The organism is Microbacterium sp. Cr-K20 (assembly GCF_000708325.1).
Lineage (GTDB): Bacteria > Actinomycetota > Actinomycetes > Actinomycetales > Microbacteriaceae > Microbacterium.
In genome coordinates, this window is sequence record NZ_JARE01000004.1 from 163,865 (window position 1) to 205,606 (window position 41,742).

38 protein-coding genes, 1 tRNA gene and 1 other RNA gene are annotated in these 41,742 nt (G+C 69.4%); 30 read left to right on the top strand and 10 right to left on the bottom strand.

Annotated features, from left to right (window positions below; genetic code table 11):
* The first annotated feature begins 37 nt into the window (after window positions 1–37).
* The 9 genes from GZ67_RS21185 to trhO all read left to right on the top strand — a co-directional run bounded on the left by GZ67_RS21185 (window position 38) and on the right by trhO (window position 6,720).
* On the top strand, window positions 38–145 hold the full coding sequence (locus tag GZ67_RS21185) for a daptide-type RiPP (protein WP_308162157.1): 108 nt from the start codon (window positions 38–40) through the stop codon (window positions 143–145).
* A 92-nt stretch (window positions 146–237) separates the two neighbouring features.
* The gene (gene mpaM / locus GZ67_RS19990; RefSeq protein ID WP_051662253.1) at window positions 238–1,026 is read left to right on the top strand and encodes a daptide-type RiPP biosynthesis methyltransferase; all 789 of its coding nucleotides are present in this window, start codon (window positions 238–240) and stop codon (window positions 1,024–1,026) included.
* On the top strand, window positions 1,023–2,723 hold the full coding sequence (gene mpaP, locus GZ67_RS0101285) for a daptide biosynthesis intramembrane metalloprotease (protein ID WP_029261020.1): 1,701 nt from the start codon (window positions 1,023–1,025) through the stop codon (window positions 2,721–2,723). Before mpaM ends, mpaP begins: the two co-directional genes overlap by 4 nt.
* Complete coding sequence (locus tag GZ67_RS0101290; RefSeq protein ID WP_051662255.1) at window positions 2,720–3,598, top strand: phosphotransferase family protein; 879 nt, start codon at window positions 2,720–2,722, stop codon at window positions 3,596–3,598. Before mpaP ends, GZ67_RS0101290 begins: the two co-directional genes overlap by 4 nt.
* Window positions 3,595–4,323: an ABC transporter ATP-binding protein gene (locus tag GZ67_RS0101295; RefSeq protein ID WP_029261022.1), complete on the top strand. Its 729-nt coding sequence runs from the start codon at window positions 3,595–3,597 to the stop codon at window positions 4,321–4,323. Before GZ67_RS0101290 ends, GZ67_RS0101295 begins: the two co-directional genes overlap by 4 nt.
* On the top strand, window positions 4,316–4,852 hold the full coding sequence (locus GZ67_RS0101300) for an ABC transporter permease (protein WP_029261023.1): 537 nt from the start codon (window positions 4,316–4,318) through the stop codon (window positions 4,850–4,852). Before GZ67_RS0101295 ends, GZ67_RS0101300 begins: the two co-directional genes overlap by 8 nt.
* A complete protein-coding gene (locus GZ67_RS0101305; protein WP_029261024.1) occupies window positions 4,828–5,040 on the top strand; it encodes a hypothetical protein in 213 nt (70 codons plus the stop codon). Before GZ67_RS0101300 ends, GZ67_RS0101305 begins: the two co-directional genes overlap by 25 nt.
* Entirely contained in the window at window positions 5,037–5,786 is a 750-nt protein-coding gene (locus tag GZ67_RS0101310; RefSeq protein ID WP_029261025.1) for a hypothetical protein, read from the top strand. The genes GZ67_RS0101305 and GZ67_RS0101310 overlap by 4 nt, the downstream gene beginning before the upstream one ends.
* Window positions 5,787–5,829: 43 nt before the next feature.
* Window positions 5,830–6,720 carry an oxygen-dependent tRNA uridine(34) hydroxylase TrhO gene (trhO, locus tag GZ67_RS0101315; protein ID WP_029261026.1) on the top strand — a complete coding sequence of 297 codons (891 nt, stop codon included), beginning with the start codon at window positions 5,830–5,832 and terminating at the stop codon, window positions 6,718–6,720.
* Between the two features lie 64 nt (window positions 6,721–6,784).
* On the opposite strand, the gene GZ67_RS0101320 is transcribed toward trhO, so the two are convergent.
* Genes GZ67_RS0101320 through GZ67_RS0101330 form a run of 3 tightly spaced genes read right to left on the bottom strand, consistent with a single transcriptional unit; the run spans window position 6,785 to window position 11,230 of the window.
* Window positions 6,785–9,082 carry a transglutaminase family protein gene (locus tag GZ67_RS0101320; protein ID WP_029261027.1) on the bottom strand — a complete coding sequence of 766 codons (2,298 nt, stop codon included), beginning with the start codon at window positions 9,080–9,082 and terminating at the stop codon, window positions 6,785–6,787.
* Window positions 9,039–10,229, bottom strand: a complete 1,191-nt coding sequence (locus GZ67_RS0101325; protein ID WP_029261028.1) for a DUF58 domain-containing protein — start codon at window positions 10,227–10,229, stop codon at window positions 9,039–9,041. The genes GZ67_RS0101320 and GZ67_RS0101325 overlap by 44 nt, the downstream gene beginning before the upstream one ends.
* Window positions 10,230–10,240: 11 nt before the next feature.
* Window positions 10,241–11,230 carry an AAA family ATPase gene (locus GZ67_RS0101330; protein ID WP_029261029.1) on the bottom strand — a complete coding sequence of 330 codons (990 nt, stop codon included), beginning with the start codon at window positions 11,228–11,230 and terminating at the stop codon, window positions 10,241–10,243.
* A gap of 143 nt (window positions 11,231–11,373) precedes the next feature.
* Between GZ67_RS0101330 and ffs the strand changes: the two genes are divergently transcribed.
* The 16 genes from ffs to GZ67_RS0101410 all read left to right on the top strand — a co-directional run bounded on the left by ffs (window position 11,374) and on the right by GZ67_RS0101410 (window position 30,382).
* Window positions 11,374–11,470, top strand: an RNA gene (gene ffs / locus GZ67_RS20320) — signal recognition particle sRNA small type.
* A 64-nt stretch (window positions 11,471–11,534) separates the two neighbouring features.
* A complete protein-coding gene (locus GZ67_RS0101335; RefSeq protein WP_029261030.1) occupies window positions 11,535–12,146 on the top strand; it encodes a rhomboid family intramembrane serine protease in 612 nt (203 codons plus the stop codon).
* On the top strand, window positions 12,143–12,841 hold the full coding sequence (locus GZ67_RS0101340; protein WP_029261031.1) for a hypothetical protein: 699 nt from the start codon (window positions 12,143–12,145) through the stop codon (window positions 12,839–12,841). The genes GZ67_RS0101335 and GZ67_RS0101340 overlap by 4 nt, the downstream gene beginning before the upstream one ends.
* A 65-nt stretch (window positions 12,842–12,906) precedes the next feature.
* Complete coding sequence (gene pta / locus GZ67_RS0101345) at window positions 12,907–15,024, top strand: phosphate acetyltransferase (protein ID WP_029261032.1); 2,118 nt, start codon at window positions 12,907–12,909, stop codon at window positions 15,022–15,024.
* A complete protein-coding gene (locus GZ67_RS0101350; RefSeq protein ID WP_029261033.1) occupies window positions 15,021–16,241 on the top strand; it encodes an acetate/propionate family kinase in 1,221 nt (406 codons plus the stop codon). Before pta ends, GZ67_RS0101350 begins: the two co-directional genes overlap by 4 nt.
* Window positions 16,242–16,341: 100 nt before the next feature.
* A complete protein-coding gene (locus GZ67_RS0101355) occupies window positions 16,342–17,100 on the top strand; it encodes an HAD family hydrolase (protein ID WP_036302886.1) in 759 nt (252 codons plus the stop codon).
* Complete coding sequence (locus GZ67_RS0101360) at window positions 17,097–19,604, top strand: glycoside hydrolase family 65 protein (RefSeq protein WP_029261035.1); 2,508 nt, start codon at window positions 17,097–17,099, stop codon at window positions 19,602–19,604. Before GZ67_RS0101355 ends, GZ67_RS0101360 begins: the two co-directional genes overlap by 4 nt.
* A 64-nt stretch (window positions 19,605–19,668) precedes the next feature.
* Entirely contained in the window at window positions 19,669–21,936 is a 2,268-nt protein-coding gene (locus GZ67_RS0101365) for a DNA polymerase III subunit gamma and tau (RefSeq protein WP_029261036.1), read from the top strand.
* A complete protein-coding gene (gene recR, locus GZ67_RS0101370) occupies window positions 21,936–22,529 on the top strand; it encodes a recombination mediator RecR (protein ID WP_029261037.1) in 594 nt (197 codons plus the stop codon). The genes GZ67_RS0101365 and recR overlap by 1 nt, the downstream gene beginning before the upstream one ends.
* On the top strand, window positions 22,526–23,443 hold the full coding sequence (locus GZ67_RS0101375; protein ID WP_029261038.1) for a DMT family transporter: 918 nt from the start codon (window positions 22,526–22,528) through the stop codon (window positions 23,441–23,443). The genes recR and GZ67_RS0101375 overlap by 4 nt, the downstream gene beginning before the upstream one ends.
* A 94-nt stretch (window positions 23,444–23,537) precedes the next feature.
* Window positions 23,538–24,818, top strand: a complete 1,281-nt coding sequence (locus tag GZ67_RS0101380) for an aspartate kinase (protein ID WP_029261039.1) — start codon at window positions 23,538–23,540, stop codon at window positions 24,816–24,818.
* Between the two features lie 180 nt (window positions 24,819–24,998).
* Window positions 24,999–26,066, top strand: a complete 1,068-nt coding sequence (locus GZ67_RS0101390) for an aspartate-semialdehyde dehydrogenase (protein ID WP_029261040.1) — start codon at window positions 24,999–25,001, stop codon at window positions 26,064–26,066.
* An 82-nt stretch (window positions 26,067–26,148) separates the two neighbouring features.
* Window positions 26,149–27,621 carry a malate:quinone oxidoreductase gene (locus GZ67_RS0101395; protein WP_029261041.1) on the top strand — a complete coding sequence of 491 codons (1,473 nt, stop codon included), beginning with the start codon at window positions 26,149–26,151 and terminating at the stop codon, window positions 27,619–27,621.
* Window positions 27,622–27,630: 9 nt separating this feature from the next.
* Window positions 27,631–28,284, top strand: a complete 654-nt coding sequence (locus GZ67_RS0101400; protein WP_029261042.1) for a thymidine kinase — start codon at window positions 27,631–27,633, stop codon at window positions 28,282–28,284.
* A gap of 105 nt (window positions 28,285–28,389) precedes the next feature.
* Complete coding sequence (locus GZ67_RS0101405) at window positions 28,390–29,112, top strand: FadR/GntR family transcriptional regulator (RefSeq protein WP_029261043.1); 723 nt, start codon at window positions 28,390–28,392, stop codon at window positions 29,110–29,112.
* A gap of 10 nt (window positions 29,113–29,122) precedes the next feature.
* The gene (locus tag GZ67_RS0101410) at window positions 29,123–30,382 is read left to right on the top strand and encodes an alpha-hydroxy acid oxidase (RefSeq protein WP_029261044.1); all 1,260 of its coding nucleotides are present in this window, start codon (window positions 29,123–29,125) and stop codon (window positions 30,380–30,382) included.
* Window positions 30,383–30,412: 30 nt separating this feature from the next.
* Here the strand turns inward: GZ67_RS0101410 and GZ67_RS0101415 are convergent, their stop codons facing one another.
* From GZ67_RS0101415 to GZ67_RS0101440, 6 genes are all read right to left on the bottom strand, one after another.
* Window positions 30,413–31,255: a DUF1295 domain-containing protein gene (locus GZ67_RS0101415; protein WP_029261045.1), complete on the bottom strand. Its 843-nt coding sequence runs from the start codon at window positions 31,253–31,255 to the stop codon at window positions 30,413–30,415.
* Window positions 31,256–31,307: 52 nt separating this feature from the next.
* Window positions 31,308–32,063 (bottom strand): HAD-IIB family hydrolase, encoded by a 756-nt coding sequence (locus GZ67_RS0101420; protein WP_029261046.1) that lies wholly within the window; start codon window positions 32,061–32,063, stop codon window positions 31,308–31,310.
* Entirely contained in the window at window positions 32,060–32,536 is a 477-nt protein-coding gene (locus GZ67_RS19995) for a VanZ family protein (RefSeq protein WP_051662257.1), read from the bottom strand. Before GZ67_RS19995 ends, GZ67_RS0101420 begins: the two co-directional genes overlap by 4 nt.
* A gap of 73 nt (window positions 32,537–32,609) precedes the next feature.
* Window positions 32,610–32,686: transfer RNA gene (locus GZ67_RS0101430), tRNA-Pro, on the bottom strand.
* A 56-nt stretch (window positions 32,687–32,742) separates the two neighbouring features.
* Window positions 32,743–33,678 (bottom strand): metallophosphoesterase, encoded by a 936-nt coding sequence (locus GZ67_RS0101435; RefSeq protein WP_036302889.1) that lies wholly within the window; start codon window positions 33,676–33,678, stop codon window positions 32,743–32,745.
* A complete protein-coding gene (locus GZ67_RS0101440; RefSeq protein ID WP_029273730.1) occupies window positions 33,675–36,236 on the bottom strand; it encodes a transglycosylase domain-containing protein in 2,562 nt (853 codons plus the stop codon). The genes GZ67_RS0101435 and GZ67_RS0101440 overlap by 4 nt, the downstream gene beginning before the upstream one ends.
* A gap of 88 nt (window positions 36,237–36,324) precedes the next feature.
* On the opposite strand from GZ67_RS0101440, the gene GZ67_RS0101445 reads away from it, so the two are divergent.
* Together GZ67_RS0101445 and GZ67_RS0101450 are read left to right on the top strand one after the other, a co-directional pair.
* On the top strand, window positions 36,325–36,549 hold the full coding sequence (locus GZ67_RS0101445) for a hypothetical protein (RefSeq protein ID WP_029261050.1): 225 nt from the start codon (window positions 36,325–36,327) through the stop codon (window positions 36,547–36,549).
* On the top strand, window positions 36,546–37,004 hold the full coding sequence (locus GZ67_RS0101450) for a RidA family protein (protein WP_029261052.1): 459 nt from the start codon (window positions 36,546–36,548) through the stop codon (window positions 37,002–37,004). Before GZ67_RS0101445 ends, GZ67_RS0101450 begins: the two co-directional genes overlap by 4 nt.
* Before the next feature lie 88 nt (window positions 37,005–37,092).
* Here the strand turns inward: GZ67_RS0101450 and acs are convergent, their stop codons facing one another.
* Entirely contained in the window at window positions 37,093–39,060 is a 1,968-nt protein-coding gene (gene acs / locus GZ67_RS0101455; protein WP_029261053.1) for an acetate--CoA ligase, read from the bottom strand.
* Window positions 39,061–39,460: 400 nt separating this feature from the next.
* On the opposite strand from acs, the gene GZ67_RS0101460 reads away from it, so the two are divergent.
* The 3 genes from GZ67_RS0101460 (at window position 39,461) to GZ67_RS0101470 (ending at window position 41,631) form a co-directional block, all read left to right on the top strand.
* Window positions 39,461–40,468, top strand: coding sequence for a TadA family conjugal transfer-associated ATPase (locus GZ67_RS0101460; RefSeq protein WP_029261054.1), 1,008 nt, complete (start codon window positions 39,461–39,463; stop codon window positions 40,466–40,468).
* Entirely contained in the window at window positions 40,462–41,364 is a 903-nt protein-coding gene (locus tag GZ67_RS0101465) for a type II secretion system F family protein (protein WP_029261055.1), read from the top strand. The genes GZ67_RS0101460 and GZ67_RS0101465 overlap by 7 nt, the downstream gene beginning before the upstream one ends.
* A gap of 69 nt (window positions 41,365–41,433) precedes the next feature.
* Window positions 41,434–41,631 (top strand): DUF4244 domain-containing protein, encoded by a 198-nt coding sequence (locus GZ67_RS0101470; RefSeq protein ID WP_029261056.1) that lies wholly within the window; start codon window positions 41,434–41,436, stop codon window positions 41,629–41,631.
* Window positions 41,632–41,742 lie beyond the last annotated feature (111 nt).

A 41,742-nucleotide genomic window follows, 5' to 3' on the forward strand; every position in this document is an offset into this window, starting at 1 on the left:
TCGATCGCAGCAGACCTCGCCCGAAGGAGGTGAGCACATGGATCTGAGTTTCGAGGAGATCGAGGCGATGGACGCCCCCGAGCCCTGGTACATCATCGTCGGCGACATCATCATCATCATCGGCGCGGCGGTCGCCATCACCTGATGGTGCGGGGCGTAGCCGGTTCGCCGTTCGGCAGCCATACCCCCATCAGCTACGCCCCGTGCGGTGCCCGCCCGCCCAGACAAGGAGTCCGCATGACCGATTCTCGCCTGACCTCGTCGATGGCGCGGCTGCTCGCCGTCCTCGAACCGCACGCCGTCGTCACCGACCTCTACAGCGAGCGAGGGTCGGAGGTCTACGACGCGATGACCCGTGGCGACGACAGCGAGGTGCGCGAGATCCTCCGTGTCGGCCGGCGCACCGGGGGGAGGATTCTCGAACTCGCGTGCGGTAGTGGTCGCCTCACTGTCGCACTCGGTCGCCTGCGACGTGAGACGGTCGCGCTCGACAATTCTCCGCGCATGCTCGAGCTGCTCGAGGGACGCGCGCAGCGCGCGGGGGTGACGGTTCTTCCCGTGCTCGGCGACATGAGCGCGTTCGAGGTCGATGGGTCGTTCGGACTCATCGTGCTGGCGGCAACCTCGATCACTCTGCTGCCTCCGCACCGACGGCGGACGATGCTCGAGGCTGTGCGTGCACACCTGTCGCCCGATGGTGTCTTCCTCGTCTCGGTCCACTCGACCGGTACCTATACGGGCGGAGCCGAGACGCGGCTCGTGCCGCTGAACGCGGACCCTGCCGAGATCGTGATCCTGGATGAGCAGGTCGACTCGACGGCCGGCCACCGAGACGTGAGCGTGCTGCACCTGCGTCGGCAGGCGGGAGTGCGCACGACGGAGGCGTTCGCCTCGAGGGTGAACCTTCTCGACGAGACGCAGTTGCGTGCAGAGCTGAGCACCGCCGGGTTGCGCGTGCGCGATGCCTTCCCGGTCCGTCTCGCAGACGGGTCGCAGAGCCTGTCCATGCTCGAGTGCGTCCGATGACGAGTGAGCTTCCGATGACGGTGTTCCCGGCTTCGGCTCGACCAGAGCTCGGGGCGCGCGTCTCCGTCGATGCGCCGGCAGACGCGGAGGGCGCCTGGATCATCGCGCGTGACCGAGTGCCAAAGGCCCGGATCTCCGAGTCGGTGGCCACCGTCGCACGGCACTTCACCGGGGTGCGGACGGTGTCGCAGATCGCTCAGGAGCTCGGCGAACCGTGGACGTCTGACGATGTCGGGGGAGTTGCGCGTCGCCTCGCCGCCGCCGGTCTCCTGCGCACAGACGCGCAGCGGGGAGACCACGACCGTCGGCTCGACCGAGGTTCCCGTTGGCGGTTCCAGCCCCCGCTCACCGTGCAGTTCAGCATCGGAGACCCGGCCCGTCTCTTCGCCGCGCTCCGCCCGATCACCCGACTCGCCGTCGAGGCTCCCGGCGCGGTCGTGTTCCTGGCCATCGTGCTCGCAGGGTTCGTCGTCGGTCTCCTCAGCACCGACGACATCGTCGGGGTTCTCGATCATCCCGTGCCGCTGCCCGTCGTGATCGGACTGAGCGTGGCGATCGTCCTCACCACGGTCGTGCACGAGCTCGGGCACGGTGCCGTCCTCAGCCACTTCGGCGGGTCTCCCCGGCGCATCGGAGCCATGCTGTTCTACCTCGCCCCCGCCTTCTTCTGCGACGTCACCGACGGCTGGCGGTTGGGTCGGCGCGGACGGCGTGTGGCCGTCGCGCTCGCCGGGCCCGCGGTGCACCTGCTCTGCGCAGCGGCGAGCATCGTCCTCGCGCGCTTCTTCACAGATCCGATGCTGCACGCCGCGCTCGTGCTGTACGGGCTCACATGCCTCGTGATCACCGTGCTCAACCTGCTGCCCTTCGTGCAGCTCGACGGCTACCTGGCGCTGATGTCCGCGCTGGACCATCCGCATCTGCGGCGCCACGCCATGCACGCGGCGGGAGAGACGCTCGGCGCGATGTTGTTCGGGACGATGAAGGCTGACCGGTCGACGACTGTCGGCGGGCCAGGTTCGACGCGGCGAGGCTGGCTGGTCGCGTACGGCGTCACCTGTCGGCTCTTCCCGGTCGTGCTGGTCGGACTGGTGCTCTACCGCTCCTCGTCGATGGTCGCCGGCCTCGGGGTCGTGCCCGCCATCGCCTATCTGCTCACCGTGGCACTGGTGATCGCCGTGGCCGCCGCCGCGCTCATCCGGGGTGTCCGTGCGGTCCACGGCCGCCGGCCGGATGCGCGGCGGACAGCCGCGTCCCTCGGGGCGATCATCGCGGTGGCAGGAGCGATCCTGTTCGTCGTCCCGATCCAGCCCGCTCATCAGGTCGGGTTCGCGGTCGATGGCGAGGACGTCCGTCTGGTGGCGGGTACCTCCGCGGAACTGCCGGCGGCGGGCACGGCGGTGACGCTGGAGAGCAACGGCATCGTCCTCCGCCATCCACTGGGCAGCGCGACCGTCGGCAGCGGATCCGCCGAGCATGACGACGGGGTCGACCTCGCGGCACTCGTGCCCGTGAGCGACTCCGGCCTGACCACGCCCGCCTGGACGAGGGGCCTGACAGAAGTCGAAACGGCCGAGACCTTGCCCCCGTACGGGAGGGCGACGTTCTCTGACCCACGTGCGACGAACATCGCCGTCTGGCTCTGGCAAGCCTTCCTGGCCCGACCGGCGGCCGCGCTCGGATCGGAGCACCGATGAATGCCGGTATCCCGCCGAGCGCGCCGGAGAATGATGTGCGCCGGATGCTGCGCCAGGCGCTGGCGCGCATGGCGACCGAGCTGGAGGTACGGGCGATCGGTGAACCCGTCCACGGTTGGCATGACCGTTCGATCGGCTCGGCGGTGGAACGCGGAGGCGATGTGCTCTGGCTCCGCATCGTGTGGGCGCGCGCCGAGTGGGCTCGAGGACCGTGGTGGACGGGGAACCAGGATGCCGGAGCGATCCACATCGGCGTCAAACCCCTGTTCCTGGATGTACGAGAGCAGACCGAAGGCGCGCTCGTGCTTCGGGCCGAGCTGATGACTGTGGTGCCGGGCACACCGTCGGCGGCGACGCCGGAACTGCGCGACGACCCGGCTGTGGATACGGGGTGGTGGTCTGATCTGGAGCAGGCACTGGCCGGAGTGGCCGCCACTCCGACGACGCGCATGTCCCTCGACCCCGCCGGCATCCGCCGACGCATCGCCGTCTTCTTCGGCCACGAGGTCGACACCGACCCGGGGCGCTGGGTGTCGTGTCACGGTGATCTCCACTGGAACAACATCCACAGGGGCCCGCTCGCGATCGTGGACTGGGAAGCATGGGGCCTTGCGCCGCGGGGATACGACGCCGCCTTCCTCCTCGCCCATTCGCTCGGAGTGCCCGCCGTCGCGGACGAGATCGCACGACGGTTCCGCGAAGACCTCGAGACCGACGACGGCGTCGTCGCCCAGCTGTACGCGCTCACCAAGCTCCTTACCCGCGCCGACGGAGGCGCGCATCCCGAGCTGATCACCCCCATCCACCGCCACGCGGATCGACTGATCGGTCGTATCCCCATCTCCCGTCCTCTCACGCAAGGAGTGAACCCATGACCGCAGTCGTGTCCTTCGACGGCTTCACCAAGTCCTACGGCGGCGATACCGTCGTGCAAGACCTGACCTTCACGGTGGAGGCCGGATCCGTGGTCGGACTGCTCGGCCCGAATGGGGCCGGGAAGAGCACCGCGATGCGGGGGGTGGTCGGACTGCTTCATCCCACAGCGGGGTCGGCGCGAGTGTTCGGGGAGCCCTTCGCGGCGCTGCCCAATCCCGCCAGGCGAGTCGGTGTGCACATGGACGGGCTGGGCTTCGAGACGGGGATCACCGCCGCGCGGCATCTCGACATCTACCGGCTCGCTCTGGGCGCGCCGCGTTCGAGGGTCGACGAGGTGCTGGAGCAGGTCGACCTCACGGCGCACGCCGGCAAGCGGGTGAAGAAGTACTCGACCGGGATGCGCCAGCGACTGGGACTCGCGACTGCCCTGCTCGGCGATCCCGAGCTGCTGGTGCTCGACGAGCCGGCGAACGGCCTCGACCCCGGCGGGATCCGCTGGCTCCGTGGATTCCTCCGGAACTTCGCGGCGCGTGGAGGCAGCGTCCTCGTCTCCAGTCATCAGCTGGCCGAACTCGAGCAGAGCGTCGACGAGGTCGTCGTGATGCGTCGCACCGTGCTGTTCCGGGGGCCGCTGGACTCGTTGACCCGCGGAGGCGATTCCTCCCTCGAGGAGGGGTACTTCGATCTGATCGACACCGCCGCAGGGGGTCGTCGCCATGCCTGACGTGCTCAGAAGCGAACTGCTCCGCAGCGTCAGCGGCCTCGCGATGCTCGGCGTCGGCTCCTTCGTGATCCTCATCCCGGCCCTCATGCTGACCATGGGGCCGTCGCTCGACGGAGTGCGTGCACTCGACGACGGCATGGCGACCAGGATGGTCTTCGGACTCATCGCCTCGATCGGGATCACCGCGATGTATCTCGGGAGCTACTCCGTCTCGCGGGAGTTCTACTACCGTTCGATGTCACGCACGATCGTGATCGGCTCGCTGCGTCGCGTCTTCCTCGCGAAGCTCCTGTCGAGCGTGGCCACGAGCATCGTCTTCTGCCTGGTCGGTGCGGCGATCTGGGCCGGTGTCACGAGCCTCGCGCTCGCCACATACGGTCGACACCTGCAGCTCGACGGCGCGTTCTGGGGCATCGTGGGAGGCTCGATCTTCGTGGCAGCCACTGGGGCCGTTATCGGTGGTTCGCTGGGGTGGATCTTCCGGAACTACTACGTGTCTCCGCCGTGGTGCTGCTGCTGCCGACGATGATCGAGCTGCCGCTGCTGTTCACGGTGCCGGCGATCGAGAGGTTCCTCCCGGTCGGCGCGTTCGCGGGAGCGACGGGCGCCCCGATCGACGGTCTCCTGCCAGCGGGTGCGAGCTGCGCCGTGCTGCTCGGGTGGGCGGCTGTCGTGACCGCACTCGCCGTGGTGGTCGTGCGAAAGCGTGCGCGATGACGTCGGCGCCGGCCATGCCGACGGTCGACCGCGGTCCGATGGTCCGCACGATCGCTGCGGAGCTCCGACGGGTGCGAGGCGACCCTCTGCCGTGGGTGTTCCTGCCCGCGATGCTGTTCCTCGTCGTGTCCCTGCTCGCTTCGCTTCCTGCCGAGCTGGGCATCGCCCCCGCGCACGCCATCGCCGAGGTCGCCGTGGGATTGAGCGCATCCGTGTTCAGCAGCCTCATCCTCGTCGTCGCCGTGCTCGGCGCGCTCGGAGTGACGCTCGCCGACAAGGCGGGTGTGCTGGCCAGGGCACAGCTCTACGGCGGCCCCGTCGCCGTCTTCGGTGCGCGAGCCTCGACGACCCTGCTCACGAGCCTGCTGTTCGGCGCGGTCGGCACCCTCGCTCTCGAGACGGCCTTCCTGGTCGCATCGGGCCAAGAGCTGCTCCCTCCCGCGACGGCCGGGCGGACTCTGGCGGCGATCGGGGCTGCGGGGCTGTGGGGATACCTCGTCGGTGTGCTGATCCGCAGCCCGATCTTCGTGCTGTTCGTCGTCCCTGCGACGCTCGTGCCCGCCGCCCTTCTCGCCGACATCGCGCCCTCCCTGGCCGACGTCCTGCCCATGCAGACGCTCCTGTCATCGGCAGGTCTCTCGCGCGAGGGGCTCGGTGGTGCGGCGTGTGCGGCGATCGCGTGCGCGTGGCTCCTCGTGCTCGGCGCCGTCGCCGTGCTCGTCGTGCGTCGCCGGGACCGGCTCTGAGCGGAGTTCCGCCCACCACCCGCACCCGACGTAGGATTCCTGGGTGGCAACCCCCAAGATCGTCCTCTTCTACGCGTTCACGCCCCTCGCCGACCCCGACGCCGTGCGCGTCTGGCAGCGCGACATCGGCGAGGCGCTCGGGCTGCGCGGACGACTGCTCATCTCGAAGGACGGGATCAACGGCACGCTCGGCGGCGACATCACGGCCCTGAAGAAATGGCTCCGTTCCTTTCGCTCGTACGCGCCGTTCGCGGACGCCGACATCAAGTGGAGCGAGGGGACGGGGCTCGATGCCGAGGGCCGCAGCCTCGACTTCCCCAAGCTCAGCGTCAAGGTGCGCGACGAGATCGTGTCGTTCGGAGCCCCGGGGGAGCTGCGGGTCGACGAGCACGGCGTCGTCGGTGGCGGCACGCGGCTGAGCCCCGAAGAACTTCACGGCCTGATCGAGGAACGTGGCGACGACGTGGTGTTCTTCGACGGCCGGAACGCCCTCGAGGCGCAGATCGGGCGGTTCCGCGGCGCGGTCGTGCCCGACACCGAGACGACCCGGGATTTCGTGCAGCTCCTCGACTCCGGCGCCTACGACGACCTGAAGGGCAAGCCCGTCGTCACCTACTGCACCGGCGGAATCCGCTGCGAGGTGCTGTCGAGTCTCATGACGGCTCGCGGCTTCGGGGAGGTCTATCAGCTCGAGGGCGGCATCGTCCGCTACGGCGAGAAGTACGGCGACGACGGCCTGTGGGACGGGTCGCTCTACGTGTTCGACGGCCGTGGCTCCGTCGACTTCTCCGACCATGCCCGCGTCATCGGCGAATGCGTCGGCTGCGGAGCGCCCACCAAGCGCACAGCCAACTGCCCCGACCTCTCCTGCCGCTCGCAGTTCGTGGTGTGCGAGGACTGCGTGGCTGTGCCCTGCACGGCGCACGCCGCCTGAACGCAGGTCGACCCGACCCGACCCGACCCAGCCGACCCGAGCCGAGCGTCCCGGAGCCCTGCCGTCAGACCGCCGCTCCCGGCTCGGCGGCCCGGGGCGCATACAGCGACCGCGGCAGCAGCGCGGCGCGTACCCGCGTCGGTCTATCGACGCTGGCGCGCAACTGCCTCAGCACCAGGCCCAGTGGCTCGGACAGATCAGTCTCCGCATCACCGGAGCGGGCGTAATTGGACTGCTCGACGGCATCCGTGAGTCGACGCATCGCCGCCGCGTCGACCTGGTTCGACCGCACGAGACCCGCCGCACGCACACGTGGGGTCTCGGCATCGGACACGTCTTGTTGGAGGTCGATCAACGTGTCGCGGAGCTCGGCCCAAGCCGCCGCGGGGTCTCCGCCTCGCGCTCGGCTCATGCGACCGCGGCGCTCCACGACGCGGATGAGCGCCGGCAACAGGAGCAGCACGACGACGCCGAGTGCGGTGAGCGCGACCGGCATCGGGTCGAGGGTGCGCCGTGCGCCGCCGTCCGCCGAGTCGCCGCCGTCGGGGTCACGGTCCACCTCCGGAGCCGAGGTCTCTTCGCTCTGCGGAGCGGTGGTGGGGACGGGGACGGACGGGTCTCCGGAGCCACCGCCCTGCGTAACTCCTGCGCGGAAGGCGGTCGGCACGCCCAGGGAGGCGGTCGGCTCGAAAGGAACCCAGCCGACGCCGGGGAAGAGCACTTCCGGCCAGGAGTGCAGCTGATCGCTGGTCACGGAGAACACCGATTCCGTGCCCCGTTTCTCGTCGGTGAGCGCGCCGGGCAGGTAGCCGACCACGATGCGCACCTGCATCCCCAGGCTCTCGGCCATCAGGGCGAAGGCGCCGGCGAAGTGCACGCAGTACCCCTGGCGCTCTTCGAGGAACTGCGCCACGGCCTCGGCCCCGGTGCCGTCGAAGCCTTCCTGCACCGGTGTCTCGAGGGAGTACGCGAACTGCGAGCGGAACCAGTTCTGCAGTGCCACGAGTCGGTCATAGTCGGTGCTCGCGGCCGCGGTCACGTCGGTGGCCGTCTCGGCGATGATCCCCGGCAGCTCCACGGGCTCCGCCTCGGGATCGTCGACGGGGGGCGCGGCGTCGATCGCGCGGATCTGCTCGAGCGTCGGGATCAGGCGGGACGAGGTGACGGTGTAATCGTTGCCGACGGCATCGGCGCTGCGCGAGAAGAGCGTGCGGTTGTCGGGGGAGACCCGCCACGAGCCGCTCAGACCCTGCACGGCGGTGGCCGGGTACGGCACCGGAAGCCACGAGCTCGACATCCGCAGCACCCGGATGGAGGTGTTCTCCTCCTCCGTCGCGATCTCCTCTCCCCACTCCGCGGCGCCGAAGCCGTCGTCCTGCGACTGCAGGTCACCCCGGTCCGGCTGCCAGACCCGTCCGTCGAATCGGGAGAGCGTCGTCAGCCGCAGGTAGGGCGCAGTCTCGCCGTCCGCCGCCACGGTCAGAACCTCGACCGGGTTCGGTTGGCGCAGGTCATCGCCGAGGCGCAGCGAGGCATCGACCGTGACGCCGACGCCGGTGCCGGCCATGCTCGTGGCCACGGGCAGCGCGGGGGCGATGGCGACGGTCGTGGCGAGCGCGGCCGCCCCCAGCGCGACGGCGAGGGACGTCGACGATCGCCGGGGCGATTCCGGATGCCGGCGCGCGGTGTAACGGAAGAGGAGCAGGGCCATCACGCCGTAGAGCACGAACCAGATCACGTTCGTCTCACCCAGGGTGACGATCATCGGCACCGCGCCGATGGCGCCGGTCAGCAGCGCGGCCAGCACGGCCGAGCGGTGCGCCACGAGCTGGTCGAGGAGGATCGCGACGATCGCGAAGCCGGCGCCCATCGTGGCGGCGAGCCCGGGCGAGGCGTCGAGCGGCGCGGAACCGAACGCGACCTCCTCGAAGGCCGCGGCCCCGAGGGCTCCGAACACCGCGAGGGTGGTCGTCGTCGGGACCACCCCGAAGATCGCGGTGTCACCCGCGACGAGCAGCGTCACGGCGCCGATGGCCACGACGATCTGGGTGAGGAGGGTGCCGGTGTCCCGGACCCATGCCGCCCGTCGGCGCAGCAGGTGCCGCAGCAGCATTCCCGTGCCAGCCACGACGATAACCACGACGAGGACCGTGCCCGACCAGGTGCCCGGAGAGATGACCGACGTGTACGGCCACGTCGCCACCAGCGTCGCCGCAGCCGCCATCGCACCGGGGCCGACGACACCGGTCGTCTCCTCACGGTCGCGATGCCACCGTGGCGCGGTCGGCGCGGGGGCGGCCGCGGTCGCGGGTGACTGCTCAGCGCGGAACATCGCCGACCCCGATCCGCGCCGAGACGGCATCCTCCCACGCCTCGGCGATGTCCTCGCCGATCTCCACGACCGTCCAGCCGTGCGGGACGGAGGCCTCGGCGGCACCGGGCAGCAGCTCGGTGCTGAACAGCATCGGGGCGGTGGCTCCCGCCGGACGCAGCAGGGCGGCGTCCTCCTCATCGAGGCGCCCGGTGATGAAGACCAGCGGGCCGGGAGGCGTGCCGCCGATGAGCGACGCCAGGTCCCGGCTCTCGCCGCGGGGTGTCACCATCGCCAGCGCCACGAGCAGTCCGTCACGGTCGTCTTCGTGCCCGCGCAGGGCGCCGAGCAGAGTTCCCGCGCCGTCGATCACGTCGACGCTGTAGCCCTCGGACGCGAGATGGATGGCGGCGGATGCGCACAGGGAAACGGCGGTCTCGAAGGAAGGATCGGCGTGGACGCCCGGCGCATCCCAGTGGCGACTGCTGCGGTCGAGCACGACGACCGCGTCAGGGCTCGACTCCTCCTCTTCCTGACGCACCATGAGCTGCCCACGGTGTGCGGTCGCCCTCCAGTGGATGCGACGCATCGAGTCGCCGGGGATGTAGCCGCGCGGTGACAGGTTGTCGCTGCCCTGCCCCAGCCTCGTCGACGAGGTGTGCGCGGTTCCTCCGGCGGCTCCGACCCGCACGGCGAGCGGGGCGAGGGCGAAGACCTCGGGCACGACGGTGACGCTGCGGCTGTCGCCGAACGGCTGCTCGCGCTGCGCCAGCCCGAACGGATCCACCGTGCGCAGCATGAGCGGCCCGAGCGGCCAGACGCCGCGTCGGACGCCGGTGATCAGGTAGGTGAGCTGACCGGTCTCGGGCGGGTACTCGCCGCCCGAGTCGCCGGTGACGGCGTCGGGCAGCACGTCGTGCCAGAGCCCCCGTGGCACGCGGAGGGCGCGCAACGTGAAGCGCACCGTGACCCTCGAGGTCTCCGACACGGTCAGCAGGTCGGTCGAGATCTGACGGGTGACCGTCCCGGAGCGGCGGGGGAGACGCACGGCGAGGAGCGAGAAGAGGGTGAGGGCGGCGAGCAGCACCCCGATGTAGAGCAGGATGCGGGCGCCGAGGACGTTGGCGGCGATCATGCAGCCCAGCGCGGCGATGAGCGCACCAGCGCCGCGGCTGGTGAGGGATCGGCGTCGTCGCATGAGGGTCTCGGTCAGGAACGGGTCGCGACGGGAACGCGCACCCGCTCGACGATCTGGGTGAGTGCGGCTTCGACCGGCTGTGCGCCGGCACGGTGGGCGCCGCGTGCGGGAAGCAGCCGGTGCGCCAGCACGGGGATCAGCAGCGCGGTGATGTCGTCGGGGATGACGTAGTCGCGTCCGTCGAGGGCGGCCCACACCTTCGCCGCCCGGATCAGCTGCAGCGTCGCGCGGGGGCTCGCCCCGAGGTGGAGGTTCGGATCGGAACGGGTCGACTGCGCGAGGGCGACCGTGTACTCCTCCAGCGCAGGGGCCACGTGGACGGAGCGCGCCCACGCGATGAGCTGCGAGATGGACGCCGCATCGGCGACGGGCGTCACCGCGGCGAGCGGGCTCACCACGTCGCGCTGACGGAGCATGAGCGCTTCGGCTGCGGCATCCGGGTATCCCATCGAGATGCGCATCATGAAGCGGTCGCGCTGCGCCTCGGGCAGGGCGTACGTGCCCTCCATCTCGAGCGGGTTCTGGGTCGCGACGACCAGGAACGGCTTCGGGAGCATGTGCGTGGCGCCGTCGACCGTGACCTGTCCCTCCTCCATCGCCTCGAGCAGCGCAGACTGTGTCTTCGGGGAGGAGCGGTTGATCTCGTCGGCGATCACGATGTGGGCGAACACCGCGCCGCGCTTGAACTCGAACTCCCGATCGACCGGGTTGTAGACCGAGACGCCGGTGACGTCGCCGGGAAGCAGGTCGGGGGTGAACTGGATGCGGCGCACCGTCGCGTCCACGCTCGCGGCCAGCGCCCGGGCGAGCATCGTCTTGCCGACGCCGGGTACATCTTCGATGAGCAGGTGCCCCTCGGCGAGGAGGCAGACGAGCGCGCTGCGCACGGCATCGGGCTTGCCGTCGATGACCTGGCCGATGGAGCCGAGGATCGCGGAGGTCTGCGCGGCGAACCGCTCGGCGTCGATCGTCACCGGGACCAGGGGGGCGTTCTCGGGCATGCGTTCCCTCTCACATCGGCGCTGCGGTGCGCGTTACTCGATCGTAACCCTGTGGCGGGGGTAACGCTCTGGCAGGTTCCCCTGAGCTCGCCGCCATCCGCGGTGACGGTTCGAACCAGCCGGCGCATCGGGTTAGGATGGTTGACGGCTCTCCGCGTGGCGGCATCCAGGCCAATTCCCCCAGGGCGGAAACGCAGCAAGGGTAACCGGGCTCTGCTGGGTGCGCGGAGAGTCACTTTCTTTTTCTGCGGGTGATCCGCCGGATGCTCAGTCGTCTCCTGGCTGCACCTGCGACAATCATCCCGTGACCGTCACCCAGCCACCGAAGGCGCAGCATCCGCTCGGCCGTTTCGCCTCGCCGGTGCTCCTGCTCGTCGCGATGTGGGTCGTGCAGTTCGCCGATGCGATCCTGCCGGGATCGTTCACCGGTTTCGGACTGCGGTCGTGGGATGTGTCCGGTCTCGGTGGCATCGTGCTCGGTCCGCTCCTGCACGCGAACTGGCAGCATCTCATCGGCAACTCGGTGCCGTTCCTCGTCCTCGGCTGCCTCGTCGCGGTCGAAGGAACCCGCCGATTCTGGGCTGTCACGGCGATCGTCGCGGTCGTCGGCGGCATCGGCACGTGGCTCTTCAATGCTCCCGGCACGCTGACGGTCGGCGCCTCCGGACTCGTGTTCGGATACTTCGGCTACGTCGTGATGCGGGTGTTCGCGCCGGGCCGGGTCGCCCACCGGATCCTCTACGCCGTCATCGCGTTGATCGTGCTCGCCCTGTACGGTGCCACGATGCTGGCCGGGGTGTTCGGCGTCGCCGAGGGGATCTCCTGGCAGGGTCACCTCTTCGGTGCGATCGGTGGCGGACTCGCCGCCCTCATCGGCCGTCGCCCGCGAACAGAGCGCGGAGCGCTCGCGGCATGAGTCCTCGACGCGCGGCGTCGCCGGCGAAGCGCAGGCGGGCGACGACGAAGCCGAGATCGAAGCGGAAGAGCACGGCGCGGCGGCGCAAACCCGGCACGCGACGGCAGGCGGCGATCCGGCTCCGCCGCCGGAAGATCCTGCAGCGGGTGCTCGTGTCGACCACCGCCGTCCTGGTGCTCGGCGGGCTGCTGGCCCTCATCCCGCTCGGGCTCGCGCGCGACCCGGCACCGATCTGCATCGACGAGCCGCAGACGTTCCCGGAGGCGGGCATCGAGGGGTGGAGCGGAGAGCAGCTCGAGAATGCGGCGACCATCGTGCGCACGGCGGCCCGGCTGGGCTTCCCGCGAGAGGGGCAGATCCTCGGGGTGATGACGGCGATGGGCGAGAGCAGCCTGCGCAACATCGACTACGGCGACTGGGAGACGAGCGGGTTCACCAATCCCGACGGCTCGCGCACCACGAGCATCGGGCTGTTCCAGCAGCAGGACTGGTGGGGGAGTGCCGAGCAGCGGATGGATCCGGCGACCGCCACGACCCTGTTCTTCGACCGCCTCGGCCGGCTTCCCGACTGGCAGAGCATGCAGCCGTCGCACGCGATCCACCGGGTGCAGATCAACATGGACCGCGACTACTACTCGCGGTTCCAGGCGGATGCCACGGCGGTCGTCGACGCGCTGTCGGGCCCGTGCGAGTGACGCCGGCGCAATAGTTCCGGTGGGATGCCCGGTGGGTTCACGGATGCCGCGCCTAAGCTGAAGCCGTGGCGCAGAGCATCTACATCACCTCGGCCGAAGGCCATACCGGAAAGTCGACGATCGCCCTCGGGGCGCTCGACGCGTTGATGCGCGTCTCGCCGCGGGTGGGGGTGTTCCGCCCGATCGCGCGGTCCGTCACCGAACGCGACGACATCCTCGAGCTGATGCTCGCGCACGACGGTGTGCAGCTCGACTACGAGGACTGCATCGGCGTCACCTACGACGACGTGCGCAGCGACCCGGAAGCGGCGCTGTCGACGATCGTCGCGCGGTTCAAGGCGGTCGAGGCGCAGTGCGACTCCGTGGTGATCATCGGCAGCGACTACACCGATGTCGCCAGCCCCGCCGAGCTCGGCTTCAATGCCCGGATCGCCGCCAACCTGGGGGCGCCGGTCATGCTCGTGCTCAGCGGTCGTGATCAGCAGCGCCAGGCGGAGCAGCTGGGCACGACGACCGCTCGCGCAGCCGCTGCCGTCGGACAGATCGCAGAACTGGCGCTGTCGGAGCTCGCGGCGGAGCGCGCCGAGCTGTTCGCGGTCGCCGTGAATCGGGCAGACCCCGACGCGCTCGACGCCGTGATCGATGCCGTGCGTGCGGTCCTCCACGACGAGCGCACACCGGTGTGGGCGATCCCCGAGGACCGCGCGCTGGTCGCGCCCTCGATCCGCGGCATCCTCGCCGCCGTCGACGGCACCCTGCTCAAGGGCGACGACGATCGACTGGCGGCAGAGGCGCTGACGATCGTGGTCGCGGGGATGTCGATGGTCAACGTGCTGCCACGGCTCACCGAAGAGGCGGTCGTGGTGATCCCCGCCGACCGCACCGAGGTCCTCCTCGCGGCGCTGCTGGCCGATTCTTCCGGCACGTTCCCGCGCATCGCCGGCATCATCCTGAACGGCCCGTTCCCCTTGCCGGAGCCGATCCTCCAGCTGCTCGACGGATTCGCCTCGACGGTTCCGATCATCACCACCGACCTCGGCACGTACGACACCGCGGTACGGGTGATGGGCGCCCGTGGCCGGATCTCGGCCGATTCCCGCAGCCGGTACGACCGTGCGCTCGGCCTGTTCCAGGCGCATGTCGACATCGCCGAGCTCACGGAGAAGCTCGGGCTCGCGGAGTCGCGCGTCGTGACGCCGCTGATGTTCCAGTACGGGCTCATCGAGCGTGCCCGGTCCGACCGTCGCCGCATCGTGCTGCCCGAAGGGGAAGACGACCGCATCCTCCGCGCCGCCGCCACGCTGCTGGCCCGGGAGGTCGCCGACCTGACGATCCTCGGAGACGAGGCCGCGGTGCGGGCGCGGGCCGTCGAGCTCGGCGTCGACATCGCGGCGGCCCAGGTGCTCAGCCCCACCGACCCCGAACTGGTCGAGCGCTTCGCCACGGAATACGCGCGACTGCGCGCTCACAAGGGCATCACGCTCGCCCAGGCGGCCGACACCGTGACCGACGTGTCGTACTTCGGCACGATGATGGTGCACCTCGGCCTCGCCGACGGCATGGTCTCCGGCGCCGCGCACACGACGGCGCACACCATCCGCCCGTCGTTCGAGATCATCAAGACGAAGCCCGGCGTGAACGTCGTCTCCAGCGTGTTCCTGATGGCGCTCGCCGACCGGGTGCTCGTCTACGGCGACTGCGCGGTGATCCCCGACCCGACGAGTGAGCAGCTCGCCGACATCGCGGTCTCGTCGGCGACGACCGCCCGCCAGTTCGGGATCGATCCGCGCGTCGCGATGCTGTCGTACTCGACCGGAGAATCCGGCACCGGCGCCGACGTCGACAAGGTGCGCGCGGCGACCGCCCTCGTGCGCGAGAGGGCACCGGAGTTGCCGGTGGAGGGCCCCATCCAGTACGACGCGGCGGCGGATGCGGCGGTCGCCAAGGCCAAGCTCCCCGGCTCCGCCGTGGCCGGACGGGCGACGGTGTTCGTGTTCCCCGACCTCAACACCGGCAACAACACCTACAAGGCCGTGCAGCGATCGGCGGGCGCCGTCGCCATCGGACCGGTGCTGCAGGGGCTCAACAAGCCCATCAACGACCTCTCCCGCGGCGCCCTGGTCGACGACATCGTCAACACCGTCGCGATCACCGCGATCCAGGCGCAGGGAGAGCACGCATGAGCGCGATCCTGGTGATCAACAGCGGTTCGTCGTCGCTGAAGTACAGCCTGATCGACATCGAGCAGGAGAACCTGCTGGCGAGCGGGCTCATCGAGCGCATCGGCCAGGACGCCAGCCCGGTCGCCCACACCGTCCGCCCCGAGTCCGACGGCACGGCCATGCCGACGATGCTGGACGCGACGTATCGCGACGAGCGCCCGATCGCCGATCATGCCGCCGCCTTCGAGATCATGCGCGCGCAGTTCGCCGCGCACGGCCCGTCACTCGAGGAACACCGCCCGGTCGCCGTGGGGCACCGCGTGGTCCACGGCGGCGCCCGCTTCTACGCCCCGACGTTGATCGACGCCGATGTGGAGCGGCAGATCGATGAGCTGGCGGTGCTCGCGCCGCTGCACAACCCCGCGAACCTGGCCGGCATCCGCGCCGCCCGCGCCGTGTTCGATCAGGTTCCGCACGTCGCCGTCTTCGACACGGCGTTCCACCAGACGCTCCCGCCCGCCGCGTACACGTACGCGATCGACGCCGCGCTCGCCGCGGAGCACCGGGTGCGCCGCTACGGCTTCCACGGCACGAGCCACCAGTATGTGAGCGAGGCCGCGGCGGCGTTCCTCGGCCGCGACCTCGGCAGCCTCCGACAGCTCGTGTTCCACCTCGGAAACGGAGCGTCGGTGACGGCGATCGACGGCGGTCGCTCGGTCGAGACCTCGATGGGTCTCACCCCGCTCGAGGGCCTGGTCATGGGCACCCGCTCCGGCGACATCGACCCCGCCGCGCTCGTGCACCTGTCGCGTCGTGCCGGCCTCTCGATCGACGACCTCGACTCGCTGCTCAACACCCGCAGCGGGCTGGCAGGCCTCGCCGGTCGGAGCGACATGCGCGACATCCTCGCCGGGGTGGAGGCGGGGGACGACGCCGCGATGCTCGCCTTCGACGTGTACGTGCACCGCCTGCGCGCCTATGCCGGCGCGTACATCGCGCAGCTCGGGGGAGTGGACGTCATCTCCTTCACCGCCGGCGTCGGCGAGAACGCGGCGCCGGTGCGGGCGGCCGCGATGGCGACCCTCGGATTCGCGGGTGTGGAGATGGATGCCGCCCGCAACGAGGCGAGGGAACGCGGCATCCGGCGCATCTCCACGAACACCTCACCGGTGACGGTCCTCGTGGTGCCGACGGATGAGGAACTGCAGATCGCCCGGCAGACGGCCGAACTGCTCTGATCCGTCCGCCGGGGTTACCTCCTGAAGCGCCACCGCATTACGCTTGCACAGTGGCACGGAGAGGTGCCGGCCCGACGATCGCCCTTCTCCTGGAGGCTCTGTGCCAGAAGCACTGCCCGACCTGTTCCACGCCGACGGCGTACTGTTCGACCTCGACGGCGTGCTCACTCCGACCGCCGAGGTGCACATGCGCGCCTGGAAGGTCGTGTTCGACGACGTGTTCGCCCGCTGGGGCATCACGTCGCCGTACACCGATGCCGACTACTACGACTACGTCGACGGCAAGAAGCGCTACGACGGAGTGGCGAGTCTGCTGCGCAGTCGCAACGTCGAGGTGCCCTGGGGCGAGGTCGATGACGACCCCTCGGCCGAGACCATCTGTGGGATCGGCAACCGCAAGAACGCCGCCTTCGCGCAGTCGCTGCGCGGGCAGGGCATCGCGCCGTACCCGGGCTCACTCGCGGTCGTCGAGGCTCTGCATGCCGCCGGCATCCCGCTCGGCGTGGTGTCGAGCTCCAAGAACGCCGAGGAGGTGCTGGCCGCCGCCGGCATCCGCTCCTTCTTCCGGATCGTCGTGGACGGGGTCGTGGCCGAGCGCGACGGTCTCGCGTCGAAGCCCGCCGCCGACATGTTCGCCGCGGGCGCGGTGGCGCTCGGTGTCGACCCGGCCCGCTCGGTCGCCGTGGAGGATGCCACCTCCGGGGCCGCTTCCGCCGCTGCCGCCGGCTATGCGAGCGTGATCGGCGTCGACCGCGGTGCCGGTGCCGATGCGCTCCGTGCCGCCGGCGCCACCGTCGTCGTCGACGACCTGGCCGTGTTCGTCCCCGATACCCGCACCGACATCCCGGAGACCGCATGATCGACCGCGACCGCTTCCCCGTCGACCCCTGGCGACTGATCGACACGCACTACTCGGAGGAGGGCGTCGGCGAGACGCTGTTCTCGGTCGGCAACGGCTACCTGGGCCTGCGCGGCAACCACATCGAGGGCCGCGGCGCGCAGGAGCACGGCACGTTCATCAACGGGCTGCACGAGACCTGGCCGATCCGGCACGCTGAGCAGGCCTACGGTTTCGCCGAGGTCGGGCAGACGATCGTCAACGCTCCCGACGCCAAGGTCATGCGCGTCTACGTCGACGACGAACCCATCTCCCTCGACGACGCCGACGTGCGCGAGTACCGCCGCACGCTCGACCTGCGCACCGGAGTGCTGGAGCGTCACGTGGTCTGGGAGACCCCGTCGGGCAAGCGTGTGCGCATGCGTGACGAGCGCATCGTGAGCTTCGAGGAGCGGCACCTCGCCGTGCTGCGGCTCGAGGTCGTCGTCGAGAACGCCGATGCCCCGGTCACCATCAGCTGCCAGCTGCTGAACCGCCAGGACGGTGCGGGCGTGTACGCCGGCACTCCGATCGGCACGAAGGCCGCTGCCTTCGATCCTCGCAAGGCCGAGAAGATCGCCGACCGCGTGCTGGAGCCTGCCGAGCACTGGCAGGACGGGCTGCGCTCCGCGCTGTCGTACCGGGTCGCCGACTCCGGGATGACGGTCGCCGTCGTGGCCGACCACGTGGTCGAGACCGAGAACGAGTACAACGCCCGCACGCTCGTGGAGCCCGACATCGCGAAGAACGTGTTCCGCGTACAGGCGAAGGCCGGCGTCCCCATCACGGTCACGAAGCTCGTCAGCTACCACACCTCGCGGGGCGTACCGCCGCGTGAGCTCGTCGATCGCTGCCGTCGTTCGCTCGACCGCGCGGCCGATGAGGGCGTCGAGACGGTCTTCCAGCGTCAGCGGGCCTGGCTCGATGCGTTCTGGGAGCGCAGCGACGTGCAGATCGGTGGCCGCGACGACCTGCAGCAGGCCACCCGGTGGTGCCTTTTCCAGCTGGCTCAGGCCTCCGCCCGCGCCGACGGCGCCGGCGTCCCCGCGAAGGGCGTCTCCGGGTCGGGATACAGCGGACACTACTTCTGGGACACCGAGATCTACGTGCTCCCCTTCCTCACCTACACGACGCCGCGGTGGGCATACAACGCACTGCGGGCGCGGGTGAAGATGCTCCCGGCTGCGCGTCGCCGGGCCGCACAGCTCAACGAGGCGGGGGCGCTCTTCCCGTGGCGCACCATCAACGGCGAGGAGGCCTCCGCGTACTACGCGGCCGGTACCGCGCAGTACCACATCAACGCCGACATCAGCTTCGCGCTCGGCAAGTACGTGCGCGCGACCGGTGACGAGGAGTTCCTCCGGCGCGAGGGCGCCGACATCGCGATCGAGACCGCGCGGCTGTGGGCGACTCTCGGCTTCTGGCGTGCCTCGAGACTGGTGGAGGAGGCGGATGCCGGCGACGGGATCGAGACCTTCCACATCCACGGCGTCACGGGGCCCGACGAGTACACCACGGTCGTCAACGACAATCTCTACACGAACGTCATGGCGCGCTACAACCTCCGCTACGCGGCGAAGATCGTCCGCGAGATCAAGGAGAGCCACCCCGAGGACTATGTGAAGCTCGTCGATCGCACGGGGCTCGGCGTCGGAGAGGCCGAGGCGTGGGACCGCGCGGCGGAGGCGATGTACATCCCCTACAGCGAGGGCCTCGGCATCCATCCGCAGGACTCGCTGTTCCTCGAGCGCGAGGTCTGGGATCTCGCCAACACGCCCGCCGAGCAGCGACCGCTGCTGCTGCACTTCCACCCGCTGGTGATCTACCGGTTCCAGGTGCTCAAGCAGGCGGATGTCGTGCTGGCGCTGTTCCTGCAGGGGAACCACTTCTCGCCCGAGGAGAAGAAGGCCGACTTCGATTACTACGATCCGCTGACCACGGGTGACTCGACGCTCTCGGCGGTCGTGCAGTCGATCCTCGCCGCGGAGGTCGGGTACCAGGATCTCGCGCAGAGGTATTTCGAGCAGTCGCTGTTCGTCGACCTGCACGACCTGCACCACAACGCGGCCGACGGCGTGCATGTGGCCTCCGCCGGTGGAGTGTGGACGGCGCTGGTGTGCGGTTTCGGCGGCATGCGTGACTATGCCGGCGACCTGAGCTTCGATCCACGCCTGCCGGCCGACTGGCCGTCGCTGTCGTTCCCGCTGCAGTGGCAGGGATCCACGCTGCACGTCTCGGTCACCAAGGACGAGCTGCGCGTGCAGGTGCGCAGCGGCCCCCCGGTGCCTTTCAGCGTGCGGGACACCGCGTATTTCGCGACCGTGGAGGACGAGGTCGTCGTGCCGCTGGCGGACCAGGGACCACTGATCCCCGGGCGTCCGACGCTGCGGCAGTTCGCCGACGCCCGCCGCGACGACGGCACCCGGATGTCGGCATCCGTCCCCGTCATCACCACCGCCATCCCGGTGATCGAGTCGACCGATTGACGCTTCCGGACGCCGTGGATCGGCCGACCCGCCGAAGGTCGGTGGCACGCCGTAGGCTGTTGAGGTGACCACAGCCCTCTACCGCCGCTACCGCCCCGAGACGTTCGGCGAGATGATCGGGCAGTCCCAGGTGACCGACCCGCTCATGACGGCGCTGCGCGGCGATCGGGTCGGCCACGCGTACCTGTTCTCCGGCCCTCGCGGCTGCGGCAAGACGACCTCGGCGCGCATTCTGGCACGCTGCCTGAACTGCGCCGAGGGGCCGACCGACGTGCCGTGCGGCGTCTGCCCGAGCTGTGTCGAGCTGTCGCGCGCCGGCGGGGGATCGCTCGACGTCGTCGAGATCGACGCGGCCAGCCACAACGGCGTCGACGACGCCCGTGACCTGCGCGAGCGGGCGACCTTCGCGCCCAGCCGCGACCGGTACAAGATCTTCATCCTCGACGAGGCGCACATGGTCACCCCACAGGGGTTCAACGCGCTGCTCAAGCTCGTCGAGGAGCCCCCGGAGCACGTCAAGTTCATCTTCGCGACGACCGAGCCCGAGAAGGTCCTCGGCACGATCCGCTCCCGCACGCACCACTACCCGTTCCGTCTCGTGCCGCCCGCAGCGATGCTCGAGTACGTCGAGAAGCTCTGCGCCGAAGAGGGCGTGATCGTCGAGCAGGGCGTGCTGCCGCTCGTCGTCCGCGCGGGCGGCGGCTCTCCGCGAGACACGCTCTCGCTGCTCGACCAGCTCATCGCCGGATCCGACGCACCCGCCGGTTCCGAGACCGTCACGGTCGGCTACGCGCGCGCCGTCTCTCTGCTCGGCTACACGCACGGTGCTCTCCTCGACGAGATCGTCGACGCGCTCGCCGCCGGAGACGCCGCCGCCGCGTTCCCCGCCATCGACCGTGTCGTGCAGACCGGTCAAGACCCGCGGCGGTTCGTCGACGACCTGCTCGAACGGCTGCGCGACCTGATCGTCATCGCGGCCGTCGGTGCCGGTGCTTCGGCCGTCCTGCGTGGGATCGCCGAAGACGACCTGCAGCGCATGCGCGGCCAGGCAGAGGTCTTCGGTGCCGCGCGCCTGTCCCGCACCGCCGACGTGGTGAGCGCAGCCCTCGACGACATGTCGGGGGCGACATCCCCGCGCCTGCATCTCGAGCTCATGGTGGCGCGCGTCCTCGCCAGTGCGACGGATGCTGCTGCTGCAGCTCCGGTGGCTCCCACTGCCGAGCGCGCCCCGGCGCCCACGCGGCCCACGGCAGCGTCGGCGCCTGTTTCGGCGCCTGCGGCCTCGGTGCCCACTCCCGCTCCATCGGTGTCGGACACGCCACCTGCGTCCGCGCCTGCCGTCGCCACACCCGCGGCGCCGAGTTCAGCCGCGGCCGAAGCGCCCGCTCCGGAAACGACTGCGACAGGGCCGGCTGCCACCGAACCGTCTGCCACCGAACCCGCTGCCACCGAACCTCCCGCTCCTCGAGGACCGGTCACGTTCGACAGCATCCGTGCGTCCTGGCCCGCTGTCCTCACCCGGCTCGAAGGCATCAGCCGCACATCCTGGCTGCTGGCCACGGCCGTGCAGCCGCTCGCCTACGTCACCGACACCGAGGTGCTGACGTTGGGCTTCACGAGCCAGCACGACGTCGCGAAGTTCAAGGGCACGACCCCCGGTTCCGGTCCCTCCGACCACCTGCGGTCCGCGATCGAGCACGAGCTCGGGGTGCGGGTGAAGTACCTTCCTGCACCGATGCCTGCCGGTGGTGCTCCACGCCAGTCGGCGGCATCCGGTCCCTCGGCGCCCGCCGATTCCGCTGCCGCATCGGAGCCTGCGTCAGCGAGTTCCTCCCGCTCGCAGGTCCGTAACTCGTCGGCATCCGCGGTGACCGAATGGGCGGTCGCACCGATCCCCACCGCGCAGGAAGAGCCGGCGAGCGCCCCGCCCGCGCCGTCTTCGCCGCTCCCCGTCGACGAGGAGCCCGAAGAGGTCGAGGCAGCGGCATCCGCTCCCGTCCCGCCATCCGATGGTGCGGTCGATCGTGACGAACCTCCGCTTCCGGGCGACGATGAGGCTCCGGCCTTCGATGACGAGCCGCCCTACGATCCTTCGTACGAACCGCCGGTCTCGCGGCAGCCTGCTCCGCGGGAGCCAGTGCCTCCACGGGCTGCTCCTCAGCAGCAGCCCGCCCCGCAGGCGCAGCGCGCGGCAGCAGCCCCACCGGTCGTCATCGAGCGCGCTCCTTCGGTCGGGGGAGTTCAACGCTACGGTGAGGCCGTGATCCGCCAGGTGCTCGGCGCGACGTTCCTGCGTGAAGAGCCCTACGAGCCCCCGACGAGGTTCAACTGATGTATGACGGCATCGTTCAGGAGCTGATCGACGAGTTCGGTCGCCTGCCCGGCATCGGCCCGAAGTCCGCCCAGCGGATCACGTTCCACATCCTGCAGACGCCGACGTTCGACGTCGCCCGTCTCGCGGAACTCCTCAGCGAGATCCGCACCCGTGTGCGGTTCTGCGAGATCTGCGGCAACGTCGCCGAGCAGGAGCGGTGTGCCATCTGCCGCGACCCGCGCCGCAGCCAGACGCTGATCTGCGTGGTCGAAGACGCCAAAGACGTCGCGGCCATCGAGCGCACGCGCGAGTTCCGCGGGCTCTACCACGTGCTCGGCGGGGCCATCAGCCCCATCGCCGGTGTCGGGCCCGACGACCTCCGCATCGCGCAGCTGATGACACGTCTCGCCGACGGCACGGTGCAGGAGGTCATCCTCGCCACCAACCCGAACCTCGAGGGGGAGGCGACAGCGAGTTACCTGAGTCGGCTGCTCACGACGATGCAGATCACGGTGTCCCGGCTCGCCTCCGGGCTCCCGGTCGGCGGCGACCTCGAATATGCCGACGAGGTCACCCTCGGTCGTGCCTTCGAGGGCCGGCGCATCCTGTGACCCCGAACGCGGGCTTCTCGCGTCGTGGCTGGCTTCTCTTCGGGGCCATGGCCCTGCTGTGGGGCGTGCCGTACCTGTTCATCAGCGTCGCGGTCGAGTCGTTCTCTCCACCTGCGATCGTCGCCGGGCGCACTCTCATCGCCGCCCTGCTGCTCCTGCCGTTCGCCATCCGCAGCGGCGCGCTCCGGGCTGCGCTGAAGCACTGGCCGTGGGTGCTGGCCTTCGGCGCCGTCGAGATGGCCGGTCCCTTCCTGCTGCTCGGACATGCCGAGATGACGCTGCCCTCCGGCATGACCGGTCTGCTGGTGGCGACGGTTCCGCTCTTCGCCGCGCTGATCGCTCTCGGCGGCGGCGACCGTGGGGTGCTGCGGCCCACTCGCGGAATCGGCCTGCTCGTCGGCTTCATCGGCGTCGCGATCGTGGTCGCCGGTCCCGGTCTCTTCGGTGGCGAGGTCAGCCTGCTGGCGGCCGGCGAAGTCCTGCTGGTGGCGGTGCTCTACGCGATCGCCCCGTTCATCGTGGCGCGCAAGCTCAACGACGTCCCTTCGCTGGGCACCATCACCCTGTCGCTGCTCATGATCGGCATCTTCTACCTCCCGATCGGTCTCCTCACGCAGCACGAGGTCCCCACACTGCCCTCGATCGCCGCGCTCCTCGCGCTCGCCGTGATCTGCACGGCCGTAGCGTTCCTCGCGTTCTTCGCCCTCATCCGCGAGGTGGGACCGGTGCGCGCCCCGCTGTTCACCTACGTGAATCCGGTGGTCGCGATCATCCTCGGGGCGATCGTCCTCGCCGAGCCGCTGACGCCGGGGCTGCTGCTCGGCTTCCCGCTGATCATCGTCGGCTGCTGGTTCGCCGCCACCGGTGGCCGTCTGCGTCCGGTCTCTCCGCAGGCGCTCCCTCCCGCACTCTGACCCACGCGCGCCCCGTGACACATGCACAACGGGGCATACGCGCCGATCGTAGAATGAGCGTGGGCGGATCCGCCCGACATCCCAGGGAGTGATCGTGGCCCTCATCGTGCAGAAGTACGGCGGCTCGTCCGTCGCCGACGCAGAGAGCATCAAGCGCGTCGCCAAGCGCATCGTCGACACCCGTCGTGCCGGACACGACGTGGTCGTGGCGGTCAGCGCCATGGGCGACACCACCGATGAGCTGCTCGAGCTCGCCAACGAGGTCGCCCCGATTCCCGCGCCGCGCGAGCTCGACATGCTCCTCTCCAGCGGAGAGCGCATCTCGATGGCCCTGCTGGCGATGGCGATCCATTCGATGGGCTTCGAGGCGCGCTCTTTCACGGGCAGCCAGGCGGGCATGATCACCGACTCGCAGCACGGTGCCGCCCGCATCGTCGATGTCACTCCCGTGCGTCTGCGCGAGGCTCTCGACGAGGGGGCGATCGTGATCGTCGCCGGATTCCAGGGCTTCAACCGCGACACCCGCGACATCACCACGCTCGGGCGCGGGGGGTCGGACACCACGGCCGTCGCCCTCGCCGCCGCGCTCGACGCGGACGTGTGCGAGATCTACAGCGACGTGGACGGCATCTTCACCGCCGATCCGCGCGTGATCCCGAAGGCGCAGAAGCTCGATCACGTCTCGAGCGAGGAGATGCTGGAGCTCGCCGCCAACGGCGCCAAGGTGCTCTACATCCGCGCCGTCGAGTACGCGCGCCGTCACGGCGTCCTCATTCACGCTCGGTCGACGTTCTCGTCGGCCGAGGGCACGTACGTTCTGGGCGAGGGTATGAAGAACCCTCGCGAAGCCGAGGGAGCAGTCATGGAAGAACCGATCGTCGCCGGAGTCGCCACCGACTTCAGCCAGGCCAAGATCACGGTCGCGGGCGTGCCCGACGTCCCCGGAAAGGCCGCCGAGATCTTCAAGATCGTGGCCAAGTCCGGCGCGAACGTCGACATGATCGTGCAGAACGTCTCGGCCACCGGGCGCACCGACATCTCCTTCACCGTCCCCAAGGCGGATGCCGCGGCAGCGCTCAAGGCGCTGGCGGGGGATCAGACCGAGGTGGGCTTCCAGAATCTGATCCACGACGACCAGATCGGCAAGCTCTCCGTCGTCGGTGCGGGTATGCGCACTCACTCCGGCGTTTCCGCGACGCTGTTCGAGGCGCTCTCCGCCGGCGGCATCAACATCGAGATGATCTCGACGTCCGAGATCCGCATCTCGGTGGTCCTGCGCGACACCGACCTGACCGAGGCCGCGCGCACCGTGCACACCGCCTACGGACTCGACGGGGATTCCGACGCCACGGTCCACGCCGGCACCGGACGCTGATCTCTGCCATCCGCCTTCGCTTTCCTGCCGACTGCGCGGGCGTGTGGAGCGTGGAAGCCGCATCGCCTCGGACCGCGGTAGACTCACCGAAACCCTGACACCGGCGCCAGGCGCAGCATCCGCATCCCGACGCCGCGCCCGAAGCCTCGTACGCCGCACCGCACGACGCCAAGGAACATCATGACCCGCATCTCCGAATCAGGACTCTCCGTCGCCATCGTCGGCGCCACCGGCCAGGTGGGCACCGTGATGCGCGAGATTCTCGCCGAGCGGTCGTTCCCGATCCGCGACCTGCGCCTGTTCTCCTCCGCACGTTCCGCCGGCACCGCGATCGAGTTCGGTGGGGCGACGGTCATCGTCGAAGACGTCGAGACGGCGGATGCCGCGGGCATCGACATCGCCCTGTTCTCCGCCGGGGCCACCGCGAGCCGTGCCTACGCGCCGCGTTTCGCCGCTGCCGGTGCCGTGGTCGTCGACAACTCCAGCGCTTGGCGTATGGACCCCGAGGTTCCGCTCGTCGTCAGCGAAGTGAACCCGCACGCGATCGATGAGCGCCCCAAGGGCATCATCGCGAACCCGAACTGCACCACGATGGCCGCGATGCCGGTGCTGAAGGCGCTGGATGCCGAGGCCGGCCTCGAGCGTCTGATCGTGTCGACGTACCAGGCCGTGTCCGGCTCCGGCCTCGCCGGTGCGCAGGAGCTGCTCGGCCAGGTCGAGGGCGTGCTCGCTCAGGGCGACACCCTGCGTCTCGTGCACGACGGCTCGGCGGTCGACTTTCCCGAGCCCGAGAAGTACGTCGCACCGATCGCGTTCGACGTGATCCCGTTCGCCGGCAACCTCGTCGACGACGGCGACAACGAGACCGACGAGGAGAAGAAGCTCCGCAACGAGAGCCGCAAGATCCTCGAACTCCCCGGCCTCCGCGTGGCGGGCACGTGCGTGCGCGTCCCGGTCTTCACCGGTCACTCGCTGTCGATCAACGTCGAGTTCGCTCGGGACATCACGCCCGAGCGTGCCCGCGAGGTCCTGAGCGCGGCTCCCGGCGTCGTACTCGACGAGGTTCCGACCCCGCTGCAGGCGGCGGGCAAGGACCCGAGCTTCGTCGGCCGCATCCGTGCCGACCAGTCGGCAGCTGAGGGCAAGGGTCTCGTCCTCTTCATCAGCAACGACAACCTGCGCAAGGGTGCGGCGCTGAACGCCGTGCAGATCGCCGAGGTCCTCGCGGAGCGTCTGGTCATAGCCTGACGGTATCCCCGCCATGTCGAACCGGTCTGGCAGGGTCGGACGCATGGTCTGCGACCCCGTGCCCGCGAACTAGACTGGTTCGGTGACAGAAAACGTCGATGTCGTCCTGATCGGCGGTGGCATCATGAGCGCCACCCTGGGTACTCTCCTGCATGAGCTGCAGCCGGAGTGGAAGATCGTCGCCTTCGAGCGACTCTCCGATGTGGCTCAGGAGAGCTCGAACCCGTGGAACAACGCCGGCACGGGGCACGCCGCCCTGTGCGAGTTGAACTACATGCCGCAGCAGGGCGATGCTCCGCTCGACCCGGCGAAGGCCGTGTCGATCAACGAGCAGTTCCAGCAGAGCCGTCAGTTCTGGTCGTCGCTGGTCGAGAAGGGTGTGCTCGACGCGCCGTCGACGTTCATCAACGCGACTCCGCACATGACGTTCGTCCGCGGCGAGAAGGATGTCGCCTACCTCAAGGCCCGCTACGAGGTGCTCAGGGAGCAGCCCCTGTTCGCCGGCATCGAGTACAGCGAGGACTCCCGCGTCATCAACAAGTGGGCGCCGCTGCTCATGCAGCAGCGCCGCAAGGGTGAGCCGTTCGCCGCGACGCGCGTGCCGGCCGGCACCGATGTCGACTTCGGAGCCCTGACGCACCAGCTCTTCGACCACCTGACCGAGTCGGGTGTCACGCTGCGCACGAACCACGAGGTGCGCAGCCTCAAGAAGCAGAAGGACGGCGGCTGGCTGGTCAAGTACCGCACCACCATCGGTCGCACGCCGAACGAGATCAAGGCGCGCTTCGTGTTCGTCGGTGCGGGCGGCTGGGCGCTCAAGCTGCTGCAGAATTCCGGCATTCCTGAGATCAAGGGCTACGGCGTCTTCCCGATCGGCGGCCAGTTCCTCAAGACCACGAACCCGAAGGTCGTCGCGCAGCACAAGGCGAAGGTCTACTCGCAGGCATCCGTCGGCGCTCCGCCGATGTCGGTTCCGCACCTCGACACCCGCGTCGTCGGTGGTGAGTCCTCGCTCATGTTCGGGCCGTTCGCGACGTTCAGCCCGAAGTTCCTCAAGAACGGATCGATGCTCGACATCGTCTCCCAGGTGCGCCCGCACAACCTGCTGCCGATGCTGCAGGTCGCGGTGAAGAACCCCGATCTGATCACGTACCTCGTGGGTGAGCTGCTGAAGAACCACGCCAAGAAGGTCGACAGCCTGCGCACGTTCATGCCGACGGCCAAGGACGAGGACTGGACTCTCATCGACGCCGGTCAGCGTGCTCAGGTCATGAAGAAAGACCCGAAGAAGGGCGGCATCCTGCAGTTCGGCACGGAGGTCGTCTCGTCGGCAGACGGATCGATCGCCGGGCTCCTCGGTGCTTCTCCGGGAGCTTCGACCGCTGTCCCGATCATGCTCGAGCTGCTCAAGGCCTGCTTCCCGGACGAGTATCCGCACTGGGAGCCGGAACTCCGCGCCCTGATCCCCACGTTCGGCGAGAAGCTGAACAAGGATGCGGCGCTGGCGGAGCAGTACACCGAGGCGACCGCCGCCACCCTCGGCATCAACGTCTGAGTCCGGACCGTGGCGAAGCTCTACTTCCGCTACGGCGCGATGAATTCGGGCAAGTCGACCTCGCTGCTCCAGGCCGCGTACAACTACGAGGAGCGCGGCCAGCACGTGCTGCTGGCGAAGCCCGCGATCGACACCAAGGGGGCGTCCGAGATCGAGAGTCGGCTCGGCGTCACCCGTCCGGTCGACTTCCTGATCGGCCCCGACGACGACGCGCGAGCGCTCTTCGCGGAGCACCGCGCGCGCATGCAGCATTCGTCGGACGACGAGCTGCTCCCGGCGGGACCCACCGATGTCGCCTGCCTTCTCATCGATGAGGCGCAGTTCCTCACGCCGACTCAGGTCGACGACCTCTTCCGCATCGCGGTGGAAGACGGCATCCCGGTGATGGCGTACGGGATCCGCAACGACTTCCTCACGCATGCGTTTCCCGGCTCCGCGCGGCTGCTCGCGATCGCGCACTCGCTGGAGGAGCTCAAGACGATCTGTCGGTGTGGGCGAAAGGCCGTTTTCAACGGCCGGGTCGTCGGCGGGCGCTTCGTGTTCGACGGCGATCAGGTCGCCATCGACGAGGGGGCCATCGGGTCGGCCTCGCCGGAGCTGACGACGTACGAGTCCCTGTGCGGCACCTGCTATCTCGAGGAGTCCGGCGGACGCCTGGGCTGATCGCCCGGCACACGGCCCGCAGTGCGTGCAGCGGGGCGATCGAGCGCGCTCGTTTGCGTGGTCTGACCACACGCGCTAACCTGTGGTCAGACCACAGGAGGATCGATGAGCGACCAGCCGGCGCGCGCCTGGCAACTCGTGCTCGAGCACATCGAGCGCGACCTGCTCGACGGCCGACTCGGGCCCGGTGACCGTCTGCCGTCGGAGCGAGATCTCGCGACCGAGCTCGGCGTCGGCAGGTCCAGCGTCCGCGAGGCGTTCCGCGTGCTCGAGGTGATGGGACTCATCCGCACCGCGACCGGTTCCGGTCCGCAGTCCGGCGCCATCGTCATCGCCACGCCGACCGGTGGCATGTCGGCGCTGCTGCGGCTGCAGGTGGCGGCTCAGGGTTTCGCGCTGGATGATGTCGTGCGCACCCGCCTCGTCCTCGAAGACGCGGTCGTCACCGCCCTGGCCACTTCGCCCGATCGCGACACCGCACGAGCTCACGAGCTGCTCGAGGCGATGGATGCCGTCGGCCTGTCCGCCGGGGAGTTCCTCGCCCTCGACGCCCAGTTGCACCTCTCGCTTGCGGAAGCCAGCGGGAACACGGTCATCGCCGCGATGATGGCGGGCCTGCGCTCCTCGATCGAGTCCTACGTGCAGGCGGGGGCCGCGGCGATCCCGGACTGGGCGGCGATGGCGATCAGGCTCCGCGCCGAGCACCACGCACTGGTCGCCGCGATCGATGCCACCGATGTCGAAACTGCTCGAACCCTCGTCCGCACGCACATCACCGGCTACTACACGTCCGCGGGGCTCACCCGCGATATCCATCCCCAGAACTGAGAGGCACATCATGGTGCAGCGCCAGCTTCCCAACCCCGTCGAACTGCTCGATCTCATGAAGTTCAAGAAGCCCGAGCTCGACGGCCGCAAGCGCCGCCTCGACGCCGCGCTGACCATCGACGATCTGCGTCTGATCGCCAAGCGGCGCACTCCCAAGGCCGCGTTCGACTACACGGACGGTGCGGCCGAGGGTGAGCTCTCCCTCACCCGAGCGCGTCAGGCTTTCCAGGACGTCGAGTTCCACCCCGGCATCCTGCGTCCGGCACCCGATGTCGACACGAGCACCGAGATCCTCGGAGGTCCGTCGGCCCTGCCGTTCGGCATCGCGCCCACCGGGTTCACGCGCCTGATGCAGACCGAGGGCGAGGTCGCCGGAGCCGGTGCGGCGGCTGCCGCGGGTATCCCGTTCACACTCTCCACTCTCGGCACCACGTCGATCGAGGGCGTGAAGGCTGCGAACCCGGACGGGCGCAACTGGTTCCAGCTGTATGTGATGCGTGATCGCGAGATCTCCTACGAGCTCACCCGCCGCGCGGCCGCGGCCGGCTTCGACACCCTGCAGTTCACCGTGGACACCCCCGTCGCCGGTGCTCGTCTGCGCGACAAGCGCAACGGCTTCAGCATCCCGCCGCAGCTGACGCTCGGCACGATCATCAACGCGATCCCGCGCCCCTGGTGGTGGTTCGACTTCCTCACGACGCCCAAGCTGGAGTTCGCGTCGCTGAGCACCACCGGCGGCACAGTCGGCGAGCTGTTGGATGCGGCGATGGATCCGACGATCAGCTACGACGACCTCGCCGTCATCCGCGACATCTGGCCCGGCAAGATCGTGATCAAGGGCGTGCAGAACGTCGAGGACTCCGTGCGTCTGCGTGATGCGGGCGTCGACGGCATCGTCCTGTCGAACCACGGTGGGCGCCAACTCGACCGCGCGCCCATCCCGTTCCACCTGCTGCCCGAGGTCCGGCGGGCTGTCGGCGACGACTTCACCGTCATGATCGACACCGGGATCATGAACGGCGCCGACATCGTCGCCGCGGTCGCTCTCGGCGCCGACTTCACGCTCATCGGTCGCGCGTATCTCTACGGGCTCATGGCCGGTGGGCGCCAGGGCGTCGACCGCACGATCGCCATCCTGCGCAGCGAGATCGAACGCACGATGCGGCTGCTGGGCGTCTCTTCGCTGGCCGAGCTCGAGCCGGGTCACGTCACCCAGCTCACCCGTCTGGTGCCGGTCGCCCGCGCGAACGCCGAGGCGCGCACGCGCTGATCGCGGCGGCCGCGCAGTGGCCTCTCCGTCTCAGGACTGCGGGGCCACGGCGGGCGCACGCGGCGGCCACGGGATGAGCATCGAGGTCGAGCGCTTGTACTCCGCGTAGGCCGGGTACTTGGATGCGGTGATCGACTCCGTGAAGATGGTCGACCCGATGAACAGCACCGTCAGCAGGGCGGGACCGACGATGGTCGGGTTGAGCGCCCCGCCGACGAAGCCCGCACCGCCGGCGACCGCAGCCGTCGCCCCGAGCGCGTAGAACGCCCACCACTGCGCCTGCTCGAAGAAGAAGTTCGGGTGGCGGCTGAAGCGGAACAGCCCCGTCGTCAGGAATCCCGGGGCGAGCGTGCCGCCTGCCTGCTTCTTGCGCTGGTGGAAACGCCACTGCTGCTGGTCGGCCACGGTCTCGCCGATGAGGAACGCGAGGAACGCGGCGACGAACAGTGCATCCCACCCGGTGAGTGCTGCGGGATGCTCGGCCGCGACCAGGGCGGGCAGCGTGATGAGTACGAGCAGCGTCATCTGGTAGCCGATGATGAACAGCACGTTGAAGACCTGGAACTGCCACGGGCGCATGCGTCCACGCAGGATCGCCCACCGGTAGTCCTCCACGCCCGTGTAGCCGCCCTTGCGCGCGAAGTTGAAGGTCAAGCGTGCGCCCCAGGCGGTCGCCAGCACCCCCATGAGCACGATACGCGCGGAGCCGTCGCCGTTCGCGAAGGCGCCGGCCACGAAGATCCACACGTAGACGACGGGAACGATCGACCATGCCCGATCGACCCACGAGGTGTCGCGTGTGATCAGGGAGAGGATCCAGCACACGGCGCTGGCGGCCGCGGCGGTGATGATGACGATCAGCAGGGCATCCATGACGCCATGTTAGGACCAGGGCGCGACAGAGCGTCGCAGGACGCCTCCGAGGTCAGAGCGTCAGCAGGAGACCGTCGAGCTTTTCCGCGGTGTCTTCCCAGCCGTCGACGGCCACGGAGGGCACGCCGATGGCGAGGACCGGGTAGTCGTTCCCGCCCTCGTCGAGGCGGTCGCCGTAGAACAGCATCTCGGTGAGAGGGATGCCGGTGTGCTCGGCGAGCTGCCGCATCCCGAAGGCCTTGTCGATGCCGGCCTGCGTGATGTCGATGGACGTCGATCCGCCGGAGCGCACCTCGAGTCCGGGAAGGCGAGCGGCAACGGCGGCGCGCAGAGCCGCACGCTTGGTGCCCGCGGGATCCCAGTCGTGCTTCGCCTCGCGCGGTGCGCGCTGCCCCAATGCGGAGAACGTGATCTGAGAGCCGCGGTCCTCGAGGATCTCTCCCCAGGGCTCGGCCTCCCACAGTCCCAGGCGTTCGGCCTCTTCGCGCAGCGCTGTCAACGCGGCCTGCTTGTCCTCGTCGCTGAGGTCGTGCGCGTACACGGGGGCGAAATCGGAGCCGTCGTACCGGAGGTAGCGGGTGCCGCAGGTCGGCAGCAGGTGCAGGCGGGCGAGGTCGGCGGCATCCGCATCGCCGAGGCGTGCGAGCACTTGACTGCGGAACTGCGCCTCGTTGCCGCCGGAGATGATGGCGACGTCGACGGAGCGCAGCAGGCTGCGCAGTAGCGCCGCGATTCGCGGGTCGATCAGGCCCTTGGAAGGGGCGAGCGTGTCATCGAGATCGAAGGCGACGAGTGTGGGCGCGGTCATGATGTCTCCAGCCTAGAAGGTGGCCGCTGGGAGGGTCGTGAAGCAAGCAGCAGTGTGCAGAGGACGGCGAACACGACGCCGACGAGCGCGCCGGTCGAGTTCGCCACGACGTCGGTCACGGTGGCCGCCCGATGCGGCAGCGCCACGCGCTGCGCGGTCTCGATCCCGAGCGACAACAGCGGCCCGACCAGCAGGGCGAGCGGCCACACCCGGCGGGGGAGCAGGACGAAGGCGAGGATGCCGACGGGAACGAACACCAGGATGTTCGCGATGATCTCGAGTCGAGTGAAGTCGAGCGAATCCCAGCCGAGGCGGTGCGCGGCGTGGAGGGTCAGATCGAGGAGATTGGGCATGACCTGCTCGACCCGAGACGGTGTGAGGGTGAGAGCCGCAAGGCCGATGAGGAACGGGATGCCGAGAGCGAGAGCCCACACGCGGGTGAACCGGCGCGGGGGCGGAAGCAGAGACCCCATGCTTTCCCTTCCCCTTCTGCGTGTTCCCCATACAGAGAAGGCCGCCCCTGTGGGGGCGGCCTTCCGGTGTCACTGGTCGGGGTGACAGGATTTGAACCTGCGACCTCTTCGTCCCGAACGAAGCGCGCTACCAAGCTGCGCCACACCCCGTTTGCAACCCTCCGAGTCTACAGGGAAATGCTCCGTGCGCCGAATCGAGCCGACGATCAGTCCCGCGCGGTGAGCGTGAGCAGCGTGGCCTCGGGGCGGCAGGCGAAGCGGACCGGCGCGTAGATCGAGTGTCCGCAACCGGCGCTGACGTTGAGCGGCACCGTGCGGCCGTCGTGCGACCACGCGCTCAGTCCCTTGGCCTGCTTGAGGGGGATGTCGCAATTGGCCACGAGCGCGCCGTAACCGGGGAGGCAGACCTGGCCGCCGTGGGTGTGACCGCCGAGGATCGCGTCGGCGCCCAGGTCGATGAATCCGTTGAGCACGCGCTGGTACGGCGCGTGAGTGACGCCCAGCATCGGTGTGCCGGCGTCGCGCGGACCGAGCGCGCCGATGGCGTCCGGCAGCACATCGAGGCGGTCCCAGTCGCGGTGGGCGTCGTTCACGCCGAAGAGGTCGACCGGAGTGCCGGCGAGGGTGAGTCGCGCCGCGGCGTTGTTCAGGTCGGTCCACCCGAGCTCGTCGGTGAAGTACCGGTCCATTGCCGCGGTGTCGAGGTGCTCCGGCTCGGGCTGCTTCTTGGACGGACCGAGGAAGTAGCGCAGAGGATTGCGCGGAGACGGCGCGGTCACATCGTTCGACCCGTGCACGAACACTCCAGGGATGCCCGCGAGCGGGTCGAACGCGCGGCGGATGCCTTCCAAGCCGTTCGCGTGCCCGAGGTTGTCGCCGGTGTTGACGACGAGATCGGGCTTCAGCTCGGCGAGGGAGGCCAGCCAGTCCTGCTTGCGGTGCTGCCAGGGCGCCATGTGCGCGTCCGACACGTGCAGGATGCGCAAGGGGGCCGAACCGGGAGGGAGCGCGGATGCCGTCGCCTCGCGCACCGTGAACAGGTAGCGCTCGATGCCGATGCCCCAGACTGCTGCGGCGGCACCGACGGCCCCCACCGCGCCGAGCGCGATGAGGGCCGGGTGCGCAGCGCCGCGAGCGGTCACTTGCACGTCACGGTGACGGGAGTGGACTTGCTGGTCGCCGTGCCGGGTGCCGGGTCCGTCGAGGACACCACCGCGGTCGGCGGGTTGCACGAGTTGTCGATGGCGATCGACGTGAATCCCGCAGCGGTGAGCGCTGCCGACGCATCGGGCCGAGACATGCCAACGAGGTTGGCAGGAACCGTGGTGCCCTGGCCGTTGCTGGGTGAGATCGTGATGGTCGACCCGCCCGCCGTCTGTCCGGAGGGATCCTGCGCGACGACGATGTTGGTCGGCTTGTCGCTGTCGACGGCGGCACCGACGGTCACGCCGAATCCGTTGCTCTTGAGGGTCGATTCCGCCTCCTCCATCGTCATGCCGACGACGTTCGGGACGTCGACCACCACCCGACGGATCAGCTTGTCGTCCGGACGCGGGAAGGCGCCTCCCTCGTACACCTCGTTGGCGGCGGCCTGCGCGGCCTTCGCCAACGGGTAGCGCATGTTGTTGAGCTGGTAGTTCCCGGCCCACTTCTGGTAGATGTCCGACTGTCCCTTCCAGCGGCCTGCCCAGACCGCCGTGGTGACCTTGGTGCTGGACTCGATCATCATGGTCGACCAGCGGTCGTGCGTCCCGGTCTTGCCGATCAGCGGCGTGCCGTCGAACGGGTTGGCGTTCTGACCGGTGCCGCCCGAATCCATCACTCCCTTGAGCGCATACGCGGCCGTCGCCGCGACCTCAGGGGAGAGCACGCCATCGGTGCACGAGGCGGCCGGAAGCTCGCGGTCCTTGCCGTCGGGGCCGACCACGCGGTCGATCGCGCGCGGGGTGCAGTACTTGCCGCCGCTCGCGACCGTGGCATAGGCGTTCGCCATGGCGATGGGAGAGATGTTCTTCGGGCCGAGCACGTCGTACGGCACGTTCTCTTCGGTGACCTTCTTGCCACTGGCGAGCGTGACACCCATCCGATCGGCGACCTTGTTGATGTCGCAGATGTCGAGCTTCGAGGCCATCGCGAAGTAACCGCTGTTCAGGGACTGCCGTGTGAAGTCCATCACGTTCCCGGTCCTGCCGCCGCCGCCGCCGAAGTTGCCGATCTCCTTGGTGTTCGTGCTCTGCGGGCTCTCGCAGACGGGGATCTTCAAGTTCGTCTGCACGCGACCGTTCAGCACCTCGTTGACGGAGTGCCCCTTCTCGAGCCAGTCGATCAGCGTGAAGAGCTTGTACACCGAGCCGACCTGGAAGCCACCGGAGTTGCCGTGCTTCTGGTCGCCGGCGAAGACGAGCGAGGTCTTCCCGAGATCATCGGTGGTGGTCTCGTCGAACCGCGTGTTCTGCGTGATCGACAGGATGCGACCGGTGCCGACCTCGATCGAGACGCCGGCAGCGCCGAAGTAGTCGTTGTCGTAGTTGGCCGGAACGATCTCGCTCATCGTCTGTGCGGCCGGGTTCTGAATGCGGTAGTCCAGCGAGGTGTAGATCTTCAGGCCGCCGCGACGGAGCAGATCGGCGCGCTCCTGGGGAGTCTTGCCGAAGGCTTCGTCGTCGAGCACGATCGACCGCACGTACTGGCAGAAGTAGGCGTTGAGGCCGGCCGCCGCGCAGCCCTGCGTGGGCTGCTTCAGCGTCGGCGTGATCTCGGAGGCATCCGCCTCGTCGTACTGCGCCTGGGTGATCTTGCCGTCGGCGAGCATGCGGCCCAGCACGTAGTGGCGACGGTCCTTCGTGAGCGAGTAGCCGCTGTCGGCGGTGTTCAGCGCCTCACCGGCCTCGTTCGTCGTGGTGCCCTGCGGCATGTCGATGCGGTACGTGTTGGGGTTCTGCACGATGCCGGCCAAGGTCGCCGCCTGCGCGACCGTGAGCTTCGCGGCGCTCGTGCTGAAGTAGTACTTCGATGCGGCTTCGATGCCGTACACCGTGCCGCCGAAGTTCGCGATGTTCAGGTATCCGAGCAGGATGTCGTTCTTGGAGAAGTCCTTCTCGACCTGGATCGCGTAGCGCATCTCCTGCAGCTTGCGTTCGATGCCCTCGTTGCCGCTGGCGTTGGTCGCGTCTTCGAAGCACTTGCGGAGGTCGTCCGTGTAGGTCTCGGAGGCGCGGTCGACGTCCTGCTCGCACTCCTGGATCAGCACGTTCTTCACGTACTGCTGGCTGATCGTGGAAGCGCCTCGGCTGGAGGTGCCGCGCACGTTGTCGACGAGCGCCTTCACCGTCGCACCGAGGTTGACGCCGCCGTGGCTGTAGAAGCTCTTGTCCTCACTGGAGAGGATGGCGTCGTACAGCACGGGGGCCACCTGCTCGTACGTGACCGGGATGCGGTTCTGCTCGTAGAAAGAGGCCAGCTCGACCGGCTTGCCGTCGGGGTCTGTGGCGTAGATCGTCGACTGCTCCATCGGTGTACCCGGGTTGAGGTTCTCGGGGAGCTGGTCGAAGAGAGTCAGTGCCTGGGCGCCGGCGAGACCGGTCATGGTGAGGACGGGCGTGACGCTGGCAGCGACCAGGAGGCCGGCGACGGCGCTCAAGCCGACGAGCCCGACGAGACCGCCGAGCACGCCTCTCACCGTGCGATTCTTTTGGGGCATACGCTTGATCGTAGGGGAGTTCCCTGAATACCACCTTTGACGAGCCGGCCCGCAATCACGGTGTCGCGCCCCGATCGACAGGAGTGCCATGACCACGTGGGAGTACCTCACCACGCCGCTGCTGATCCACAACACGGCAGCCATCCTCAACAACTGGGGCAAGCAGGGCTGGGAGCTCGTGCAGGTCGTGCAGGGTCCCGAAGGCGGTCTCGTCGCCTACCTGAAGCGTCCGGTGAACGCGGATGCCTCCGCCAACGCCGGTCTCGCCGCGGCGGAGCAGGCCGCCCGTCAGTTCGAGGGAGGCCAGGCATGAGCGTCTCCGCCCGCCTCGCCGAACTCGGCATCGAGCTGCCCGCGGTCGCCGCTCCCGTCGCCGCCTACGTCCCGGCGGTCGTGCACGACGGTCTCGTCTACACCTCGGGCCAGCTCCCGTTCGTCTCCGGTGCGCTCCCTGCCCTCGGCAAGGTCGGCGCCGAGGTCTCGGCGGAAGACGCGAAGGCGTATGCGCGCACCTGTGCGTTGAACGCCCTTGCCGCGGCAGCGGATGCCGCGGGCGGCGTCGACCGCATCGGCGGAGTGCTCCGCGTGGGCGGCTTCGTCGCCTCCGCCGCAGACTTCACGGGGCAGCCGGGCGTCATCAACGGCGCCAGCGAGGTCCTCGGCGAGATCTTCGGCGACGCCGGGCGTCATGCGCGTGCGGCCGTGGGTGTGGCGGAGCTTCCCCTCGGCAGCCCTGTCGAGGTCGAAGTGACCTTCATCCTCGCCTGAGCATTCGGCCATCCGGCACGTCCGTGCCGCACACGAAGAACGCGCCTCCCCGGATCGGGAAGGCGCGTTCTTCGTCTACGGGGGAGTCCTACTTGACCTGCGCCGAGATGATGCTCATCACCGCGGTGTCGGCCAGCGTCGTCGTGTCCCCGACCTCGCGGCCTTCGGCGACGTCACGCAGGAGACGTCGCATGATCTTGCCGGAGCGGGTCTTCGGCAGCTCGCCCACGATGTACACGTCGCGCGGGCGGGCGATCGCCCCGATCTGCTCTCCGACCCACAGGCGCAGCAGCTGGGCGAGGCCCGCGGGCTCATGCTCGGCGAGGTAGCTCTCCTTGATGATGACGAAGGCCACCACCGCCTGTCCGGTCGTCTCGTCCGATGCGCCGACCACGGCGGCTTCAGCCGTCGCCTCGTGCGCGACCAGCGACGACTCGATCTCGGCGGTGGAGAGACGGTGCCCCGAGACGTTCATGACGTCGTCGACGCGGCCGAGCAGCCACAGGTCGCCGTCCTCGTCGAGTCGGGCTCCATCACCCGCGAAGTAGTAGCCCTGGTCCTCGAACTTCTCCCAGTACGTCTCGCGGTAGCGCTCCGGGTCGCCCCAGATGCCGCGCAGCATGCTCGGCCAGGGCTCGGTGATCACGAGGAGTCCGCCGTTGCCGTTGCCGACCTCGACACCCTGCTCGTCGACGACATCGATCGAGATCCCCGGAAGCGGAACCTGCGCGGATCCGGGCTTGGTCTCGGTGACGCCGGGGAGGGCCGAGACCATGATCGCTCCGGTCTCGGTCTGCCACCACGTGTCGACGATCGGCGTCTTGCCGGCGCCGATGACCTCGCGGTACCACATCCACGCCTCGGGGTTGATGGGCTCACCCACCGAACCGAGCAGTCGCAGCGACGACAGGTCGAACTTCTTCGGCACGCTGCGGCCGATCTTCATGAACGAACGGATCGCCGTCGGCGCGGTGTAGAAGATCGAGACCTTGTACTTCTCGATGATCTCCCACCAGCGGCCGGGGTGTGGAGCGTCCGGCGTGCCTTCGTAGAGCACCTGGGTCGCGCCGTTCGCGAGCGGACCGTAGGTGACGTAGCTGTGTCCGGTGATCCATCCGATGTCGGCCGTGCACCAGAAGACGTCGGTCTCCGGATGCAGGTCGAACACGTACTTGTGCGAGTACGCGACCTGGGTGAGGTAACCGCCCGAGGTGTGCAGGATGCCCTTGGGCTTCCCGGTGGTGCCCGACGTGTAGAGGATGAACAGCGGGTTCTCCGCGGGGAAGGCCTGGGCCGTGTGCTCGGCGGACGCCGCGGGAACCACGTCGTGCCACCACAGGTCGCGTCCCTCGACCCAGTCCACCTCGTTCTCGCCGCGCCGGACGACCAGGACGTGCTCGACGGTCTGCTGCTCGCCCTCGCCACGGTCGGCGAGCGCCTGATCCACCGCCGGCTTCAAAGCGGACACCCGGCCCTTGCGGTAGCCGCCGTCAGCGGTGATGACGAGCTTCGCTCCGGCGTCGTCGATGCGTGAGCGGAGGCTGTCGGCGCTGAATCCGCCGAACACCACGGAGTGGATCGCACCGACGCGGGCGACGGCGAGCATCGAGGCGATCGCCTCGGGGATCATGGGCAGATAGATCGCGACGCGGTCGCCCTGGCCGATGCCGAGCCCTTCGAGGACGTTGGCGACCCGCTTGACCTCTGCGGTCAGCTCGGCGTAAGTGATGCGTCGGGAATCCCCGGGCTCACCCTCCCAGTGCAGAGCGACCCGGTCGCCGTTGCCCTCTTCGACGTGCCGGTCGAGGCAGTTGTACGCCACGTTCAGCTCGCCGTCGTCGAACCACTTCGCGAACGGCGGGTTCGTCCAGTCGAGAACCTGCGTGAACGGCTTGTGCCAGTGCACCAGGTCGCGGGACTGCTCGCCCCAGAACGCCTCGCGATCGGCAGCGGCGCGCTCGTAGAGTTCGGGCGATGAGATGGTCTGGGCGACGAATTCCTCCGACGGTGCGAACCGCCGGGTCTCGTCGAGAAGGTGGTCGATCTGGCTGCTCATCGGCAGGCGCTCCTTTGCGGCATTCGGGTCGTTCGAACCTGGCCGTGGGGGTGGACGGCGCGGTCAGGGTGAATCTATCCGCGGGGCCACACATCGCATACTGCCGAAAGTCGGTAGTCGCACCGGTTTTGTCAGGACGGTTGCCTTGCGTACACTCGACGACAGCCGAAATCTCATTCCGGCCTTGGCATGCCCGATTCCCCCAATCGTGCATCGCCGTGGGCGGCATCTCATTCCCCCCGTGAGATGCCGCCCATTCCGTTGGGAGCGCTCCCGTTCTTGGCGCCCCGACCCCGTCCGTCTCCTGCACCGGTCGGCGACTGCGACTCTTCTGCACAGCGCCTGAGCCGCGGTGGCGTATCCGATCGCTCGCGCCGTCCCGGCCGCCTACCTTCGCGGTATGCCCGATTCCTTCGTCATCCAGCCCCGTGGTGCGGCACCGGTGACGGGCGCGATGGATGCCGCTCCCGAGCCGCTGCGCCTCGACCCCGCCTTCGGTCCGCTCATCGCCCACATCGACGACGCCGTCACCGATGTCTTCGTCAACGGCCCGGCGGGTCTGTTCGTCGACCGGGGCAGCGGCGCCGATCCGGTGAGCGGATGGCGGGCGTCGGAGCGGGAGGTCCGCGACCTCGCCGTCGCCCTCGTCGGTCTCGGCGGGCGCCATCTCGACGACCAGGCTCCGTGCGTCGACGTCCGTCTCGATTCCGGCATCCGCGTGCATGCCGTCCTCGCTCCGGTGTCCACGATGGGCACCGCGCTCTCGATCCGCATCCCTCGGGTGCGGGCGGCCGACCTCGAGGCGCTCGCTGCGCTCGGCTCCTTCGGCGCACGTCAGCAGGCCTGGCTCCTCGGGCTGGTGGCCGAACGGGCCAACATCCTCATCACCGGCGGCACCGGAACGGGCAAGACGACGCTCCTGTCCGCGCTGCTCTCCGAGGTCCCGGCGACCGAGCGCATCGTCACGATCGAAGATGTCGCAGAGCTCCGTCCGCGCCACCCGCATCACGTCGCCCTCGAGGCGCGTCAGGCGAATGTCGAGGGAGCGGGAGGGATCACGCTGGCTCGGCTGGTGCGCGAGTCACTGCGGATGCGGCCGGACCGTCTGGTGGTGGGCGAATGCCGCGGGGAAGAGGTCCGAGAGCTGCTCACCGCGCTCAACACCGGACACGACGGTGGCGCCGGCACGATGCACGCCAGCGGGCTCCGCGATGTGCCGGCCCGACTCGAGGCCCTCGGTGCGCTGGCCGGGATGGATGCAGTCGCCCTCGCGCGGCAGGCGGTGAGTGCGTTCACGGTGGTGCTGCATCTCGACCGTGCTCCCGGGGGCGTCCGTCGGATCCGGCAGGCCGGACGACTCGTGATGGCGGGCGACCGGTTGGATATCGAGGAGGTCACGCCGTGGTGATCCGGCGACGCCCTGCGCCCCCTGCGAGTGAGACGGGGGCGAGCGATGCCGCGACCTCGGTGCAGACCCTGGCCGTCCTGCTGCAGGCGGGAGCGGTGCCGGTCGTCGCCTGGCGGCACCTCGCCGACATCGGCGACCCGCATGCGCTGGCCGTGACCGAGCGGGTGGAGGGAGGCGTTCCCCTGCTCGACGCCATCGAGGCCGAGGGTGGGGCCTGGGTCGACCTCGCGGCCGCATGGGAGATCGCCACCACGGTCGGTGCCCCGCTTGCTGAGGTGCTCCGGATCATCGCCGAATCTCTGCGCGACGCCGCGTCCGCCGCCGACGATGTGCGCATCGCACTCGCCGAGCCCGCGGGAACAGCGCGCCTGCTGCTGTGGATGCCGCTCGCGGGACTTCTTCTCGGGTTCGCGCTCGGCTTCGACACCGTCGGCGTCATCGTCGGCAATCCGCTCGGTGCCGCCTGCGTGGTCGCGGGCCTTCTCCTCGTGCTCGCAGCTCGGCTGTGGACGCGGCGGCTGCTCCGCCGCGCTGCGCCCGAGCCGGGCACGCCCGGGATGCGAGCCGAACTGGTGGCCGTCGCGCTCGCCGGGGGCGCCTCCATCGACCGCGCCCTCCGTCTGGTCGCCGAGAGCTCGGCCGGCGGGGGGACCGAGGAGGGCATCCGATCCGTGCTCGAGCTGTCCCGTGCAGCCGGCGTGCCCGCGGTGGAGCTCCTTCGAGCGTCCGCAGCGCAGGATCGGCATGCCGCGCGGGTGCACGGCCGCCTGCGTGCGGCGAAGCTCTCGACACGACTGCTCATCCCGCTCGGTGTGTGCACCCTGCCTGCGTTCCTCCTGCTCGGTGTGGCGCCGATGCTGCTCAGCGTCCTGGCCTCGACACCGCTGCCCCTGTGAGCGACGTGCCGAGCGACCCGCTGAGACCGACCAACCGATGCGAAGGCATCACAGAGAAAGAGGTACATCATGATCCGCATCCCCCGACTCGACCGGCGCCGCGCGGCTGCGCTGTTCGGCGACGACACCGGCGCGGCCACGGCCGAATACGCGATCACCACGATGGCCGCCGTGGCGTTCGCAGGGCTCCTGGTCGTCATCATGCGATCCGACGAGGTTCGCGGCATCCTGACCGATCTCGTCCGGCGAGCCCTCACCGTGTCGTGATGCGCCCCCGGAGGAGCGGCGCCGGTCGCGCCGGGGCGGGGGAGCGAGGCTCCGTCGCCGCAGAACTCGCTCTCGGGCTGCCCGCCGTGGTGCTGGCGCTCCTGCTCGGTG

Bases quoted from the DNA above. Each gene is read 5' to 3' on its own strand.
- mpaP (WP_029261020.1), top strand. From the start codon at position 1,023: ATGACGAGTGAGCTTCCGATGACGGTGTTCCCGGCTTCGGCTCGACCA.
- GZ67_RS0101300 (WP_029261023.1), top strand. From the start codon at position 4,316: ATGCCTGACGTGCTCAGAAGCGAACTGCTCCGCAGCGTCAGCGGCCTC.
- GZ67_RS0101405 (WP_029261043.1), top strand. From the start codon at position 28,390: ATGAGCGACCAGCCGGCGCGCGCCTGGCAACTCGTGCTCGAGCACATC.
- GZ67_RS0101450 (WP_029261052.1), top strand. From the start codon at position 36,546: ATGAGCGTCTCCGCCCGCCTCGCCGAACTCGGCATCGAGCTGCCCGCG.
- GZ67_RS0101290 (WP_051662255.1), top strand. From the start codon at position 2,720: ATGAATGCCGGTATCCCGCCGAGCGCGCCGGAGAATGATGTGCGCCGG.
- GZ67_RS0101415 (WP_029261045.1), bottom strand. From the start codon at position 31,255: ATGGATGCCCTGCTGATCGTCATCATCACCGCCGCGGCCGCCAGCGCC.
- GZ67_RS0101350 (WP_029261033.1), top strand. From the start codon at position 15,021: ATGAGCGCGATCCTGGTGATCAACAGCGGTTCGTCGTCGCTGAAGTAC.
- GZ67_RS0101325 (WP_029261028.1), bottom strand. From the start codon at position 10,229: ATGCGACGACGCCGATCCCTCACCAGCCGCGGCGCTGGTGCGCTCATC.
- GZ67_RS0101295 (WP_029261022.1), top strand. From the start codon at position 3,595: ATGACCGCAGTCGTGTCCTTCGACGGCTTCACCAAGTCCTACGGCGGC.
- GZ67_RS0101460 (WP_029261054.1), top strand. From the start codon at position 39,461: ATGCCCGATTCCTTCGTCATCCAGCCCCGTGGTGCGGCACCGGTGACG.
- GZ67_RS0101340 (WP_029261031.1), top strand. From the start codon at position 12,143: ATGAGTCCTCGACGCGCGGCGTCGCCGGCGAAGCGCAGGCGGGCGACG.
- GZ67_RS0101440 (WP_029273730.1), bottom strand. From the start codon at position 36,236: ATGCCCCAAAAGAATCGCACGGTGAGAGGCGTGCTCGGCGGTCTCGTC.
- GZ67_RS0101420 (WP_029261046.1), bottom strand. From the start codon at position 32,063: ATGACCGCGCCCACACTCGTCGCCTTCGATCTCGATGACACGCTCGCC.
- GZ67_RS0101310 (WP_029261025.1), top strand. From the start codon at position 5,037: ATGACGTCGGCGCCGGCCATGCCGACGGTCGACCGCGGTCCGATGGTC.
- GZ67_RS19995 (WP_051662257.1), bottom strand. From the start codon at position 32,536: ATGGGGTCTCTGCTTCCGCCCCCGCGCCGGTTCACCCGCGTGTGGGCT.
- recR (WP_029261037.1), top strand. From the start codon at position 21,936: ATGTATGACGGCATCGTTCAGGAGCTGATCGACGAGTTCGGTCGCCTG.
- GZ67_RS0101390 (WP_029261040.1), top strand. From the start codon at position 24,999: ATGACCCGCATCTCCGAATCAGGACTCTCCGTCGCCATCGTCGGCGCC.
- GZ67_RS0101320 (WP_029261027.1), bottom strand. From the start codon at position 9,082: ATGCCGTCTCGGCGCGGATCGGGGTCGGCGATGTTCCGCGCTGAGCAG.
- GZ67_RS0101360 (WP_029261035.1), top strand. From the start codon at position 17,097: ATGATCGACCGCGACCGCTTCCCCGTCGACCCCTGGCGACTGATCGAC.
- GZ67_RS21185 (WP_308162157.1), top strand. From the start codon at position 38: ATGGATCTGAGTTTCGAGGAGATCGAGGCGATGGACGCCCCCGAGCCC.
- GZ67_RS0101330 (WP_029261029.1), bottom strand. From the start codon at position 11,230: ATGCCCGAGAACGCCCCCCTGGTCCCGGTGACGATCGACGCCGAGCGG.
- GZ67_RS0101410 (WP_029261044.1), top strand. From the start codon at position 29,123: ATGGTGCAGCGCCAGCTTCCCAACCCCGTCGAACTGCTCGATCTCATG.
- GZ67_RS0101470 (WP_029261056.1), top strand. From the start codon at position 41,434: ATGATCCGCATCCCCCGACTCGACCGGCGCCGCGCGGCTGCGCTGTTC.
- acs (WP_029261053.1), bottom strand. From the start codon at position 39,060: ATGAGCAGCCAGATCGACCACCTTCTCGACGAGACCCGGCGGTTCGCA.
- mpaM (WP_051662253.1), top strand. From the start codon at position 238: ATGACCGATTCTCGCCTGACCTCGTCGATGGCGCGGCTGCTCGCCGTC.
- GZ67_RS0101445 (WP_029261050.1), top strand. From the start codon at position 36,325: ATGACCACGTGGGAGTACCTCACCACGCCGCTGCTGATCCACAACACG.